Origin of the sequence: Vibrio nigripulchritudo ATCC 27043, assembly GCF_000222685.1 — a bacterium.
Taxonomy (GTDB): domain Bacteria; phylum Pseudomonadota; class Gammaproteobacteria; order Enterobacterales; family Vibrionaceae; genus Vibrio; species Vibrio nigripulchritudo.
This window is the reverse complement of sequence record NZ_AFWJ01000001.1, coordinates 1-57671: the sequence shown is the minus strand read 5'-3', so window position 1 is coordinate 57671 and position 57671 is coordinate 1. Positions and strand designations below refer to the sequence as shown.

Here is a 57671-nt window from a genome sequence, read left to right as displayed (position 1 = left end):
CCTTCCAAGTGCGCTGCGGCTACATTGTTTACCAAGGCAATATTTGGCTTGACCAGTCGAGTGGTGTAAGCAATTTCTCCAATGTGGTTTGCTCCAAGCTCGATTACAGAGTAGTCATTCGCAGCTTCTGAGCGCAATAAAGTCAACGGAACGCCAATATCATTATTGAAGTTGCCTAACGTCGCCAAAACGTTGCCTTTTTGCCTCAAGATCGCACTCAGCATCTCTTTAACTGTTGTTTTTCCACAACTGCCGGTCATTGCGATGGTGAAGCTATTACTTTTCTTGTGAACCCAGGCACCAAGCGAACCTAATGCTTGAGTCGTGTCTTTCACCACTATCTGAGGAAGCTCAACAGGTAACAATCGGCTGACTAATAATGCCGCCGCCCCTTTTTCTTTCGCTTGTTCACAGAAGTCGTGGGCGTCAAAACGCTCGCCGACAATGGCAATAAACAGTGCAGATTCCTCAATATTTCGAGTATCCGTCGATACGGTATCAATCTGTCTGTCTTGACCATGCAGTTGTCCGTTCAGGATTTCTGCGGCTTCTGAAAGAGAAAAACTGATCATCCTTTGATTCCTAAAAGTTGTTCTGCGGTTTCCCTGTCGGAATAATGGATCGTTTCACTGGCAAGCACCTGATAGTCTTCATGACCTTTACCTGCCAGTAAAATAATGTCTTGATGGGAAGCGTTTTCTAATGCATGAAGACACGCTTGGAAGCGTTCGTGTTTCACTACAGCATTTTCCGGCGCTTTCATCCCAGCTAGCATGTCTTTCACGATTGCCTCTGGCGATTCACTTCTCGGATTGTCATCGGTCAAAATAGCGTGATCAGCCAAGCGTTCGGCAATCTCTGCCATCATAGGTCGCTTACCTGTATCTCTGTCCCCACCACAGCCAAAAATCACCCATAGATTGCCTTCACAATGGACCCTGAGCGCCATCAGTGCTTTTTCTAATGCGTCTGGTGTGTGCGCATAATCCACCACAACTTTAGCTTTGCCTTCTGCCTGAAATAGCTCCATTCGACCAATTACGGGTGCCAACTTGGGCGCGACTGCTGTTAACTCAGACTTTTCAAAACCTAACTCGAGAAGAGAACCAAAAGCCAACAACACGTTACTGGCATTAAACGCACCAATAAGCGGTACGACTAACTCCCCACAGCCCCAGAAACCATCAAAGGATAATTTAATCCCCTGAGTGCTGTATTGCACATCTGTTGCGAAGAGTGCTTTCTCAAAACCTGGCTTTTCTTGTAGAGAGACGGCAAGGGCACTATCCAATCGAGCCACCCATTCAGCTCCAACAGGATCGTCTACATTGATGACTGGCTTTTGGCATTTGTGGTCACGGAAAAGGCCGAGTTTAGCATCCGCGTACTCTTCCATAGTGTTGTGGTAATCAAGGTGATCACGACTTAAATTGGTGAACACTCCAACGTCAAACGTCAGCGCTTTGATGCGGTTCTGAACCAGCCCATGTGAAGAGGCTTCAAGTGCAGCAAAATCAGCACCTTGTTTGCGCAGTCCAGAGAGCGTTTCAACGACTTCGATAGCGCTGCCTGTTGTATTCAATGCAGGTTCAATATTATTCAGAAACCCATTGCCCGCCGTCCCCATCACAGCAGCTCTTTTGCCAAGCAGTTCGATCCATTGAGCGATAATCTGAGTGATCGTGGTTTTTCCGTTAGTGCCCGTTACCGCAACCAGCGGCATGTCAATATCGCCACAAAGTTCGATAGCTAGCGCAGAAAGCTGAGCTGGCAAGTCTTGAACGTAAACAATAGCAGCGCCATTCATCTCTTCGATTATTCCGTGAGCATGCTCTTCATTTGCCTGAGCAATCACAGCCGCCGCACCTGACTTCAGCGCTTTAGGAATAAAATCATGACCATTAGAAACATGTCCGGAAAGCGCCACAAATACGTTGCCTTCTTGAATCTTGCGGCTATCAAGGACCAACTTGCTGACGGGGCAATCCAGTGATTCAGGGATCTCACTGTCGATATAAGGTCGAATCAAAGATGATAGGTTCTGCACGCTCAATCCTCTCGTGTCTATTATTCTGAAAACTGGTTTTCGTCCGGTGCAACATTTAAGATTTGCAGTGCCCCTTTCATGACTTCTGCAAATACTGGCGCCGCCACCGTACCGCCATAATACTGATCGCCTTGCGGTTCATTCACTAACACGACAAGTGCCAGCCTAGGATCACTCACCGGAGCAATACCTGCGGTGTAAGCAAAATATTCATCACTGTAGCCACCAGCGGTCGCTTTTCTCGACGTACCCGTTTTTGCAGCAATGCGATACCCCGGAACAGCGGCTCTGGTCGCACTCCCACCTTTTTGGGTCACTTTTTCCATCATGCCGAGGACCAGTCTTACGTTATGTTCATCAATAACTTGCCGGGACACATCGTGTTGGTTGTTTTTCACAATGTGAAGAGGACGATACAGCCCGTAGTTACCGAGAGTTGCATAGGCATGGGCAAGCTGAATTGGTGATATAGACAAGCCATAACCATAAGATAAGGTTGCAATTTCAAACTTCGACCAGCGACGACGAGAAGGGAAGATTCCTGTGGTTTCACCCACCAGATTAAGCCCGCTGACTTCACCAAACCCAACCGAGCTGTACATACCTAGTAAGGCTTCAAGGGGCATGGCTAACGCAAGCTTGGTTACACCGATATTACTGGATTTCTTCAGAATGGTCGTAAGGTCGGCTTTTCCTACTTTGGATACGTCACGAACGCGGCTACCACCAATTTGCATGATGCCGTTCCCTGTATCGATTTCGGTATTTTCATCCGCAACGCCATTTTCCAACGCAGCCAGAATCACAAATGGTTTGACGGTGGAACCGGGTTCAAATGCGTCTGTAATGGTTCGGTTACGCATCCGATAATTTTGAAGCTGAGAGCGATTATTCGGGTTGTAAGAAGGCGCGTTCACCATAGCCAGAACTTCGCCTGTTTTCACATCCAATAACACGGCGGAGGCTGACGTTGCATTGTGATCCGCGACTGCCTGCTTCACCGCTCTATAAGCAATGGACTGTAATCGCTGGTCAACCGTGAGTTGCAGCGGCTGACCTTCTTCGCGTTCTTCCAGAGATATGTTCTCTACCACACGACCAAATCTGTCTTTGCGAATGGTGCGCTTACCCGCTTCGCCCATCAGCCATTTATCGTAAGAGCGTTCAACCCCTTCAAGACCGTGACCATCAATTCCAGTAACGCCGATTAAGTGGGCACTTACCTCACCCGATGGGTAATAGCGGCGAGACTCTTGTTTCAAACCGATACCCGCCAGTTTCAGCTCGCGAATGTAGTTTGCCATGGCAGGGCTCACCTGACGCTGTAAGTAGATAAAGCGTCGAGACTTATTCTTTTTGATGCGCTCAATCAGCTTTTGCCGATCCAGCCCCAGTACGTCGGCAAGCGCATACCAACGTTCTTTTGGTTCTAAACCAGATTCTTTAAAAATGGTTACCGGATCGGCCCAAACCGCTTCAACAGGTACACTGACCGCCAGTTGCTCACCATTACGATCTGAAATGATGCCGCGAGCCGATGGCAATGCTTTTACCCGGACGGAGCGCAAATCACCTTGTTTAATCAGGTTGTCAGGCTCTACGACCTGAATATAAGCCAGACGGGCAATAAGCGCAGCCATCGCGCAGAAAACAAACCCCAGCACGACGACAAAACGCCAACGGATTAAGGTTGGCGCTTCTTGTGTCGCGTTTTTCTTAGCTTTGGAAGAAGGTTTAGACTTACTCATTTAAACGAAACTATGACCTCTTTGTCTGCATCGGGTCGCTTCATATTCAGCTCTTTCTGAGCCATTTCCTGCACGCGACTGTGCTCTGCCAATGCATTTTCTTCCAGAATCAGATTTCGCCATTCGTTATCCAGACGGTCACGCTCTACGAGTGCGTTATCCCTCTGGTGAATGGCTTGCCGCGTATCGTGCGTGGTATGAACCACCCACATCGCGGAAGCAAAAGCCAGCAACAGCAAGGTAGCCGGAACCCTACCGACGGTGACAATGTCGATAAAGATCAATTTGGCTAAGTTAGGCTGAGATGGCTTTTGTTCTGACATCAGATTTTTTCCGCAACCCTCAGAACAGAACTGCGGGAACGACTGTTCATCTCAACTTCTTGAGAGGAAGGTTTAAGTGCCTTGCCAATAGTTTTCATACGGGCACTGCCAAGAGCCTTGATTTGATCTTCGGTCATCGGAATACCGTGGGGCACTTGTGGTCCTTTGCTCTCTTTACGCATAAAACGTTTGACCATGCGATCTTCCAAAGAATGGAAGCTGATCACAGACAAGCGACCTTCTGGCGCTAAAATCTCGGCAGCTCCTTTGAGCGCGGTGTCGATCTCTTCAAGTTCACTATTGATGTAAATACGGAATGCCTGAAAGCTACGGGTAGCAGGATGTTTTTTCTCTTTGAAACTCTTTGGAGCGGCATCAGCAATCAACTTGGCCAACTGACCTGTACGTGTCATTGGCTCGTTTTCTTCATTTTCGCGGTACGCGACAATAGCTTTCGCAATGCGTCTGGCATGTTTGTCTTCACCAAACTCACGAATCACCCAAGTAATGTCATCCAGATCCGCTTCTTTCAGCCATTCAGAGACTGGAATACCAGATGTAGGATCCATACGCATATCTAATGGACCGTCTTTCATAAAGCTGAAGCCGCGTTCGGCATCATCCAACTGAGGGGAAGAGACTCCAAGATCCAGCAACACACCGTCCACTTTACCGACTAATTCGTAGCGCTCTGCATATTCAGCAATCCCAGAGAAAGGACCATGGATGATGGTAAAACGAGGATCGTCAATTTTGTTGGCTTCTGCAATAGCAGTCGGATCGCGATCGATGCTGTACAAGCGACCATTTTCGCCTAGTTTGGAAAGGATTGTTCGGCTGTGACCACCACGACCAAAAGTGCCGTCTATATAAATGCCGTCTGGTTTGATGGCTAAGCCATCGATGGATTCATTTAATAAAACGGAAATGTGCTGAAAAGTCTCTGTCATGGTGTTCTCTTGTGCCAAATGGCAAAAAATAAAGCAATGGTTTAGTGTACTGATTTCGACCTAGGCTACCAGTATTTAATCTGTTTTTGTTAGGTTTAATACTATTGTCTCGCCTAGTTTAGTAGGAATCATCTGAAATGCGTCAGTAAATAGCAAAAAACCCATCATCACTCGGTAAAGTAATGATGGGTTCAGAATAGGTGGAGTCGACATATAAGCCGGGTTCTGTTCCGCTTTCGCGGCAGTAGCCATTCGTCTAGGCCAGCAATCGCTCACTGGCTCAAGCAACCTACCCGCCTCCTTACGCGAGCAACGCAATGTGGAAGCCTATTTGGTCTTGCTCCGGGTGGAGTTTACCCTGCTACGGACTGTTGCCAGCCGCACGGTGCGCTCTTACCGCACCCTTTCACCCTTACCTGTGCCCTTACGGGTCATCGGCGGTCTTCTCTCTGCTGCACTTGTCGTGGGCTTGCGCCCCCCAGGCGTTACCTGGCACCCTGCTCTATGGAGCCCGGACTTTCCTCCCCTTCGTCAGTCTCCCGAAGGACATCAACGAAGCAGCGACTACCCAGTCAACTCCGACCGCGGATTGTATAGAGATAGCCGTCTACTGTCTACAGACTCATTAGTTTTAGATGTATTTCGCAAAGAGATCGAACAAAGCTTGCGCAGTTCGCCATCAATCTTGGCTAGTCGAGATTCGCCAGTCCCCATTTGTAGAGGGCGTTTTTCTTCAGGTTGTAAATCTCTGCCGTCATCGCTGCGGCTTTCTTCAAAGGCAGCTCTTTTGTCAGAATAGTTAATGTGCGGGTAACTTCATCAGGGAGTTCATCGGAAGCTTGCTCACGAAAGCCATGGATAAGCAGCACCATTTCACCTTTCTTACGATTATCATCTTCCTCAATCCATGGGATCAGTTCACCTAATGGCATTCCCTGAATGGTCTCGTAAGTTTTGGTGAGCTCACGCGCAAGCACCACTTCTCTATCAGGACCAAGAATGTCCAGCATATCCTGTAGAGAATCCATGATGCGGTGAGGGGATTCGTAGAAAATACATGTGCGTTCAGCTTTGGCAATTTCAAGGAACTTATCCTTGCGTCCTTTACTCTTAGGTGGGAGAAAACCTTCGAAACTGAATCGGTCAGACGGCAGCCCAGCGGCGCTCAAGGCAGTCACCACAGCGCATGCACCAGGTAATGGCACAACCTTGACACCCGCCTGACGACATTGATTGACCAAGTGATAACCTGGGTCACTGATCAAAGGTGTTCCTGCATCGGAAACCAGTGCAATAGACAGCCCTTGCTGCAACTTATCGACTAAGACTTGCGCTTTCTGCTGTTCATTGTGATCATGCAACGCATAGGTTTTAGTCGAAATATTGAAGTGAGAGAGTAACTTGCCAGTATGGCGCGTATCTTCAGCCGCGATCAAATCGACACTGGACAATACCTCTATGGCTCGCTGCGTAATGTCTCCCAAATTTCCAATTGGGGTGGGAACAATATAAAGAGTTGAGATCTCAGACGGGGAAGAATTATTGTCTGTCATTTGTTTACCATCACTTCAACGATTAATATAGAGACTATTTTTGTATTTTGTTTAACAAGAACTCATGGCTATGAAGCACCAGAATAAATTTAGTGTACCACGCCTTCTGACCCCTATCGCCCTAGCTGTCACTTTAGCGGCGTGTTCAAGCACTTCACAAACACCCGTGAATGTGGACATCACACAAGACCCGACGCAAAGTGCTCAAGCCTATATCATGCAAGCGGACAGCGCGAACGGTGGCATTCAAAATGATCTGTTGATCATGGCTTTAAAAGCTGCGCTGCAAGAGAACGATTTGGTCAGAGCCGATCATTTAGTAAAACGCCTGTCTAAGCAAGCATTATCACCACTTCAGATGTCTGAATGGCAAATGTCACGCTCTCAGCTCTCTTTGCGCCAGGGTGAAATCCGCGAAGCACTACAGCAATTGAACTATCAACCGTGGTGGGAACTGAGCAATACTCAGTGGGTGGAATACCACGAATTCCGAGCACGTTTGTTTGAGCTGCTTTCTGACCACGTTAATGCGAGCAGAGAATACATCGCTGCCAACCAGTATTTGGCAGAAGAAGACCAGACTCAGAACCTGCAAAATCTATGGTTAAACCTAAACTCTTATTCCGAGTTTGATATTGCTTCTCTGCAGACAGAAGAAGATGAAACCGAACTGCAGGGCTGGATTCAGTTAGCGGTATACATGAAAACCATCGCAGGTAATCCAGCTCAGCTCAAAAGCACACTAGAGTCTTGGTTTACCGCCCATCCAGATCACCCAGCCAATCGTTATGTACCAGACGAAGTTCAGGCTATTCTGGCGTTGGAAATCGTTAAACCCAAAAACACTGGGCTGGTTCTGCCATTGAGTGGCAAGTACGGCAAACAGGGGCAACTGGTTCGTGATGGTTTCATTCACGCCATGATGGATGATTTCAACCGTGAAGAGATGGCAACGTTAACGGTATTGGATTCTGCCGCGCTTTCTACGGAAGACATTCGGCAAGAGCTGGAAAAGCGTAATGTCGACTTTGTTGTCGGTCCGCTTGTCAAAGATAAGGTGGAAGTCCTGCAGCAATCAACTCAGCTTCCAATGCTGGCGTTAAACATTCCTGACGATAAACTTCCAGAGACTCGTGTTTGTTACTTCACCCTCTCTCCTGAGCAAGAAGTAGCGCAGGCGGCGAAGTATCTGTTCACCAATGGTTTCCAATACCCTCTCATCCTGGCTCCTGTCGGCGGTTTTGGCGAGCGGGTAACTGAAGCATTCAAAGCCGAGTGGGAAAAATACAGCAAGAACCCAGCGGCGTTCAGCTATTTTGGCAACCGCTCTCAACTTCAGAAGAACATTAACTCGGTATTCGGGTTAACCGATAGCCAGGCGCGTATTGCTCAGCTTAATCGCTTGATCAATATTCAGACCGAATCTCAGCCTCGTAGCCGCCGTGATGTGGATGCGGTTTATGTGGTTGCCAAAAGCTCTGAGCTGACTTTAATAAAACCATTTATTGAAGTTGCCATAAACCCAGATACCACACCGCCTAAGCTGTTTTCCAACTCACGCAGCAACAGCGGTAAAAAGCGTCAATACGAAGATCTAAGCGGCGTGGTCTACAGCGACATTCCGATGTTGATCGAACAAAACTCCGCTCTGAAAAAGCAGCTTGAAGAAACCTGGCCGAAAAGTGGAAACGTTGAAAAACGCCTTCACGCACTGGGTATGGATGCTTACAAACTGATTCTGGAGTTGCCACAAATGAAAGTTATGCCAGAATATTCGGTAAAAGGGCAGACTGGTACTCTGACGATCAACAACGAGTGTGTGGTTCAGCGCGAAGTAAGCTGGGCGGAGCATGAAGCTATTTAACCGTCGTGCACTTGGAGAAAAATACGAAGCCCTTGCCAGTAAGCATCTTATTGGTAAAGGGTTATCGCTCATTGAATCCAATTTCAATACCAATGTAGGTGAGCTGGATTTAATCATGTCTGAACAAAATACTTTGGTATTTGTCGAAGTTAAATATCGAAAGCAAAGTCAGTTCGGGCATGCGGCGGAAATGGTGACACCCGCTAAGCAAAAAAAGATCGTGAAAACAGCCATGTTGTGGCTCAGAAAAAACAACCTGTCTCCGTACAACACTGACTTCCGATTCGATGTGGTCGCAATTCACGACAATGGACGCGATATCGAATGGATAAAAAATGCAATAACTCAAGGATAATCAATGCTAGACAGCATTAAAGAAAGTTTCACTGAAAGCATTCAGATTCAAATCGCAGCCGCTGAGGCTCTGCCAGATCACATCACTCACGCTGCACAAGCGATGGTGACCAGCTTGCTTAACGGCAACAAAATCCTATGTTGCGGGAATGGTGGCTCTGCTTCTAACGCACAACAGTTTGTTTCATGTTTATTGAATCGTTTTGAAACTGAGCGTCCTAGCCTTCCTGCGATGGCTTTGACGGCAGACAACACCACATTAACTGCTGTCGCTAACGACTATCACTACGAAGAGATTTTCTCAAAGCAAGTACGTGCGTTTGGTCAGGCGGGTGATATTCTCCTGGCTATCTCTACCAGTGGTAACAGTAAAAACATCATTAAAGCCATGGAAGCGGCAGTAACTCGTGACATGACGATCATTGCTTTCACAGGTAAGGATGGTGGTGAGATGGCTGGATTATTGGGCGAATCCGATGTGGAAATACGAATCCCATCGCATCGCACTGCACGAATCCATGAAGTTCACATGGTAACGCTGCATTGTTTATGTGACCTGATTGATCAGGTACTTTTCCCATCTCATGATGAGTAAGGGAACCAATTAGAGGCTTGCTAGAGGTACGCAAAATGAAGAAATGGATTTTGGCTGCTGCGTGCAGTCTCAGCCTGACGGGTTGTGCTGGTTTGCTTGTCGCTGGCGCTGCGACAACAGCAAATATTGTCACCGACACCCGAACTACTAAAGAGCAGTGGCAAGACAGTCAGCTTGAGTTTGAAGTTGCGGGTCTTGGCAACAAAGCCCCTTTCACTGGAAACGTAAAAGCAACTGCAACGTCGTTTCGCGGTAAAGTGATTTTAATTGGTCAGGCAGTAACCGAAGAGTACAAACAGCAATTTGGTAGCCAGGTCAATCAGGTTGAAGGTGTACAGAGTGTCTCAAACCAACTTAGAGTAAGACCACTGCTGGATCTTCAAACCATTACTCATGACAGCTGGATCACCACAAAAGTGAAAACCAGCCTGATTGCCAATGAAGACTTAACCACCGTAAAGATCAAAGTTATCACTGAGGATGGCGAGGTTTTCCTGTTGGGCTATGTCACGCCTGAACAAGCGGATCTAGCCACCGACATCGCTCGAAACATTTCGGGAGTTAAGCAGGTGATTAGAGCTTTTGAAATCTCGCAGCCTCAAGCTCAATCACAGTAGTCTGGCGGAAACAAAAAAGCAGCGACTTGTCGCTGCTTTTTAGATTCTACGATAGAGAAAATCTACTTAACCACTCGTAAACTAGGGCGCCCTTTCGGTCTGGACGGAGCCTCTTCCTCTGGTTCTGCGTCTTCCACTTCAGGCTCACTGTCGAAGACATCGAAGCTGACTTCTTCTGTCACAGTTGCCACAGTTTCTTCAAGATCGCTCTCTTCGACTTCCATGTAGCCCTCTTCAGGTTCGAACATGGTGCCCGCACCATTTTCACGCGCATAAATGGCATGAACGGCATAAAGAGGAGCTATCACAGAATGCGGACGACCACCAAAACGGGCATTGAACGTTATCGCGTCATTACCCATTTCCAGGTTACCCACTGCGCGAGGGGCAATATTCAAGATAATTTGACCATCTTGAATAAACTCCTGCGGAACACGGACACCCGGTAAAGTGGCATCCACTACCAAGTGAGGAGTAAGATCGTTATCGACCAACCACTCATAAAACGCACGCACCAGATAAGGGCGGCGAGGTGTCATTTTCTCAATATCCATTAACGAGCCAGACGCATCTCACGCTCAGCTTCTGTTAGAGAAGCTAGGAAAGAATCACGTTCAAATACACGGTTCATGTACACTTTCAATTCTTTAGAACCAGGACCGATCAAGTCGATACCAAGCACAGGCAAACGCCACAATAGTGGAGCTAAGTAGCAGTCAATCAGGCTGAACTCTTCACTCATGAAGTATTCGTATTCAGCAAAGATTGGCGCTAGTGTCAGTAAGTCATTACGCAGTTTCGTTCGTGCAGACTCAGCTTCTTCCGCGTTACCTTTCTGGACCTTTTCAGCCAGTGAATACCAGTTGTTCTCAATACGGAACATCATTAGTCGGCTGTTACCACGAGCAACAGGGTATACAGGCATCAGTGGCGGGTGCGGAAAACGCTCGTCCAGATACTCCATGATAATCTTGGAGTTATACAGTGCTAGTTCACGGTCTACCAGCGTTGGAACCGTCTTGTAAGGGTTAAGTTCGATAAGCTCACTTGGTAAGTTTGCTTCATCAACCAGTTCAACTTCGAAACTCACCCCTTTCTCAGCCAGAACAATACGAACCTGGTGGCTGTACATGTCAGAAGCACTAGAAAATAGAGTCATCACGGAACGTTTATTGGCAGCTACAGCCATTGAGCCCTCCAGCACACTTAAATATAAAAAAAGCAATGGAGGCTAACGGCCTCCATTGTAGAAAAATTAGCGATGTATGATAGCACGATTAGTGAACATCACGCCAATACTCTTTCTTGAGGAATACCACCACAATAGTCAACAGGACAAGGAATGCCATGACCCACCATCCCATCGTGTGGCGCTCCAGTTTTACTGGGTCCCCGGAGTATTCTAAGAAGTTAACCAAATCTCGAACCGCACTGTCATATTCCGTCGGGCTAAGCTCACCTCGCCCGTCCGTTTCGATGCCTACAACAACTTGTTTTTCTTCACCATCGACAACTTTGGTTTCGTAGATAGCAGTTGGAATGCCTTGAAGCTCTTCCAACACATGAGGCATACCGACACTTGGGAACACGACATTGTTCACGCCAAATGGTCTGGATGGGTCTGCATAGAATGAGCGAAGGTATGTGTATAGCCAATCCGCACCACGAACACGAGCTACCAGAGTCAGATCTGGTGGCGGCGCACCAAACCAGTTTCCTGCCTGCTTATCTGGAATAGAGTTTTCCATCAAAGAACCGACTTTTACCTCAGGGTCAAAAATTAAGTGCTCTTTCATCAGCTCAATAGGAATCCCTAAATCTGTTGCGACACGCTCATAGCGCTGATATTGCGCTGAGTGACAGCCAAAACAATAGTTCATGAACAGCTTGGCACCATTTTGTAGTGACGCCTGATCGGATAAATCATTGTTTGCTTTATCTAAAGGTACGTTTGCTCCTGCAGCCATGGCTAAAGACGGCAACAGTGCAAAAAGCATTACAATCCACTTTTTCATTTGAATGTCACCCTCTCTGGTAAAGGTTTCGTGGCTTCGTTTTTGCTGTAGAAGTACAGTAATACGAAGAACATGAAGTAACACAAGCTAAAGATCTGCGCGAGCAATGTGTAGGTAGGAGTTGCTGGCAACGCCCCCAAAATACCCAGCGCAATAAAGCTGATGGTGAACTGAATGATATTGAACAAGTGGAACTTGCTGCGGTAACGGTAAGAGCGAACTTTACAGCGATCCAGCCAAGGCAGGACAAACAACACTGCAATTGAAGCCCCCATGGCTACTACACCAAGGAGTTTGTCTGGAACCGCACGCAAAATTGCATAGAACGGAGTGAAGTACCAAACTGGCGCGATATGCTCAGGTGTTTTCAGCGGGTTCGCAGCTTCAAAGTTAGGCGGCTCAAGGAAGTAACCTCCCATTTCTGGGTTGAAGAACAACACGTAGCAGAATAAGAACAAGAACCCAGCGACCCCTACCAGATCTTTCACCGTTCCATAAGGATGGAATGGAATGGAATCGATGATGTCATATTTCTTACTGTAGTAATCGTGGAACTTGAACTGGGTTTTGTAATCATCACCCATGGTGCCTTTTGGAAGTTTAGTCTCAATACCATCTGGGTTATTGGAGCCCACTTCGTGCAGTGCCAATACGTGCAAAACAACCAAAAGCAGTAATACGATAGGAAGCGCGATAACGTGAAGCGCGAAGAATCGGTTCAGTGTTGCGCCTGAGATAACATAGTCACCACGAATCCACAGTGTCAGGTCATCACCAATTACAGGAATTGCACCAAATAGTGAAATGATTACCTGCGCACCCCAGTATGACATCTGACCCCATGGTAGGAGGTAACCCATAAAGGCTTCTGCCATTAACACCAGGAAGATTAACATCCCGAAGATCCACAATAATTCACGTGGCTTCTGGTAAGAGCCGTAAATCAGACCACGGAACATGTGTAGATACACAACAACGAAGAATGCAGAAGCGCCGGTTGAGTGCATATAACGGAGTAACCAACCGTATTCCACATCACGCATGATGTATTCAATGGAGGCAAACGCACCATCACCAGAAGGAACGTAGTTCATTGTCAGCCAGATACCCGTCAGGATCTGATTGACCAACACCAGCATTGCCAAAGAACCGAAAAGGTACCAAAAATTGAAGTTCTTAGGCATTGGGTATTCAGAAAGGTGCTTCTTATAAGCATTCATTGCGGGCAGGCGTTTTTCCACCCAGTCAAGTATCGCTTGCATTAGGCTTCCCCTCCTTCATCTACCCCGATGAGGATTTTGGTGTCACTCAGGTACATATGCTCAGGAACAACCAAGTTCAACGGTGCTGGTACGCTTTGGAAAACACGACCTGCCATGTCGAATTTCGAACCATGACAAGGACAGAAAAATCCAGATTTCACGCCCTGAACTTGCTCTCCGAAAGTATCAGGAAGGTAAGTAGGCGAACAACCTAAGTGAGTACAGATGCCCACGGCAACGAAGTACTCAGGTTTTATCGAACGGTAGGCATTTTGTGCATAGGCAGGTTGCTGCTCTTCTGCCGAAGCAGGATCACGAAGTTGACCATCCAGATTCTTAAGTTCTTCTACGACTGAGCTAGCACGACGGACCACCCAAACAGGCTTGCCTCGCCACTCAACGCGAACCATTTGTCCTTCTTCCAGCTTACCGATTTCGACCTCTACAGGAGCACCGGCAGCTTTGGCTTTTGCACTAGGGTTCCAAGATTTAATGAAAGGAACGGCGACCGCGATCCCACCAACAGCGCCCACAACTGCAGTTGTGGCTGTCAGGAAACGCCGGCGTCCGTTATTTATAGGCGCATTGCTCATCCAACATTCTCCCATTTGCTCCCTGTGTCTTATTATTTTTCCGACTTCCAACAGAGCATGGCTAAAAATTACGCGTTTTTTATACTTATTTGCTTAAGAAATGATAAATAAAACCCTACTTTTTGACAAGGTAATACTACTTTTTCGTAACATACGTCACCGAAAGTGGCGATTACATCACAAAAGATGGGGTTATAGGAGAAATGTGGTGGAAGAAGGAAGAGTTACAAGGAGTTAGGTAAATGAAAACAAACAAAAAAGCCCGGCAAAAATGCCGAGCTTTTGGACCACAATCCAGTAAAAACTGGAGCGATGTCTTTCGAAATAACGAAAGATTAACGCTTAGAGAATTGTGGACGACGACGTGCTTTACGTAGACCAACTTTCTTACGTTCAACGCAACGAGCGTCACGCGTAACGTAGCCAGCTGCACGTAGAGCAGGACGTAGAGACTCATCGTACTCCATAAGAGCGCGAGTGATACCGTGACGGATCGCGCCAGCTTGACCAGAGATACCACCACCTGAAACAGTGATGTATAGGTCTAGCTTTTCAGTCAGTTCAACTAGCTCAAGTGGCTGACGAACAACCATGCGAGAAGTTTCACGACCGAAGTAAACATCAAGGCTACGCTTGTTGATTACGATGTTGCCGCTGCCTGGTTTGATGAAAACACGAGCTGCTGAGCTTTTGCGACGGCCAGTGCCGTAGTATTGGTTCTCTGCCATTTTCATAATCCCCGATTAGATGTCTAGTACTTGTGGTTGTTGAGCAACATGGTTGTGCTCAGCGCCAGCGTAAACTTTCAGCTTACGGTACATAGCACGGCCAAGAGGACCACGTGGTAGCATGCCTTTTACCGCTAGCTCAAGAGCCATTTCAGGCTTACGGTCAATCAATTTTTCGAAAGAAATTGATTTTAGACCACCTGGGAACTCAGAGTGACGGTAGTAGATTTTGTTCTTAGCTTTGTTACCAGTAACAGCAACTTTCTCAGCGTTAACAACGATGATGTAATCACCAGTGTCTACGTGAGGAGTGTACTCAGCTTTATGCTTGCCACGTAGGCGAGATGCAATTTCACTTGCTAGACGACCTAGAGTTTTGCCCTCTGCGTCTACAACATACCAGTCGCGTTTTACAGTTTCTGGTTTAGCAACGAAAGTTTTCATGCTAATAATTACCTATTAAAAAATTTACACTTAAGGAACAATGACTTGCTCCCACTGTCTAAGGGCTTCATTAAGCACCCCTTCGAGTGTTGATAACCCTCGGCTTAGCTACAATCTCTGTGTTGCCAGAGGCCTGCAGTAACGGTAGGTCGCAGGATTATAGAGAAGAGTGAGGAAAAAATCACCTTTTTTTCACCAAAAAACGTATTTTTTTCCTCGTTGCGATTGGAAGTGCGTGAACTGAGGTATTTTACTGACTAAGGTAAGTGCTCTTTTGCTAAATAATCATGACTTTGCATTTCAATTAGACGTGACTGGCAACGTTTAAATTCAAAGTTCAGATGCCCTTCTGTGTACAGTTCTTCGAGTGCTACTTCTGATGAAATGATGAGTTTTACGTTTCTTTCATAAAACTCATCCACTAACGCGATAAAACGACGTGCTGCATCATCGTTGGTTTTACCCATCTGCTTCACATCAGCCAAAAGAACAGTGTGATATTCACGGGACATTTCGATGTAGTCATTCTGGCTTCTCATGGATTCACAAAGCTGCTCAAAAGATGCCATTAGTACGTCATCATGACAGTTGAGAACTGCCACGTCTCTGTGATTCACCTCAATACTCAGAACTTCTTTGTGACCGTCTCCAACCAGTTGTCGGTAGTACTTTTTCAGATTCAGCGTGGCGTCTTCATCCAATGGGTAGTGAAAGATTTCCGCTTGTTCTAGTGTTCTGAGCCGATAATCAATGCCACTGTCTACGTTCAGTACTTCACAATTTTTTTCAATTAATGCGATTGCTGGTAAGAAACGAGCACGTTGTAAGCCGTTGCGATAAAGGTCATGAGGAGGAATATTGGACGTTGCTACTAATACAACATTTCGGGCAAATAGTGCCTGCATCAAAGTCCCGAGAATCATGGCGTCAGTAATATCTGAAACGAAAAATTCGTCAAAGCAGATGATGTCTGCCTCTGCTTTTAATACATCAGCCACTTTTTCCAAGGGATCAGACACCTCTCCTAAAGCCCTGAGTTCGTCGTGCACGCGATACATAAACCGGTGAAAATGCACTCTGAGTTTCTTTTCCGCGGGTAAGGCTTCATAAAACGTATCCATCAGATAAGTTTTACCTCTGCCGACACCTCCCCAGAAATAAAGCCCTTTTGGAGGCTCTGGTGACTGAGGCTTTTTCCCCATCAGCTTTTGCCACGTTGATATGGGTTGCACTGGCGCATTCAAATAGTCTTGGAACTGGTGGTAAAGGGTATCCAGCTTTTCAACCGCTAACTGTTGGGCAGGGTCAACGGAAAATCCGTTTTTTTCTATATCTTGTTGGTATTTATGTTTCGGTGTCATTGGAAACTACATTCAGTCCTGGGGCATCAATGGTGTTGATATTATTAAGATTATAGCAAGACGTACAAAAAGCTAACTGTCGAATTATCGGGACAAACAGAGGACGCTTTTTCTTTATCGTATTCTGAACTCATAGTACCATGAGCCTTCGGTTGTGTAACACACCAATAACATAACTGCGTGTATTTTAGGCGTCTCTACGCCACAACTCACCAGACTACATACAAAAAACACAGCCAACTGTAACGATGATAAAGGAGCACTTATGCCTGGGATGTACATTGTCATTGGGATTGTGATCGGATTGATTGCCGGTTATTTTCTGGCAAAACTCATGACACCTGACGCTAATAAACAGAAGTCCATTCAGAAGGAACTGGAAAAGTCCAAGTTTGAATTGGAGCAACAAAGACAAGAATTGGCGGACCACTTTGCTCAAACCGCCGAAATGTTGGATGTGCTAGGAAAAGACTACACCAAGCTGTACCAGCACATGGCGAAAACCTCAACCGAGTTATTGCCTAGTGTGCCGGAGCAAGACAACCCGTTTGTGAAGAAAATCGCTCAACATACTGAAGAAGCGCCTGTTCCTGAGTCTGATGATCAGCAACAACCAAAAGATTATGCTCATGGAGCGACAGGGCTTTTGAAGGATAAAGAGAAAGAAATCGTTAACTCACCAGCGGCTGAGCCCGCAGAGAAGGTTTCTTAGTTCTTCCATACTTGAAAAATCGATGATTGAACTTTATCTAGGTTACTGAGTCATAATCTTCACCTATCAAAGAGGAGCCTTATGATGAAAAAACCTTTGCTTGTTTTAAGTGCATTAACATTAAGCTTAAGTTCAATCATCGCACCACTACCTGCAACAGCGGCATTGCCTGCAGCCGTAAGTGGTGAACAGTTACCTAGCCTCGCCCCTATGCTGGAAAAAGTAACCCCAGCGGTTGTCAGCATTGCGGTTGAAGGCAAGCAGGTTGCGACTCAGCGCGTACCTGAAGCATTCCGATTCTTTTTTGGACCTGATTTCCCAGCGGAACAGGTGCAAGAACGTCCATTCCGTGGCTTGGGCTCTGGTGTTGTTATAGACGCCGGAAAAGGTCACATTGTTACCAACTATCACGTGATTAAAGGCGCAGACGAAATTCGTGTCCAGTTACACGATGGTCGTGAATACGACGCAGAACTCATCGGTGGAGATGAAATGTCTGACGTGGCACTTCTGAAGTTGGAAAAGGCTGAAAGCCTAACCGAAATTGCTATTGCTGATTCAGATAAACTTCGAGTCGGTGATTTCACGGTCGCCATCGGTAACCCATTCGGTCTAGGTCAGACCGTGACTTCGGGCATAGTATCTGCGCTGGGTCGTTCCGGGCTCAACGTGCAAAACTTTGAGAACTTCATCCAAACCGACGCAGCCATTAACAGTGGTAACTCCGGTGGTGCCCTCGTCAACCTGAATGGCGAACTGATCGGTATCAACACCGCGATCCTTGGACCTAATGGTGGCAACGTGGGTATTGGATTTGCCATTCCTTCCAACATGATGAAAAACCTAACAGGTCAGATTCTTGAGTTTGGTGAGGTTAAGCGTGGTCTGTTGGGAGTACAAGGCAGTGAAATCACCTCTGAGCTTGCTGAAGCTCTTGGTTATGAGTCGATTAAAGGGGCATTCGTAAGTCAGGTAGTGCCAGACAGTGCAGCGGATGAAGCTGGCTTGCAAGCAGGCGACATTATCGTTTCGCTTAACGGTAAGTCCATAAGCACCTTCAGCGAATTACGCGCCAAAATCGCTACGTTGGGAGCGGGTCGCGAGATCACCATTGGTGTTATTCGTGACGGAAAGAACAAAACATTTGATGCAACTCTGCAAGAAGCTGGTGACACTAAAACTCGTGCAGATAAGTTGCATGAAGGCCTAACAGGAGCCGAGTTATCCAATACGGATGCCAGTAACGATCTGCAAGGTGTGAAAGTCACCAAAGTAGAAAAAGGTTCACCTGCCGATGCTTATCAGCTAAAAGAAGGTGACATCATTATTGGCGTTAACCGTACACGCGTTAAAAATCTTGGTCAGCTAAGAACTATCCTGGAAGATAACCCAAGTGTGTTAGCCCTCAATATTCAACGTGGGGACAGAACGCTTTATCTTGTTGTAAGGTAAAGATTTTCATATCACAAAGGGAAGCAGAAATACTGCTTCCCTTTTTTATGTCTGCTATTTATGCATATTCAACAAGGAGAAACGCTAAACATATTGACAGACCGCTGACATAGCGGGCACTGGCATCCTCTTACTAATCAGTGCTATGCTTTCCTTCTTAATATAATCAAATTGTTATGGGTTTCCCCCAGTCTTATTGCGCCCACTCTGAGGATGATATGTGGAAAGTCCTTTTACGCTCTTCATTATTAGGTCTGCTTACAGCGGGTTTGCTACTTACGGTTGTTCCTTCTTTGCGGACAGCGGCAGTTGAGGTCACAACAACCAATTCCCCATCAGAATTTGAAAGTCTTCAGGTGTCATTCAGCCACGCAGTGCGTCGTGCCGGTCCTGCCGTCGTTAATATCTACAGTCGAAAACAAAGTGATACCGCGCAACGCGGATTCATTGTTGAAGATTTGGGTTCCGGCGTTATCGTCAGTGAAAAAGGCTATATCATTACCAATTACCACGTAATTGCCAGCGCCGATCAGATTGTTGTTGCCCTTCAAGACGGTCGCTATTCTGCCGCCCAGCTAGTGGGTAAAGATCGTAGAACAGACTTAGCCGTTCTGCGTATTGAAGGTAATAACCTTCCTGTCATTCCGCTGAATTCAAACTATCAGGCAAAAGTCGGTGATGTAGTATTGGCGATTGGTAATCCATATAACCTTGGGCAGACCACAACGTTTGGCATCATTTCAGCGACAGGGCGCTCATCGATTAGTGCTGATGGTCGGCAACCGTTTATTCAAACAGACGCCGCAATCAACCGAGGCAATTCCGGCGGTGCTTTGGTGAACACCAAAGGCGAGTTAGTTGGCATCAATACCGCATCTTTCCAACAAGCCACAAATGTAGAAACCTATGGGATATCTTTTGCCATCCCATACTCGCTGGCTAATGCAGTGATGGAAAAAATCATCGCCGATGGTCGAGTTATTCGCGGTTATATCGGTATTGACGGACAAGACATTAACTCAGTGTCTTCTCGCCTATTAGGACGCGAATATGTTGGTGGTATTATCGTTATGGGTATTACTCCCAACAGCCCAGCAGATCAGGCAGGATTTGAGCGTCAGGATGTGATTCTGGAAATTGGTGGCGCTAAAGTGAATGGTCGCGACAGTGTCTTGGAGATAGTCACCGGCTTACGCCCGGGCATCGAAGTAAAGATGAAGGTGCTCCGAAAAGGCGAAGAGATCATACTGAATGTACTTGTCGGAGACGACCCACAAGGTTAATTAACCTGAACTTATAAAAGAAAATCCCCGGTCATAGCCGGGGATTTTTTTATTCTGCGTTACTTTCCGTTTCCGGTTCATCGGGCTGAGTTTGGTTTTCAACCTCAATTCGGGTTACGCGTTGCAAGCCTCTCGGTAATAAGCTGCCACGACGACCACGCTCACCTCGGAAGTTATCTAGATCCGTCGGTTTCAGACCAAGCTTGCGCTTACCCGCATAAATGGTCACTGATACACCGCTTGGCAACGACATCAGATGAGAAACGGTTTCCTCACGAGATTTGGCTTTGGCGGAAGGAATATTGATGATCTTGTTCCCTTTACCTTTGCTTAGCTGAGGTAAATCTTTCATTGGGAAGATCAACATTCGACCTTGGTTAGTGATCGCAAGAATTTCATCCTGATCAAGATCCGCTATCGCACTTGGTGTCATCACTTCAGACCCTTGCGGGAGATTCACCAGAGCTTTACCGCTACGGTTCTTAGATAGCAAGTCGCTGCCCTTACAGACAAATCCGTAGCCTGCGTCAGACCCGACTAACCATAGCTGCTCTTCCTCACCCATAATGACCCGGCTGATGGTAGTACCTGCTGTGATGTTCAGACGACCGGTAATCGGCTCCCCCTGACTTCGAGCTGAAGGCAAAGAGTGGGACTCTAGTGAATAGCTTCGCCCGTCAGTTCCCAAGAACACCGCTTGCTGGTTACTCTTACCACGAGCATGCGCCAGATATTTATCACCGGATTTATAGTTCAAGCCTTCTGCATCCACATCATGCCCTTTGGCATGGCGAATCCAGCCTTTCTCAGAAAGTACGACAGTTATCGGTTCACTTGGCATGAGATCACGTTCTGTCAGCGCTTTGGCTTCCGCACGCTCTACAATTGGAGAGCGACGATCATCACCGAATTTCTCGGCATCTGCCTTGATTTCTTTCTTCAGAAGCGTATTCAGACGGCGCTCAGAACCTAGCAGAAGTTCCAGCTTCTCACGCTCTTTTTCCAGCTCTTCCTGCTCACCGCGAATCTTCATCTCTTCCAGTTTGGCAAGGTGACGAAGTTTGGTGTCCAGAATCGCATCGGCTTGAATATCGGTAATTCCAAAGCGAGACATTAGCACTGCTTTTGGATCGTCTTCTGTACGAATGATTTCAATCACTTCGTCCAGGTTAAGATACGCGACCAACAGACCTTCCAAGATATGCAAACGCGCAAGCACTTTGTCCAGACGATGCTGCAAACGACGGCGAACAGTCGCACGGCGGAACTCGATCCATTCTTTCAGAATCATCACCAGCCCTTTAACCTGAGGGCGGTTGTCCAAGCCGATCATGTTGAGGTTTACACGGTAGCTCTTTTCAAGATCGGTGGATGCAAACAGGTGATTCATCAATTGATCGCAGTCTACACGGTTGGATCTCGGTACGATGACAATACGTGTTGGGTTTTCGTGATCCGACTCATCACGAAGATCGTCCACCATTGGCAGTTTCTTCGCACGCATCTGATTAGCAATTTGTTCTAGCAACTTGGCACCAGATACCTGATGAGGCAACGCCGTAATGACGATTTCACCGTTATCTTTTGACCAGACCGCACGCATTTTGATGCTGCCACGACCGTTTCGGTAGATCTTCTCAATGTCGGCTTTCGGTGAAATGATTTCCGCTTCAGTCGGGTAATCCGGCCCTTGTACATGCTGCATCACATCTTGCAGCTCAAGTTTTGGATTGTCGATCAGTTGAATCGTTGCTTCCGCCACTTCACGAACGTTATGCGGTGGGATATCAGTTGCCATACCAACTGCGATACCAGTAACACCGTTCAGAAGGATATGGGGCAAACGCGCTGGCAGCATTTGCGGCTCTTTCATTGTGCCGTCAAAGTTAGGTTGCCATTCAACTGTACCCTGACCTAGCTCACCAAGCAGAACTTCAGCAAACTTAGACAGTTTGGCTTCGGTATAACGCATAGCAGCGAACGATTTCGGATCGTCCGGCGCACCCCAGTTACCCTGACCATCCACCAGCGGGTAGCGATAAGAGAATGGCTGTGCCATCAATACCATGGCTTCATAACAAGCGGAATCACCATGTGGGTGGTATTTACCTAATACGTCACCAACAGTACGCGCTGACTTTTTGTATTTCGCCGCAGCGGAAAGACCCAGTTCCGACATTGCGTAAATAATGCGTCGTTGAACAGGCTTCAAACCATCGCCAATGTAAGGCAAAGCCCGGTCCATGATCACGTACATGGAGTAATTCAGATAGGCGTCTTCGGTGAACCTGCGCATTGGCAGTTGTTCAACACCATCAAAAGTAATTTCTGTCGACATCTATTAAACCTCAGCCAAATCGCCGTTGCTTTGTAGCCAGGTACGGCGGTCATCCGCACGTTTCTTGCCAAGCAACATATCCATCATTTCCATGGTCGCGTCACTGTCATCGATAGTGAGCTGCACCAATCGACGAGTGTTTGGATCCATGGTGGTTTCGCGCAACTGAAGCGGGTTCATCTCACCCAGACCTTTGAATCGCTGCACGTTGATTTTGGCTTTTTTCTTAGAAAGTCGCTCAAGGATGCCTTCTTTCTCGTCATCATCAAGCGCGTAGAATACTTCTTTACCACAGTCGATACGGTAGAGTGGCGGCATCGCAACATAGATATGCCCGGCTTCAACCAACGCTCGGAAATGTCGGGTAAACAATGCGCAAAGCAGGGTTGCGATGTGCAGACCATCCGAGTCCGCATCGGCAAGGATACAGATCTTACCGTAACGAAGCCCTTCAAGGTTATCGTTATCAGGGTCAATACCCAGAGCGACTGAGATATCGTGCACTTCCTGAGAAGCAAGAACCTGATCTGCGGACACTTCCCAAGTATTCAGAATTTTACCGCGAAGTGGCATCACGGCCTGAAACTCACGATCACGGGCTTGCTTTGCAGAACCGCCCGCCGAGTCCCCTTCCACAAAGAAGATTTCGGTACGATTTAGATCTTGTACGGAACAATCGGTCAGCTTACCGGGTAACGCCGGTCCTGATGCGACTTTCTTACGCACCACTTTCTTGCTGGCGCGCATACGTCGATGGGCATTGGCAATACACAGTTCCGCCAATTGCTCTGCCAGTTGAGGCTTTTCATTCAGCCATAGACTGAACGCATCTTTAACGACACCAGAAACAAATGCGGCGGTCTGGCGTGAGGACAAACGTTCTTTGGTTTGCCCCGCGAACTGAGGGTCCTGCATTTTAATCGACAGTACGTAAGAACAACGGTCGAAAACATCGTCACCGGTGAGTTTCACGCCACGTGGCAAGAGGTTGCGGAACTCACAGAATTCACGCATGGCATCCAAAAGTCCCTGACGTAAACCATTTACGTGGGTACCACCTTGTTTGGTTGGAACCAGGTTAACGTAGCTTTCGGTGATCATCTCGCCGCCTTCCGGCTGCCAGATAACTGCCCAATTCGCCATTTCGGTTTCGGCAGAAAACTCACCAATGTATGGCTCTTCCGGAAGAACCGTGTAGCCTTTCACACCTTCTGCAAGGTAGTCTTTTAAGCCATCTTCATAGAACCATTTATGTTCTTCATTGTTCACCTTGTCACTGAAGGTGATTTCTAGACCGGGACAAAGAACGGCTTTAGCACGCAGGTTGTTAACCAGTCGAAGCACAGAAAATTTGGCACTATCGAAATATTTGGCATCTGGCCAGAAATGAACAGAGGTTCCGGTGTTACGCAGACCACAAGTGCCTGTTACCGTGAGGTCACTGACTGTATTACCGTTTTCAAAAGCGATTTCATGTACATGCCCTTCACGCTTGACTGTTACTTCTACGCGTTTAGACAGGGCGTTTACAACGGAAATACCTACCCCGTGCAAACCACCAGAAAATTTGTAGTTGTCGTTGGAGAACTTACCACCCGCATGAAGCTTGGTCATAATAAGTTCAACACCCGAGATCCCTTTCTCCGGATGAATGTCGACAGGCATACCACGACCATCATCGATCACTTCAAGTGACTGGTCGTTGTGGAGAATGACTTTTATCTTCTTTGCATGCCCAGCAAGTGCTTCGTCGACTGAGTTATCGATAACCTCTTGGGCAAGGTGGTTAGGTCGCTCAGTTTCGGTATACATACCAGGACGATGTCGTACTGGGTCGAGACCTTCGAGAACGGACAGGTCTTTCGCATTATATTGTTCAGTCATAATACGGATTAATACTCAAAATGATTAGAATGCAATCAGCACCTTGATGCGTGATTGTTAAGTTTTTTGATGACATTGTGGAAAATTGCGCCTAGTTGGAGAAAAAGACATCAAAAGCACAATGATAAAACTATGATGGAACATAGTCTGGAACAGACAAGGGGATGTCAAGTGACTGCGAGAAGTTAACCTCAAAATTATGACCCCATCCCCACTTGGGTTATCTACCCATGCATGTTTGATTTTATGGGCTACAAAGCTTAGAGGTTGAGGAACTGAATGATTTGTTTGGGGTATCTTTCAAAGTCCACAAAGCTATGATCTCCCCCTGCCTCTACGGTCTGTTTAGCCCCCTGATATCGCTCTACAGCCTGACGATAATCCAATACTTCGTCTTCTTCTTGTTGAAGTAACCAAAAGTCAGAAGGTTGTTTAATTTCATCCACATCAAGCGCTTTGAGTTCGTCCATGTGTTTGCCTTCCAACACATACTCTTCCTGCGTATAAGGATTAGTCTGTGGACCCAGAAAATCCGCAAGTAGCTCATAAGGTTTCACAGCAGGGTTCACCAACACCGCTTTGAATCCGTATAAGCTGTTCAGCCAGGTCGACAGATAGCCCCCTAGCGAGCTACCAATCAGACCAATTTGATAATCGGGCTGATATTTTTCAATGGTTTCCAACAAAAACGACTCTGCCAGCTTTGGGTAACATGGCATCTGCGGAGCAACCACTTTGATATCTGGTCGATTAGCCCTGCACCATTCAATCATCACATTGGCTTTGTGTGACTGAGGAGAGCTGTTAAAACCATGGATATAAAGCAGAAGCGATGGCTTAGCGGACATTCGACTAATACCCCCCAGCAGAGAAGTCTGGAAGAAACTCTCCATCAGGTAGGCGACCCACCTCTAGTTCTAACTCACCATAGTGAGTCAGTGTCAGCATACGCCAGCCCGGAGAAAGATTATCTAACGCAAAGTCATCGCTATTAGGTTTAAACTGAACACAAGTTGAAGGCGTAGCAACAACTCGAACACCTTGATAAATAACGTCGAAGTCCTGATGTACATGCCCACACAATACGGCTTCAACCTTATCGTACTTGCTCAATATCGACCAAAACGCATCGGCGTCTTTTAAAGAGTGTTGATCAAGCCAGTGGCTCCCCACCAAAACAGGATGATGGTGAAGTAAGACAACCGTCTTGTGATTTGGGTATTCGCTCAGCTTTGCATCAAGCAGGGCAAGCTGCTCCTCACTCAGTCGACCATGGGGAACACCTTCTACCTGGCTGTCCAATAAAATGATCTGCCATTTGTCGTTAAGAACAACGTGCTGAGTGGTCTGAATTTGAGTAGAAGGCAGAATGCTGTGCATTTCCGGTTTAAAATCGTGATTACCCGGCAACCAGAAACATGGCTTCTTTAGCAATGCGATTCCATCTTCAAATCGCTGGTATGACACAGCAGTATGGTCCTGAGAAATATCACCGGTAGCCAAAATAGCATCAAATTCAATTTCATTTGAACGGATAGCATTAACCACAGCCTTGAAGCTCTCAAAGGTGTTAACGCTCAACAGACATCCGTCTTCAGGCTCAAATAAATGCGTGTCTGTAATCTGCAATAGTTTGATATCGCGACTTGAATCTAAGGACAATTTCAAAATATAACCCAGTTAAATCTCTCTACACTGTTTTAGTAAATTGGCGTTCGGCTGATACCGTTTTTTAGACAGAACGTAAGCCACTCACCTAAGAATTGGTTAAGTTGAAACTTTTCGTCCTTTTGCGCCATTTTTGTATTGGGATAATCATAACGAGCAAAGACCCGTGAAATCTGCTCGCTTGCACACACTTCTGCAACGCGAGCATCGTGATAGAGACGCACCGTCATCCTCGGAAGTGGAAAAACGGGCTGTTCGTCACATTGGCATACGTCGATGAGTGTTGTGTACTTGGTGACTTCGCTCACCTCTAACTGATAAGCCATAGACGCCACCTGATAAGAGCGCACATCCCCCACGCTGGGTTGCCCAGGCAGCAATGCATTCAGTTTGGCGTAATTGGTCTCATACACTCTCATAAGAGCGGCGAGATCAACGTGATATGGCTTATTCAACATGGTTTACTTCCAACGGGATTTTAGTTCTTCGTGATGCAGTTCCAACCATTGCAATGCAATTATTGAGGCACCATTCTCAATATTTCCGTCTCTGACGAGCTGATAAGCATCCTGGCGACTCATAACGTGCACTTTTATGTCCTCGTCTTCATAGTCTAAGCCATGAATGCCCTGAGCGCTCGCTGCGTCAACCTGCCCAACAAAAACGTCCAGTTTTTCAGAGCACCCGCCAGAAGAGGGATAATAACTTGTTATGGATTCAATTTTCCCAACTTCAACCCCTGCTTCTTCCATGGCTTCACGCCTTACCACTTCTTCAGAAGATTCATCAGTATCGATAACGCCGGCAACAATTTCCATTTGCCATGGGTTGGCGTGTTCCAGAGCTCCGACTCGGATTTGCTCGATCATGACCACTTTGTCTTCGATTGGGTCGTAAGGCAGTAACGCCGCAGCGTGACCTCGCTCAAACATTTCTCGTTCGACGGGCTCGCTCCAACCACCGGCAAACAATTTATGCTGGAAGGTGTATTTCACCATCGAGAAAAAGCCTCGATAAAGCGATTTTCTTGAGATGATTTTTACATCTTGTGGAGTAAACTGTTGATGTTTGTTGTCTGATTGCTGCATTCCATGTCTCCAGAGATGAGAATTCTAATCATTGTATCCTTTAATCTCCAATGATTGCGCTCAACTTTTTTGATAATGATTGCAAAAATATTTAAATGAATAATTTAATTGCTGTGCTTTCCAGCGATTAATTGCTAAAAAATGCAAAGATAGGCATAAAAAACAAGCGAGTTAGGTTAAACTCGCATTGCTTCAATTTTTATTTTCACAAGGCAGGATAGGCAAAATGAAAAAGCTGCTTCCACTATTGATTACCGCCGCACTGAGCAGTAATGCAGCCTGGGCAGATAACCTGGCAGAGATATACGATCTAGCAAAACAAAACGACCCACAATTACTTGGCGCCGCCGCACAACGTGAAGCAGCCTTTGAAGCCGTGAATAGCTCTCGCAGTACCTTGCTTCCTCAAATTAACCTCACTGCTGGATATAACATCCTTGAGAGCAGTAAAAACGAACGTGATGGCAATGCATTGACTGCCGGCGTTGGTTTTAAACAAGAATTGTATGACCGCAGTAGCTGGGTAAGCTTGGATCAAGCAGAAAAAACTGCCCGTCAGGCAGACTCAGTATACGCAGCAGAGCAACAAGGTTTGATCCTTCGTGTTGCACAAGCCTATTTCGAAGTGCTTCGAGCTCAAGACAGCCTTGACTTCGTTCGAGCTGAAAAAGCTGCGGTTGCTCGTCAGCTTGAGCAAACCAAACAACGTTTTGAAGTCGGTCTGTCTGCGATTACAGACGTGCATGATGCACAAGCACAGTATGACAGTGTTCTTGCTTCAGAAGTACTGCAAGAAAACACGTTGGCGAATAGCTACGAAGCGCTTCGTGAAATCACAGGTGAAGAGCACCAAAATCTCGCCATTCTGGACACTAAACGTTTCTCAGCAAGCCGCCCAGAGTCCACTACAGAATCTCTGATTGAAAAAGCTCAGCAAGAGAACCTCTCGTTGCTGGCAAGACGAATTTCACAAGATATTGCTAAGGATTCCATTTCTCTAGCAGATGCTGGTCACTTACCAAGTCTGACTCTAGACGGTGGTTACAAGTATACAGATAACTCTGGCTCTTCATTGCCAGGTGGAAACGATAACTTTAACGACTTCAACATTGGCATTAATCTAGCCGTACCGCTTTACACTGGTGGTAACATCACTTCTAAAGTGAAGCAGGCTGAAGCCAATTACGTTAAGTCGAGCCAGGAGCTTGAGCAAACCTACCGCACGGTAGTGAAAGATGTTCGTGCACACTATAACAACATCAACGCAACTATTGGGGCTATCCGTGCTTATAACCAGTCTGTGGTTTCTGCAAGGTCAGCGTTAGAAGCGACCGAAGCTGGCTTCGATGTTGGTACTCGTACTATTGTCGATGTACTCGACTCAACACGTCGTCTGTACGATGCTAACCGCAATCTATCTGATGCACGCTACAACTACATCCTGAGTGTTTTACAGCTTCGTCAGGCTGTCGGCACATTGAGCGAGCAAGATATTCTCGATATCAACGCTGGTTTGAAATCCGCGAGCTAATCGCTAGGATTGAAGATATAAAAAACGACGCTTAAGCGTCGTTTTTTGTTTTAACCGAAGGGTAGACTAACCGCGTCCACCTTTGATGGCTTCAATGATTTCTGTCGTTGAGCAACCATCTTCGAAATTAAGAACCTGTACTTCACCGCCAGCAGCAATCACTTCCTCACCACCTGCAATTTCTTCGGGTTTGTAATCACCACCTTTCACCAGCAGGCTCGGCAGAACTTCAGAAATTAAGCGCTGTGGGGTTTCTTCGCTGAATGGCACAACCCAGTCCACCGCGCCCAACCCAGCCAATACCGCCATACGGCGTTCAGTAGAGTTTACCGGTCGACCAGGACCTTTTAACGCCTTGACCGACTCATCGGTATTGACGGCAACAATCAGTCGATCACCCAGTTCTGCTGCATGATTTAGGTAAGAGACATGACCTGCGTGCAAGATATCGAAGCAACCATTGGTCATGACCACTTTCTCACCTTTTGCACGGGCTTTCTTCACTGCATCGATTAGGTCAGCTTCAGTAATTACACCAAAATCGGTGTCCTGAGAGCCGTGTACTGCTTCAGCCAGCTCAATAGTAGAAAGGGTCGATGTACCCAGCTTGCCAACCACCACGCCTGCTGCTGCATTCGCCAGCGCACAAGCTTCATCTAGTGGCTTACCAGCTGCAACAGACGCTGCAAGTACCGAAATAACAGTATCACCCGCACCTGTTACATCAAACACCTCTTTTGCCTGGGTTGGCAGGTGGAAGGGTTCTTGCCCTTTGCGAAGCAGAGTCATGCCGTGTTCACTTCGAGTGACCAGCAGAGCTTCAAAATCGAACTCCTCAATCAAAGCTAAGCCCTTTTCGACCAACTCTTCTTCGTTTTTGACTTTGCCTGCGACCAGCTCAAACTCCGCCATATTTGGTGTAAGCAATGTGGCACCGCGATAACGCTCAAAATCCGCCCCTTTAGGGTCAATGAAAACCGGCACATTCGCAGCGCGTGCTTTCTGGATGAACTGTTGAACGTGTTCCAGAGCGCCCTTTGCATAATCAGACAAAATCACTGACTTCACGTTTGGCAACGCTTTTTCCATACGCTCTAAAACGTATTGCGCATCGGTATTTTCGAAGCTGTCTTCAAAATCGAGGCGAATCAACTGCTGACCACGGCTCATCACTCGAAGTTTGGTGATGGTCGGAAAATCAGGAAGAGCGACAAAATCGCATTTTACTTTCAGAGACGACAACTTATCATTCAGAACTTTTGCAGGCTCATCTTCACCGGTTAACCCAACAAGGTGAGCGTGACCGCCCAGCGCTGCAATGTTCATGGCCACGTTTGCCGCACCGCCAGGACGCTCTTCGTTGTCTTCGACCTTAACCACGGGGACTGGGGCTTCTGGGGAAATGCGTCCCGTTGGTCCGTACCAGTAGCGGTCAAGCATCACGTCGCCAACAATAAGCACTCCTGATTGAGCGTAATCCGGCAAAATTGGTTTCATGTTTGTCTCCAAAAATACAATTCCGGCGGCATAGTAACATAGCCACCAGAACCAAAAAAAGTGGGGTTCAGGCGTAACAGTCAGTCCTGAACATGTTGGCTTTTAGTCGATTAGCCACTCACGCCATGAATGGATAACGCATTCACGTTCTTCTTTAAGTCGATCTTCTGCAACATCCGCATCTTGATTCAACAAGTTACGGTGATGAATTTCATCCCGAATCGTAGTGTATGCCGACGTTAACTTGGCGGCTTGCTGTGCTGGCAACAATGACAGGTTTGCTGCGGCTTCAAGAATGCGCACATTATCGGAGTAAGTCAGCAAAGATTCCGATTGCGAACTGAAGTTTAGGACAAGGTATTGCACCAGAAATTCAATATCGGTGATGCCGCCGGGATCCTGCTTCAACATAAAGCGACCCGATTTCTTTCCGCCTAAGTGGTCGCGCATTTTTTCACGCATTTCCACCACTTCTTTCTTCAGTTTGTCCTGTTCACGAGATTGCGACAGCACCTTAGCGCGAGTTGCTTCAAAGGCTTCTTTTAAAGGCGCATCGCTATAAATTGCGCGCGCACGTACTAACGCCTGATGTTCCCATGTCCAGGCATCCTGAAGCTGATACTCTTCAAATGCATCCGTTGGGCTCACCAACATTCCAGACGCACCAGACGGGCGAAGACGCGTATCGGCTTCATACAAAATACCCGACGCTGTCCGAGTAGAGAAAATGTGGATGATTCGCTGAGCAAGTCGGAGGTAGAACTGTCGACCATCGATTTCTTTTTTTCCATCGGTGTACACATGAACCGGGCAGTCGTGCATGAACACGATGTCCAGATCCGAGTTGTAACCCAGCTCCCAGCCACCCACTTTGCCGTATCCAATCACCGCAAAGCCTTTTCCATCTCTGTCTTTAAGGTGGGTAGGTTCACCGTACTTTTCCGTAACTTGTAGCCAGGCTTGCCCAACGACCGCTTCAACAATGGCCTCTGCAAGATACGTCAAGTGGTCACTTACTTTCATGACGGGCAACACACCTGCAATGTCAGCCGCCGCAATTCGAAGAATGCAGATCTGCTTAAACTGACGCAGCGCTTCCATCTGCTGCTCCATATCGTCCTCGGGGATTCGAGCAAGATAATCACGCAGCTCCGACTTGTATTCCGTTAAGGGTATTGGATTGTAAAGATGCTGAGGATCGAGTAGCTCATCCAGAAGAATGGGGTAGCGGGAAAGCTGCTCGGATATCATTGGACTGGCAGTACAGAGCCTTACGAGCTGAGTCAGTGCCGCCGGGTGTTCGTCCAGAAGCTCAAGGTAGGTTGTACGAGTGCATATGTTGTGCAGAAGATGCAGCACACGCGGTAAACCGAATTCCGCATCCTTGTGGTTATACAAAGCATGGAAGATTTTCGGCATGAGGCGGTTTAAAACTTCACGCCCTCTCGGTCCCAACGTTTTTTTCGCCAGATCGGTTTTAAAGCCAACAATAGTTTGCACCATGGGTTCTGGGGTTTCGACTTTTAAGTCATCTTCCAGAATGTGAGTAAGCACTTCCTCTTTATGAGCAAGATCCCACATTTCACTGAAGTGTTTGGCGACGGTTTGTGTCTCTTCCTCTTCTTCGCCAATCAGCAGTTCGAATACACCATGAATGTTCTCCATGTACTGGCCGATTTGTTCACGCAATGCTTCCCAACTTTCCGCTTTGAGGGCAAATGCCAGTCTCTGCCTGTCCAGCTCTTTGTCTGGTAGCGTTTGAGTCTGTTTATCACCAATTGCCTGAATCAAATTTTCTAGTTTTCTGAGGAACAGATAACCTTCGCGCAGTTGTCCAACTTCTTCTGAGTTGAGCAAGGCTTTGTCTTCGATAGCATTCAACGTTTCAAGCAAGCCACGACCACGCAAGCTTGGCTCGCGACCACCGCGAATCAACTGGAAAACCTGAGCAATGAATTCCACTTCACGAATGCCACCAGCACCCAGTTTAATGTTGTCCGACAAACCACGACGGCGCACTTCGGTGCTGATCATCGACTTCATTCGACGCAATGACTGAATGGCACTGAAATCAATGTAACGGCGGAATACGAACGGACGTAACATCCCACGCAGTTCCTGATATTCCGGGTACATTTCCCGCCCCATGACTCGGGCTTTGATCATGGCGTAGCGTTCCCAGTCACGCCCCTGCTCCTGGTAATAATCTTCAAGAGCAGCATAACTCATTACCAATGGACCACTTTCACCAAACGGGCGTAGCCTCATATCAACTCGGTAACAGAAACCGTCGAAGGTTTGTTGATCTAACGCTTTAATTAAACGCTGACCTAATCGTGTGAAGAATTGCGCATTGGCAATACTGCGTCTGGCACCTTGAGTTTCGCCGTTTTCCGGGTAGGTAAAAATCAGGTCGATATCAGACGAGAAATTTAACTCACCTCCACCCAGTTTTCCCATACCAATGATGAGCATAGGTTGGGCTTCACCATTTTCATTACATGGGGTTCCCCACTCGTTACAGCAGGTTTGATAGAGGTGGTGATAGGTTTCAAAAATCAATGCTTCTGCTAATGCAGACAAGTGAAGCAGACTGTTTTCCAATGACCAGGAAGAAGTGAAATCTCGCCATGCGATATAGACCATTTCCCGACGACGGAATTCTCGAAGCCTTTTCATCATGGCGTTCTCGTCTTCCGTTTTCGCCAAAAGCTTCTTCAATCTATCGCGATAATCCACCGACCGATTCTGCGTCGCCAGCATCTCTGGCAGGCGTTTACACAGCTTTTCATCTCGCAGCAAGCTGTCGGAAATAAAATCGCTTAATCCAAGAACACGTTCCAACTCGACCAGTTTGTTCTCTGGCCAGGTTTCAAACACGGATGGGTATTGTTCTTCGATCTTTTGACGTGAAAGTTGGGCTTGTTCGGCAATCGGCGTCGGTAAGGTCATTGTCTATCCCTGTCAACGAGTTAGGTTATTTTTATTCGATTTACCATATCACATAAAAAAACGCCCACATATGGGATGTGGGCGTTATTTAGCGATTTTATAATCAAACATTAAACGACTGTATTTTACCATCTAGCTCTTCGGCATTGGTCTGCATGATTTCGGAGGTTTCAAGCAGCTCGCTGACAACCACAACCGAAGCTTCAACCAGTTCACGAACATTGGTCAGGTTCTGGTTCATCTCTTCGGCAACCGTACTCTGCTGACCCGCAGCGGTGGCGATCTGGAAGTTCATGTCGTTGATTTCACTTACCTGAGCCACGATACCATCAAGCTCGGTGCCAGCATTGGTAACCAGATCGACCCCTTCTGCTGCTTCCACAACACTTTTTTCCATCAGCTCTACCGCAGAATTGGCACTGCTTTGTAGCTGAGTAATCATTTCCTGAATTTCAACTGTTGCTTGCTGAGTACGTTGTGCAAGATTTCGAACTTCGTCGGCGACGACTGCGAAACCACGACCCGCTTCACCAGCACGAGCCGCCTCAATAGCCGCATTCAATGCCAACAGGTTAGTCTGCTCAGAAATCCCCTGAATCGTTCCTACTACGCTACCAATGGATTCAACACGCTCTTCCACTTGGTTAACTGCTTGTGCCGACTCGGAAATGTCTCCTGATAGCTCACTCATTTTGCCAACTGTGTCCTGAACAAATCGTTGACCTTGCTGCGCTTGTTGAGAAGCATTTTCTGTCACAGATGAAGCGTTTTGTGCATGCTCTGCGACGGTTTGCACCGTTGTCGTCATCTCGCTCATCGCAGTTGCTAGCTGGTCGATTTCGTTAAACTCTTCTTGTGCCGATTCTTTTGTCTCAGACATGCTGATCGTCATGACTTCGGTAAGACCAGACAACTCTTGTGATGAATCGATCTGCATCTTGATCACTTCTTGCAACTGAGCTCGTGTCTTTTCCAGCTCGCGAGCGAGATCGCCGTATTCATCTTTGCATTCCATGTTGATCGGTGTGGACAGATCTTTATCTGCCATACGCTGGATGCTGGATGCGATGTATTGAGTCTGGCGAAGCATGATTCTTGCCGCGCCCAGAAGCAATACAACAAATACGATGATCATCACAATGGTTTGCCAGAACACTTGCATTAGGTATTCGTCGTAACGCATCTGTGCAACATCGCCGCTTTGCGAGGCAACAACAAACCAATCGGCACCATTGATTTTACTGGCGTATTCAAAACGATTGCCGTTTTCCAGCTCGAAACCAAAGCCGGAAGAAGCACTGCCGATCAGGCCAGAAAGCTGTTGACCATTTTCTGTGGTTTGAGAAAGATCCGAGATTTGTCTGGCAGAAGGGTGACCTAATACTTTGCCAGTATTGCGTTCTACCAGATAAACGTAGTGATTGTTGTCTGAATTCTTAACCAGTGCGGTGATGGTTTTTTCTGCCAGAGACGTGGCACCTGAACCGTTACTCGCTAATACGCTATCAATAAATGAAGCTTGAGCGTGAGAAACTTCTTTGGCTTGGTCTTTTTGGACAATTACCAAGGAGTCATAAAAAGTGCTCGCATCCCACAATTGTTTCGCAATGATCAAAACGGTACTGAATACCATCAACATTACGAGTTTTGGGACCAAACGAATGTCAGTAATGACTCGTTCCCACGGCTTGAATTTCATGCTCGCCATCGCACCTACTCCACCTTTTGTTCATCTTTCATTGCGAACGTTCATTTTTAATAGGGCACGAACGTTGCCGCATTCCTTATGAGACGTAGCTTTATCGTTGTTGAGGATTTATTTTACGCCTCGTATGAAAAAAGCATGATAACAAAGACATCAGACAGTCATTGAGCTACCAGTCACTTTTCGTCTACGGATTGCCCTAATTGTGATCCAATGCTTGTTGTTCACGCATTTTGTTGAGAAACCCGTGATTTTTGTATCGGCATTGATACAGAAACCTGAAGTAACTTTTTGAGTTAGATAAAGAAATGAGCCCGAATTGAGCTAAAAAATAAAGAGTGGATATTAGTCTTATCACATAGATTACCCAAGTGAAGGACATTCACTTGGGTAATGGATTTAAGATTTTTGCTATTTATTGCCAATAAGGTGTGGCATCGATGCTCATCTGGCGAGTCTGTTCCATGGCATGCAAGATGGAGTTCTCCTGGCGAATCAGCCAACGCTCCAGTTGCGCTTGCTCATCACCTTCCAATTGCTCCAACAACGCATGCAAAGGTTCTAACATTAAAAGATCATCAATTCCCTGCCTGAGATCTTCCCATGGCAGCCGGAAAGCATTGCGGTCTTCAAAGTCATAAATAGATGCGAAGCAGATGCCAGTGTAAAGATTGCGGGTCAATCGGTATTGCTGGTCAATGTATTCTTGTCGGTTCAATTGACGCTCAGGTGGAAACGCTTCAACCAGCTCAGCCCAAGTTCTGTCGAGTTGTTTTGCCGAGAACTGTCGCACACCTTGTGCCATTTTCTCTCTTGCTTTGTCATCAAGAAACGGCTGCCAGCCACGGGTCAGGATCCAGCGGCTCAGATCTAACAACAAACCTGTGTAGCGCGATGAACAAAGTAATTTAAGTGCCTGTTCTCTGTCTGGCAGGGCGTCCCGTTGAATACCAAGCTGATCCACCAGCCATTTCCGAGCATCCAGTTTACGCAGGACGTGCCCTTTGTCTTCCATCAGATCGTCAAGGTAAACCGCAGTTTTCAACCAGTTCAGTTCTTCTTCTAGCCACATCAGTTCTTGGCGAAGAATCGCACTGGCACGGCGCGGTACAATGCCTCCAAACACAGACAGGGTCTGACGAATGAATCCGATGGAATGTGCAATTTCATGAAGGGCGTTGAATTCATCACGCTCAACATAAATTTGTTCGTGATAATGCCAATGTTCCAGAGCATGTTCTAACGACTGAATGAAGCAGTATTCCGCGTTGTGCGAAGTTTCTGTAGAAACCAGAGGTAGCGGTTTTACTTTGTCACCTTCATAGCCATAAGCCAGTCGGTAACCGCGTGCGGCTTTGCTTAGGTTACCTAATCGCATGCCACCATTTTCACTCAATGTGCGGGCGAGATTGAAAAGCGCATCTGTCTGACCAGACTTAAGCTCAAGTTCAACTTCACAAATCTCATCCCGATTGCCACTTGCACTCACCCACCCCTGATCAAACGCAACTTCAACCTGACTGCCGTCAGACATACTGATAAGCCATTGCTCGCGTTTGAAATCGGTAGAAAAAATGGGAGTAAGCTCTTGCTGAAGCACGTCTAATTCTTTGCCTACTGGCCATATATCGTTAGGATGAAGTGTCAGGTCGGGAGAATTGCTGGAATGTTCTGCATTATATTCAGGTCGTTGATGCAAACCTGCGACAACACGCCCTGCGGTTTTGACTGTCTGAACAAAGACATCATCGTAGCGTCGAATCCGTAGACCAGTGTCGTGTTGTCTTAACCAATTATCCGGTGTATCGAAGTAGGTGTTACCCAGCTCTCGACAACTGTGCTGAAGAACTTTTTCTTCAGCTATTTTGGCAACCAAAGTCGTTGAAAATTCAGGTGAAACGAAAAACTTCAGTTCTATCTCGGTTTCCATATTTTTACCTTTAACGGATGACCCTGACAGCATATTGCCTAATACCATCATCGGCAAGTGGCAAATATAGCCCAAATGATGATCTAAAACAGTTTTAATGATGGATTGATTAGGTTAACATGCGCGACTTTATAGCCATCGTTCAAGATTTCGCCTTATGGCTGAAGTTTCTATAGGTTATATTTTTTAGGTTGAATAACCATGCCAGTAAATACAATTATGGGGTTATTTGCAAAGTCCCCTATTAAACCTTTGCAACGCCACGTTGTGTGTGTGAATGAGTGCTGCTCCCACCTGGTAAATTTCTTTGAAGTTTGCTCTCAGGGCGATTGGGAAAAAGCCAGTGAAATTCGCGCACAGATTTCTCACCTGGAGAAGGAAGCGGATTCCCTTAAACGAGAAATTCGCTTAAAGCTGCCTCGTGGTTTGTTCTTACCTGTAGACCGCACAGACATGCTTGAACTGCTGACTCAGCAAGACAAGCTGGCCAATCTGGCGAAGGATATTGCCGGTCGCGTCGTCGGACGTCAGCTGCAAATTCCAGAGCCACTTCAGGAAAACTTCATTTTGTATGTCAAACGTTGCCTTGATGCTGCAGAACAAGCACAGAAAGTGATCAACGAACTGGACGAATTACTGGAAACTGGCTTTAAGGGTCGCGAAGTCACTTTAGTGGCAGAGATGATCCATCAACTGGATGCCATCGAAGATGATACCGATGCCATGCAGATTGAACTGCGCCAGCAACTTATGGCGATCGAATCGAAGTACAATCCGATCGACATCATGTTCTTATACAAGATTTTAGAATGGGTAGGTGGCATCGCCGATCAAGCTCAGCGCGTTGGCGCAAGGCTTGAGCTGATGTTATCTCGTTCATAAACGAAAACTGAAACACATAACATGAGATGGGATTGTAATAAGGCGCACGGAGAGCTTGTGTGCCTTTCTTGTGCGCTTGTACAAAACTCCCCTCATACGTTATCCAACAACTAGGTATTACGATGGATATCCTCGCGAACTACGGCACTATCATTATTTTAGTTGCAGCATTATTTGGCTTCATGATGGCTATCGGTATTGGTGCAAATGATGTAGCAAACGCCATGGGTACATCAGTTGGCTCTAAAGCGCTGACTGTAAAACAAGCGATCATCATCGCGATGATTTTCGAATTTGCCGGTGCTTACTTAGCAGGCGGTGAAGTGACGGATACGATCCGTAAAGGGGTAATCGAAACCTCTCTGTTTGCTGATCAGCCAGACGTTTTGGTCTACGGTATGATGTCTGCCCTTCTGGCAGCGGGTACCTGGCTACTATTGGCTTCCTACATGGGCTGGCCAGTATCAACAACACACTCTATCATTGGTGCCATTATTGGTTTCGCCTGTATCTCCGTTGGTACTGAAGCCGTTGACTGGGCCTCAGTTCAAGGCATCGTAGGTAGCTGGATCATCACGCCAATCATTTCTGGTTTCTTCGCTTACGTGATCTTTGTGAGTGCACAGCGCCTGATTTTCGATACGGAAAACCCGCTGATCAACGCGAAACGCTTTGTCCCGGTGTACATGTTCATTACCACTATGGTTATTGCGCTTGTTACCATCAAGAAAGGTCTAAAGCACGTTGGCTTGCACCTGAGCAACACAGAAGCATGGCTATGGTCTGCTGGTGTCTCTGGTCTAATTATGATTGGCGGTTACCTGTACATTCAGAAGAAATTTGCTCACCGCGAAGACGACCACAGTTTTGCTGGCGTTGAAAGTATATTCAGCGTACTGATGGTGATCACTGCATGTGCCATGGCTTTTGCTCACGGTTCTAACGATGTTGCGAACGCAATCGGTCCTCTTTCAGCGGTAGTATCCACAGTTGAAAACCTAGGTGAAATCACCACGAAAAGCTCTATTGCCTGGTGGATCCTTCCTCTTGGTGGTATTGGTATTGTTGTCGGTCTGGCGACTATGGGTCACAAAGTAATGGCTACCGTAGGTACAGGCATTACAGAACTGACTCCAAGCCGTGGTTTCGCCGCTCAGCTTGCAACAGCTTCAACCGTTGTTCTGGCATCAGGTACTGGTCTGCCAATTTCAACTACTCAAACTTTGGTGGGTGCGGTTCTGGGTGTAGGTTTCGCCCGTGGTATCGCAGCACTGAACCTAGGTGTAGTGCGTAATATCGTTGCTTCCTGGGTCGTAACACTACCAGCAGGCGCGCTGCTTGCTGTTGTGTTCTTCTATGCAATCCAAGGGATGTTTATGTAAGGCTTTTGTTAGCCACATGTCATTATTGACTCAAACGCACAGAAAGGGAGGCTTTGCCTCCCTCTTTTGTTGCACCAGTGCCTGAAACTTCATACTATCTGTGTCTAATTAAGAATAAAGGGGTAGCGTCAAAGTGTTATCCCACCTCATCATCAGTTAAGGGACGTACCGTGAAAAAACTTATTTGTCTGGTCCTCTTTAGCATGCTTGCCGCACCAGTCAGTTTTGCCAAAGACCGCTACATTTCAGACAACCTATTCACTTACATGCACGCTGGACCGAGTAACCAGTTTCGTATTATTGGCAGTGTAAATGCAGGCGACAAAATTACCTTAGTCGCGACAAACCGTGAAACAGGATACAGCCAGGTCGTTGACTCAAAAGGTCGTAAGGGTTGGGTAGAAAGCAAATACGTATCGACCAGACCAAGCATGGCAGAACGCTTACCTAAGCTGGAAAAAGAGCTGGGTGAAGTAAAAGAGAAGCTGGCTAACGCTCGTAAAAATTCAGATGATGAAAAAGCAGGGCTGGTGGATTCTCTTGAGTCGCGTAATGAACAAATCAAAGAACTTGAGAAAAACTACGCAGACATGAACAAGCAGTTGACCGCGTCTCAGAGCGAAGTACGCGAACTGCGCGCCAAGCTAGACACTCAAAAAGAAGACTTGCTGCTTAAGTACTTCATGTACGGTGGCGGAGTTGCCGGAATTGGACTTATCTTAGGTTTGATTCTTCCGCACCTTATCCCGCGTAGGAAGAAATCGCCTTCTGGTTGGGCATAATCGAATTATCTAGATTCTGATGACATTAAAAAGGGCTCCTCTCGGAGCCCTTTTGATATTTAACCTGTTCTCGGGATAAGAGAATAGCTAACGCCACTCATACAATGCAGGGATTTCTATCTTCTCCCCTTCAAAGTCCACCACTACGGTTCTTGGAGTGATACTTTCAATCTTGACTCGCTCATCCACCCAATCGCCTTCTTTCACTTCCTGACCATTGACCTTCACCCAACGTCTGTCGCTGCTTGAGGCGTACATGTGGGTTTGGAGGTTCAGCGCGGGTAATTTTCCACGAAAACGGCGTTCATTCCCCACTAACTCTGTGACTTCATATTGAGCATCGTCCCGGTTGCGAATACTTCCGGAGGTAGATGTGTCACTGATCGCCGACTGAACCATTTGCGCCAACTCAGGAGACAGTTCAGACAAATCAAGATTATCCAGCGATTCACCTGAGCGTTCAGGCTTGGCAGATTCTGTTTCTACAGGTTGGTAGACAAATTCCTGAGGCGTATTTTCAACAGGTTGCCCGTCAACCGTTGGGAGCGCCACAAGTTCACCAAACTGAGGAAAGTCCAGAATCTTAGCCTGCTGCACTTTCACACTTTCAACCTGAACAATAGGAGACGTGTCTGGCTGGTAGTTTAAGTAGTGCCAACTGGCAACCAAAATCGCCGGAGTGAACAGTATGACTGTTTTAAAAAATCCAGACCCACTTGCTGCTCGTGCTGGTCCTGCACGAACCTGAGCCGCCTGAGGACGCTGATACCCCGATTCTGTTTGCTTGAGCCTTTGAAGTACATTAGACATCGGTTGGCTCCTCTTTCTTTGGTGTTAATGTGGGTGCCGACTCATTGGTGATCAAATCCAAAAGCTGCAATGTTTTCGCTCCGGCTATCCCATCCACAAACAACCCCTGCCAACGCTGAAACGCTTCTACTTTTTCTTTGAGGCTTTCGTCGAAAATGCTGTTACTTTCTGAGCTTTCTCCAAGAGCCTTCGAAAGCATACCTTCTAACGCCGCCACAGGCTCACCCTGATTTCCTAACTTTAAGGTCTGAGCGATAGGGTCGTGCCAGATTGTTCGGTACTCTCCTGCCCACTTTTCTTCTAGCCAGAAGCGGGGAACTTCCACTCGCTCATCGCCTAGAAGCAGTTGCGCATTATCGTTGTTCAGGGAGAACAACACAGCGTAATGACGTTGGTTATTCACGTTCAGTGCAAACACCACTGGGCGATTCTGCTTGCCCACTTCATCCAAGGTGCCCGTTTCAACGGTACAGTAATAGGCAGACTCTGTTCTTTCGCATTCAGAATCTCTTACCGAGCCCTGAAGCCCCCAGACATTAAATAGCTTCAACGTTGCTGCAATCGCATCATGACTGCCAGACAATATCGGAGCGAGCGTCTGCTCAACTGGTACTTTGACCGTCTGAGTTTCTACTCGCACTTCCCTTGGCGCCTCTGGCATCCATTTTTGTAGGGCAAGTGGCGTAGCAAAGTAAGCAAAAGCTGCCAGCGCAGCACTCGAACCCAATAACATCAGAGAGGGCAGCACACTGGTTCGTGAGGATTTCGTAGTTATGACTGATTCGACAGGTGCTTGAAACGCCATCACGTCTTCACTCGCCGCCTGAGCGATCGTCTTATTCACCGTTTTAACGCCACTTTGGCTGGCATATTGAAGGCACTTGTCACACACCAGGTTAATCAACCTTGGAATGCCCTGAGTAAATCGAGCTATGGTTTTCACCGCAGCAGGTTCAAACAGTTCAGAAGATCCATTCGCCTGCGCAAGACGAAAGTCAATGTATTCGCCGATTTCCGCGGGGTTAAGAGGCAATAAGTGATAACGCCCTGTTATCCTTTGCGCTAACTGACGCAGCTCTGTGGTTTGCAATTTGGCTTGCAATTCTGGCTGACCGATTAACAACACTTTCAACAGTTTCTGGCTGTCAGTTTCAAGGTTGGTCAGCAACCTGAGTTGCTCTAAAACGTCGGGCAAGAGGTGCTGCGCTTCATCAATAATCAGAAGCGTCTGAAACCCGTTGTCATAGTTGTCGAGCAGGAATTGCTGAATCGACTGAGTCAGAATCTTCAGAGAAGCTTCATCTGGATACTCAATCCCAAACTCATCACAAATCGCTTCCAGTAAATCCTGACTGGAATAGGTAGGGTTGAGAATCAACGCTGCTTTGGTCTCTTCACCCAGAGCAGACAACATGGCTTTTGACACGGTAGTTTTCCCCGTGCCTACTTCGCCCGTCAGCATCGCAAAACCGCCGCCCTCACCCAAACCGGATTGAAGGTGGTTCATCGCTTCACGATGACGAGCGCTTAAATACAGGTACTTTGAACTGGGTACTATTGAGAATGGCAATTCAGTAAAACCGAAAAAATCCTTATACATGCTCATCTCTCTTCGCTAAGATTCTGGCAAATTACCATTGTGACGAGGTTTGTAAAGCCTCACGACAAACTAGGGAGTCAAACTTGGACGTATATTTAGTCGGTGGCGCCGTTCGTGACCAGTTACTGGGCATTTCTGTCCACGACAAAGATTGGGTAGTCGTAGGCAGTTCACCTGAACAAATGCTGTCACAAGGCTTTCAGACCGTTGGGAAAGACTTTCCTGTTTTCCTGCACCCTAAGACTCATGAAGAATACGCACTGGCTCGAACAGAACGTAAATCAGGTCATGGCTACACCGGGTTCGAATGTCACTTTTCTCCTGATGTGGCCATCGAAGATGATCTCCTGCGTCGTGACTTAACGATCAATGCCATGGCACAGCATGAAGACGGCACCATTATCGATCCCTATGGCGGGCAACAGGATCTTCAAAACAAAGTGCTAAGACACGTATCGGATGCGTTTGTCGAAGATCCATTGCGCGTTCTTCGTGTTGCGCGTTTTGCCGCCAAGCTTGCGCCTTTAGGATTTACCGTGGCGGATGAAACCCTAGAATTAATGTGCAAGATAGCGCAATCCGGAGAACTCTCACACCTGACAGCGGAGAGGGTCTGGCAGGAATGGCATAAGTCTCTCACTACCGAAAGACCTGACGTTTTTCTTGAAGTGCTCAGACAATGTGGCGCTCTGAAAGTCGTTCTTCCTGAATTGGATGTTCTGTTTGGTGTACCACAGCCTGAGCAATGGCACCCGGAAATTGATACGGGGATCCACACTTTAATGGTTGCCAGGCAGGCTGCCGATTTGAGCAAGGATCCAGTCATTCGCTTCGCCGCACAGGTACACGATCTTGGAAAAGGCGTGACACCGGAGGAAGAATGGCCGAGTCATAAGATGCACTGCCATACTGGTCTCAAAGTGATCAAGCAGCTGTGTAGTCGCATCAAGATCCCAAATGAATATCGCGACACGGCTTTGGTGGTGTGCGAACACCACACCAACATTCACAGAGCAGAAGAACTTCGAGCCAATACGAAACTCAAGATCCTCAATAAACTGGATGTATGGCGAAAACCTGAAAGGCTAAAGCAACTGTTGATCTGTTGTGAGGCGGATCATCGTGGACGTTTAGGTTTGGAAGACAACCCCTACCCTCAGACCCACATTTTCAATCAAGCCTACCAAGCTGCATTAAGAGCCGACGTGCAAGATGTGATTCGGGATGGGTTTACCGGAAAGAACATCCGGGAAGAGCTAGACAGAAGACGCTTGAATTTTATTAAAGAAATATAAACCACGAAAAAGCGCCACCTTCTAAGAAAGTGGCGCTTTTTGCTCTAAGCTCTAAGCTCTAAGCTCTAAGCTCTAAGCTCTAAGCTCTAAGAAATTATTCTTGAGGTACCACTTTACCAATGTAAGGCAAGTTACGGTATTTCTGAGCGTAATCAATACCAACACCGACAACAAACTCGTCTGGGATTTCAAAACCGATAAATTTCGCATCCACTTCCACTTCGCGACGAGAAGGCTTATCCAGCAACGTACAGATTTGAATAGACGCAGGCTCACGAATCTCAAGGATCTCACAAACTTTGCTTAGCGTATTACCTGTATCGATGATGTCTTCCACCAGCAGCACGTCTTTGTCCTTAATGTCGTCATCCAGATCTTTCAGGATGCGGACATCGCGTGAACTTTCCATCGCATTGCCGTAACTTGATGCTGTCATAAAGTCCACGGTGTGGTTTTGACCGATAGTACGGGTAAGGTCAGCCATAAAAACAAACGAACCACGCAGCAGTCCCACCAACACCAGTTCTTTGTCTGAGTTCTTGTAATGTTCGGTGATTTTCTCGCCCAATTCGACAACGCGCTTCTGAACATCTTGCTCAGAAATCATGACTTCAACTGTATGTTTCATACTGCTCTCAATTTATTAGTGACTGATTTTGTAGAATAAATCACATTATCTAAAATTTATATTTTCGTTAATGTGCGTCCATTAACACATTTTACCATTGCAAACTACTCAGGGAAATTTTTAACTTGGTCATGAAAATGAGTACTTTCCGGCATTTCTTCATTGACACTTTTATATGCACCATTACACTCATAATGCAAATCTAATTATAAAATAATCATTAAACTTTATATGTTGGCAAGGAAATAAAAACTATGGATACAGTAAAAAAACGTCCAAGAACAAGGCTATCTCCACAAAAGCGTAAAGAACAGCTTCACGATATTGCTATCGAAGTGTTCGCAAAACGCGGCATCGGTCGCGGGGGTCACGCTGATATCGCAGAAATTGCACAGGTTTCTGTTGCAACCGTATTCAACTACTTCCAAACACGTGAAGACTTGGTTGATGAAGTACTGAGTCAGGTTGAAAAGCAATACGCGCTATTCATCAATGAAAGCTTGAAGGTTGACGCAACAGCTGAAGAAAACCTGACAAGCCTAACGCAAAACATCATCAAAGCGGCACTGGATGGCACTCACTGGATGAAAGTCTGGTTTGAGTGGAGCACATCCACTCGTGAAGAAGTGTGGCCACTGTTCCTGTCTAGCAACGAAGAGTCACAAAAGCGTATTGAAGACATGTTCCTGACAGCAATGGAACGTGGCGAAGTATGTGACGAGCATAAAGCCGAAGACTTAGCGAAACTGCTTCACGGCATCTGCTACTCATTGTACGTACAGGCAAACCGTAACCCGGATCCTGAGTACTTAGAAGGTTTGGTTGGCAGCTTCCTTGGCATGCTTTGCATTTACAAGCAAGACCACTAATCATTGACTAGGGTCTGTTGAATTGAAAAACGGAGGGTTTACCCTCCGTTTTTATTTCCGTTAAACAAAATCGGGATTTCAATACAACAAAAAAACCGCTGACAAGCAGCGGTTTTCATCATTCAGTATTAAGAAAAATTACTTTTTCTTCTTAACCGCTTTTTGTTTGGAAGGTCAGTTATTGAACCTTCAAACACTTCTGCAGCCAGACCCACAGACTCATGCAGAGTCGGGTGAGCGTGGATAGTCAGAGCGATATCTTCTGCATCACAACCCATTTCGATTGCCAGACCGATTTCACCCAGTAGCTCACCACCGTTAGTACCAACGATAGCACCACCAATTACACGATGAGTGTCTTTGTCGAAGATAAGCTTAGTCATACCATCTGCACAGTCAGACGCGATTGCACGACCAGACGCAGCCCATGGGAAAGTTGCTGTTTCGTAGTTGATGCCTTCTGCTTTCGCTTCTTTCTCAGTCTTACCAACCCACGCCACTTCTGGCTCAGTGTAAGCGATTGAAGGAATAACTTTAGGGTCGAAGTAGTGCTTCTTACCAGCAATAACTTCTGCAGCAACGTGACCTTCATGCACACCTTTGTGAGCCAGCATTGGCTGACCTACAACATCACCAATTGCGAAGATGTGAGGGATGTTAGTACGCATCTGCTTATCAACATTGATGAAGCCACGCTCGTCAATTTCGATACCCGCTTTTTCGCCGTCAATCAGAAGACCATTTGGCACACGACCGATAGCAACAAGAACTGCATCGTAACGCTCAGCTTCTGCTGGTGCTTTCTTGCCTTCCATTGAAACGTAGATACCGTCTTCTTTCGCTTCAACCGCAGTTACTTTGGTTTCAAGCATCAGGTTAAATTTGTCTTTAACGCGCTTGGTGTAAACCTTAACGATGTCTTTGTCTGCCGCAGGAATAACCTGATCAAACATTTCAACAACGTCAACTTTTGAGCCAAGAGACTGGTAAACCGTACCCATTTCAAGACCGATGATACCACCGCCCATGATAAGCAGTTTGCCTGGAACTTCTTTCAGTTCAAGAGCATCCGTTGAATCCCAGATACGTGGGTCTTCATGTGGGATGAATGGCAGTTTAATTGGACGAGAACCAGCGGCAACGATAGCGTTGTCGAAGTTAACTGTAGTTGCTTCGCCTTCACCCTCTACAAGGATAGAATTAGGACCCGTGAATTTACCGTAGCCGTTAACAACAGTCACGTTACGCATCTTAGCCATACCGCCAAGACCGCCAGTCAGTTGGTTAACTACTTTTTCTTTCCAGATACGGATTTTGTTGATGTCCGTTTGTGGTTCACCAAATACCACACCGTGATCAGCCATTGCTTTCGCTTCTTCGATCACTTTTGATACGTGCAGCAGTGCTTTAGATGGGATACAACCCACGTTCAGACACACACCACCAAGGGTAGTGTAACGCTCGATAAGTACTGTTTCCAGACCTAGATCCGCACAACGGAATGCAGCAGAGTAACCAGCAGGACCAGAACCAAGTACAACAACTTGGGCTTTAATTTCTTTGCTCATTTTGACCTCTTGTAGTCATTATCCCTAACAGGCTGAGTGGGTGTTCAATGAATTCTTTTTAGAACGTTCTATTTTCAGACCGAAACAGTTTACAGAGTTGTTAAAGGTGTGAAAAGTAAATCCATTTAGCCTGTGAGCCAGACAACAGTTCGATTGTGAAACGCCTGTAGCGAACAAGGTTTAATCAAACTATTTTGAGTAACTAGAGGGCGGCATATAGCCGCCCTGTTTCAACCTATATTGACTTATAGCACCAAGCGGCGAATGTCGCTCAGGCAATTGTTCAAGTAAGTGATGAAGCGCGCACCTTCTGCACCATCGATCACACGGTGATCGTAGGACAGAGAAAGCGGAAGCTGAAGACGAGGAGTGAAATCTTTACCATTCCACACAGGCTTCATTTCAGACTTAGATACACCAAGGATACCTACTTCTGGAGCGTTTACGATTGGCGTAAATGCAGTACCGCCGATACCGCCCAAGCTAGAGATAGTGAAACAGCCACCTTGCATATCACCTGCCGTTAGCTTGCCAGCACGTGCTTTCTTAGACACAGCCATCAGCTCTTCTGAAAGCTCGTAAATACCTTTCTTGTTCACATCTTTGAAGACAGGAACAACCAGACCATTTGGTGTATCTACTGCGATACCAATGTTCACGTATTTCTTCAGAATGATGCTTTCGCCGTCTTCTGACAGAGAAGAGTTGAACGCAGGGAAAGCTTCAAGCGCTTTAGCAGCAGCCTTCATAATGAACACAAGAGGTGTGATCTTCATACCAGATTCTTTCTTCGCTTCAATCGCGTTCTGCTCTTTACGGAATGCTTCAAGCTCTGTGATGTCTGCGTTGTCCCACTGTGTAACGTGAGGGATCATTACCCAGTTACGGTGTAGGTTCGCACCAGAAATCTTCTTAATCTTAGAAAGCTTCTGTACTTCAGTCTCACCGAACTTGCTGAAATCAACTTTCGGCCATGGTAGTAGACCAAGTGCACTGCCGTCGCCACCTGATGCTCCTGCACCAGATTCAAGGCGCTTAAGCGCTTCTTTAACGTAGCTTTGAACGTCTTCTTTCAGGATACGGCTCTTACGACCCGTGCCTTTAACCTTAGACAGGTTAACGCCAAACTCACGAGCAAGACGACGAACCACTGGAGACGCATGTGCGTATTCGTTGTTTTCCTGGAAGTCGCCCGTTGATGCTGCTGGAGCAGCTTTTGGTGCTTCAGAAGGCGCTGGTGCTGCCGGTGCCGCTGGTGCTGGAGCCGCTTGAGCAGGAGCTGGCGCTGCTGCCGGAGCTGAGCCCGCGACTTCGAAGACCATGATTAGAGAGCCAGTAGACACTTTGTCGCCAGCTGTAATCTTAATCTCTTTTACCGTGCCTACAAATGGTGCAGGAACTTCCATAGAAGCCTTATCGCCTTCTACAGTGATCAGAGATTGCTCTTCTTCAACTGTGTCGCCAACAGCAACCATGATTTCAGTCACTTCGACTTCGTCACCACCGATGTCTGGCACGTGAACTTCTTTCAGTTCTGCCGCTGCCGCAGGAGCTGGTGCTGGAGCCACTTCAGCAGCTGGTGCTTCCGCTGCCGGAGCAGGCGCAGCTTCAGCTGCACCTTCTGCTTCGAAGACCATGATTAGAGAGCCAGTTGAAACAGAGTCACCTTCAGCAACTTTGATTTCTTTTACGATACCCGCTTGAGAAGCAGGAACTTCCATAGAAGCTTTATCACCTTCTACAGTGATCAGAGATTGTTCTTCTTCAACCTTGTCGCCAACGCTTACAAGAATTTCAGTAACTTCAACCTCATCGGCACCGATGTCAGGTACATTAATTTCGATAGCCATTGCTTATCTACCTTCTAAATTAAGCGTTGTCTTATGCGTATAGCGGGTTTGTTTTTTCAGTGTCGATGTCGAATTTCTTAATCGCTTCAACAACCACTGATTTCTCAACATCACCGCGCTTAGCAAGTTCAGTTAGTGCTGCTACCACTACATAGCCAGCATTCACTTCGAAGTGACGACGTAGGTTCTCACGGCTGTCTGAGCGACCAAAGCCATCAGTACCCAGAACCTTGTAAGACTCAGAAGGCATAAATGAACGAACTTGCTCTGCGTAGTTTTTCATGTAGTCCGTTGCTGCAATCGCAGGTTCAGTACCCATCACTTCTGTAATGTAAGGAACTTGCGCTGCTGCTTCTGGGTGAAGCATGTTGTAGCGCTCTGCTGCCTGACCATCACGAGTCAGTTCATTGAACGACGTAACAGAGAACACGTCAGATGCGACGCCATATTCTTCGCTTAGGATAGTCGCTGCTTTACGCACTTCGTTCATGATAGTACCAGAGCCCATTAGCTGAACTTTAGACTTGTCACCTGCGTAAGACTCAAGCTTGTAGATACCCTTACGAATGCCTTCTTCAGCGCCTTCTGGCATTGCTGGCATTGCGTAGTTTTCGTTCATAACCGTTAGGTAGTAGAACACGTTCTCTTGGTTCTCACCGTACATGCGACGGATACCGTCTTGCATGATTACCGCAACTTCGTAAGCGAATGTTGGGTCGTAAGAGATACAGTTAGGAACCGTACCTGCCATAATGTGTGAGTGACCGTCTTCGTGCTGCAGACCTTCACCGTTAAGTGTTGTACGACCTGCCGTTGCACCCAATAGGAAACCACGAGCTTGCTGGTCACCAGCCATCCATGCCATATCACCTACACGTTGGAAACCAAACATTGAGTAGTAGATGTAGAAAGGAATCATTGGTAGATCGTTGGTGCTGTACGAAGTCGCCGCAGCAACCCAAGAAGCCATTGAGCCTAACTCGTTGATACCTTCTTGAAGAACCTGACCAGAGGTCGCTTCTTTGTAGTAAGAAACGATGCCTTTATCTTCTGGCGTGTATTCCTGACCGTGTGGGTTGTAGATACCGATTTGACGGAATAGACCTTCCATACCGAACGTACGTGCTTCATCACAGATGATAGGAACGATGTTCTTACCAATGTTCTTGTTCTTAAGCAGAATGTTAAGGGTACGAACGTAAGCCATTGTTGTAGAGATGTCGCGCTTTTGCTCATCCAGCAAAGGCTTGAACTCTTCTAGCTCTGGTACTTTAAATTCTTGAGTAAATTTAGGCAGACGCTGTGGCGTGTAACCTTTCAGTTCTTTACGACGAGCATGCAGGTATTCGTATTCCGCTGAGCCTTCTTCAAGTTTCAGGTAAGGAAGTTCTTTAACCGCATCGTCAGTTAGGATGTCTTGAAGACCCAGACGGTCACGTAGGTGCAGTACGTGAGTCATGTCCATCTTCTTAACCTGGTGCGCGATGTTCTTACCTTCAGCCGCTTCACCCATGCCGTAACCTTTAACAGTCTTCGCAAGGATTACCGTAGGACGACCTTTGGTGTCCGCTGCGTTTTTGTATGCCGCGTACAGTTTAGAAGACTCATGACCACCACGCTTAAGCGCGAAGATTTCATCGTCAGTCATGTCAGCAACAAGTGCTGCTGTTTCTGGGTACTTACCAAAGAAGTGCTCACGTACGTATGCGCCATCTTTAGATTTAAATGTTTGGTAGTCGCCATCCACAGTTTCGTTCATTAGCTGTAGAAGCTTGCCTGTTGTATCTTTAGCAAGTAGTGCATCCCAGTTGCTACCCCAGATAACTTTAACAACGTTCCAGCCAGCGCCTTTAAACAGACCTTCTAGCTCTTGAATGATGCTACCGTTACCCATAACAGGGCCATCTAGACGCTGTAGGTTACAGTTAACTAGGAAACATAGGTTGTCCAGCTTCTCACGCGCAGCGAAAGAAAGAGAACCACGTGATTCTGGCTCATCCATCTCACCGTCGCCTAGGAATGCGTATACACGTTGTGCAGACGTATCTTTCAGACCACGACCATCAAGGTACTTAAGGAAACGAGCTTGGTAGATCGCTGAGATTGGACCAAGACCCATAGATACGGTTGGGAACTGCCAGAATTCAGGCATCAGTTTAGGGTGCGGGTATGACGGGATACCTTTGCCGTCTACTTCTTGACGGAAGTTGTCTAGCTGCTCTTCAGTCAGACGACCTTCAACAAATGCGCGCGAGTAGATACCTGGAGAAATGTGACCTTGGTAGTATACGAGATCGCCACCGTCTGTTTCATTTGGAGCACGGAAGAAGTGGTTGAAACATACTTCGTAAAATGCTGCAGAAGACTGGAAAGACGCCATGTGACCACCTAGGTCCAGGTCTTTCTTTGAGGCACGCAGAACAATCATGATTGCGTTCCAGCGGATGATAGAGCGAATACGGCGCTCTAGCGTTGTATCACCTGGGTAAGCAGGTTCTTGATCGGCTGGAATAGTGTTGATGTAGTTTGTTGTTATACCTGTTGGCATATCAACGCCATCTAGGCGCGCTTTGTCTAGAACTTGCTCTAGTAGGAACTGGGCACGCTCTACACCTTCTTCACGAACTACTGACTCAAGTGCTTGAAGCCATTCTTGAGTTTCAAGTGCGTCTACGTCATGCTTCATATCAGACATGGCGATCTATCCTTCTGTTGGTTGGATCTACTTTAAACTTGTAACAGCCGGTTATGACGGCTCATTACCTCGTTGAATTCGACGCAAAGAGCGTTCTCTTCGTGACTCCTCACGAGTCAAATCCAACAATGTTTCTTCGATATAAGCTAAGTGTGAATGAGACATTTCACGCGCCTTCTCAGGGTGACCTGAAACAATCGCATCCACAATATTAGCTCTGTGTTTACTGACTCTATCCACCACTTCATCGCGGCGGTGCAATAGCTTTAAATTCTGTAAGACATTCTGCTCAAGCAAAGGAGACAAGCTACGCACAATGTGGAGCAATACCACGTTATGCGCCGCTTCGGTTAAGGCAATCAGAAACGCCATTACCGCAGAGGCTTCTGCTTCTACGTCTTTCTTCTCTTGCGCCTGGCGAATTTGCTCTAAGCAAAGCTGAATTCGCTCGAAGTCTTCATCGGTACCACGTAATGCCGCAAAGTATGCAGAAAGCCCTTCCATCGCATGGCGCGCTTCCAACAAGTCCAGCTGGGTTTCAGAATGGGTGGACAATAAATTCAGTAAAGGATCGGAGAAGCTCTTCCAAAGAGATTCACTCACGAAGGTTCCACCACCTTGACGACGGGTTAACAAACGCTTTGCTTCCAGCCTCTGAATTGCTTCTCGGACAGAAGGACGTGAAACATCAAATTGTTTCGCTAACTCCCTTTCCGGTGGCAATTGCTCGCCCGGAGAAAGTGTTCCTTCCAGTATCAACCGCTCCAACTCCTGCTCAATGACATCGGAGAGTTTCGGCTGACGAATCCTTTGATAAGCCATATTTATTGTTCTTCTACTCTTGCAGTCAATTGGTAATACCAATTTCAAATTGGGCGAAAAAATAACATAATTAAAACGATACTGTCCAGATAAAACTTGACTCACATCATTGAACGCGGCACAAATTAACCTGAATGCAACAAGAGCTTATTAAAACAGCAATAAAATTGGTCTTACCAATTAATATGTCGTTCTGTGTGACATAAATTAGAGTTATGACAATTTGTTTTTAATCGTAGGTTGAGCTTAGTCACAACTTATAGATTTGACATCTGGGAAAGCGACGGTTTCAGTTAACACACTGAAATAGTGCTACTTCGATCCAGAATTGAGAAGTTTGCGAAAATGCCGCCAGTCAAATGTGAGCCCAGGGTCAGATTTGCGAAGTGGCGCAATAAACTGATGACCAGTAATTCGATGGTCAGTCACTTGCGGGTATTTTTTTTGTATCAATTTGGTTAGCTGGATAAGCGACTGGTACTGAGTATCGGTATAGCTATCAAATTCACAGCCTTCCAGCTCGATTCCTATGGAGTAGTCATTGCAACGCTCCCTTCCAGCAAAACTCGACACGCCCGCATGCCAGGCTCTCTTATTAAAGGGGACAAACTGGACAATATTGCCATCTCGACGAATCAAGCAATGGGCGGAAACATTCAAATCCTTTATTACTTTAAAAAAGGGATGGAGGGTGCTGTCTAACTTCCCTTCAAAAAACGCTTCTATATAAGTGCCCGTATAGTCTCTGGGAGGCAGGCTAATGTGATGAAGTACAAGTAACGATATGTCTTCTTCGTTTGAACGTGAATCACAAAAAGGCGAAGGTACCCGTTTTACGTCTGTTAACCAATGTGTTTCATCTATCTGCATTACTTTTACGCCCCATGCCCTTCTTGTTTTGTCAGCAAAGTATAAAGGAGTAAGAGAAATAGCTGAATTCTCACTTCTCAAAGAGTATCATTCACATCAATTAAACTTCACTTAACTCCCAAACTGCGATGAAACACACACACAATAGCGAAGAACGTCTCGAGTATTTGAAGCAGCAACTGCCACTAGAGATCACACGTTCGGTTGAAGACACAATTAAAGAAGACTTAGGTGGCACACTTGATCCTGCCGCTGACATTACCGCTGCTTTGATTCCTGAGGACGCACAAAACACGGCAACAATCATCACCCGAGAACATGGTGTATTCTGTGGTCAGGCATGGGCTGATGAAGTGTTCAAGCAGTTGGGTGGTGAAGTAAAAATCGACTGGCACGTTAACGATGGCGACAAAGTGGAACCTAACCAGACACTTTGTACCTTGACTGGTCCTGCGCGCATTCTGTTGACGGGTGAGCGAAATGCGATGAACTTTATTCAAACCCTGTCAGGTTGTGCGACCATTGTTGCTCAATACGCAGAAAAGCTTGAGGGGACAGGCTGTCGCCTCCTCGATACACGAAAAACCATTCCGGGTCTGCGCAGCGCTTTGAAATACGCCGTGACGTGTGGAGGAGGCTTCAATCATCGCATTGGTGTATATGATGCTTACCTAATCAAAGAAAACCACATTCTGGCGTGTGGCGGTATTCAAAAAGCCATTGAAACTGCTAAAAACCTAAACCCCGGAAAACCCGTTGAAGTTGAAACGGAAAATCTTGATGAATTACGCCAGGCCATCGACGCTGGCGCAGACATCATTATGCTGGACAATTTCTCCACTGACATGATGCGTGAAGCGGTCAAAATCAACAATGGCAAAGCCGCATTAGAAAACTCAGGGAACGTAACATTGGATACTATCCGAGAATACGCTGAAACGGGCGTTGATTACATTTCCGTTGGCGCACTGACAAAACACCTCAAAGCGATGGACTTATCCATGCGTTTTCAATAAGTTACACAGTAGACCATTATCACAAATCTGTCATCTTTTATAAAAATAAACTAACGAATGAAAAGAGAGCCTAGCTCTCTTTTTTGTTACCTATCGCAACCTTGCGAGACACATCACTTACCCTGTTTGAAGTAACTCGCACAAGATTCGTAACCTCATGAAACAGCTGAAAAATTCTTAAAGCCTCCTCCAGCAATTCTTTAATTAGTGTTTCATTACCCTTGGCACGCTCATATTCTCGCCTTGTTTTTATACGACCTTTTAAATGGAGTTATTTATGAAAAATAAAAAACAACAGGGCTTTACGCTGATAGAGCTAATGATTGTTGTGGCGATTATTGGTGTGCTATCGGCTATTGCTGTACCTGCATATCAAGATTACGTAACAAGATCTGAGCTTTCTTCTGGTCTAGCTACAGTTAAGTCAATACTTACACCCGCAGAGTTGTTCTATCAAGAAAATGGTACTGGCACAGCAGCGACTCTTGCCCAGTTGGGAACTATAGCTGCTGCAAATGATTTAGGAGCGATTGCATCAGCTATTCCTGCTGGCGGTAACCCTACAATTACTTTCACATTTGGTGCAGACAGTTCAATTGACACAGGGATTTTAACCTTTACTCGCGACCCAGCAAGTGGCTGGTCATGTGCTCCAACAGCTCCAGCAACAGCGATAGACGGCTGTAATTAATGCACACCAACTTAGCTAGCATTCTTCGCCAAGCCGATATTATTAGCGAAGAGCATGAGCGAGCTATAGTTGAATATATAGAAAGTTCCGGGGGCAGTGTTCCCGGAGCTATTCTTGCCCTCGATATTCTTCCCTCTTTTGAGCTGACTCAGCATATTGCTGAAATTTTTGGTTTGTCGGTAATAGAAACCAACCAATACAATTACCCTCAGCTCTGTGAGCAGTTAGGACTTCGCGACCTCATCACTCGTTACAACGCTTTACCCGTTGAATCCACCAACAACACGCTTTTTGTTGCTTTATCAGACCCTACCGTCGTTGAAGCGGAAGAGGAATTTCGCTTTGCAACCAACCAACAAGTGGAAATATTACTCTGCGACGAAAGAGAACTTACAAGCTGTATTCGTCGCATGTATGGCAAGAATCGAGTTGAAAGTGAGACTGGTGGTAAGGAGATCACTCAGGATGAACTCGCAAATCTGGTTCAAATCAGTGACGATGAATTTGAGTCCGTAGAAGACTTGAGTCAGGATGACGCACCCGTAAGCCGTTTTATTCATCAGGTTCTTCTGGACGCCGTCCGTAAAGGGGCGTCGGACATTCACTTTGAGCCTTACGAAGACACCTACCGTATCCGCATGCGATGCGATGGAATACTGATTCAGGCCAATAGCCCTGCCCCACAGCTCGGAAGGCGTTTGGCTGCCCGGCTTAAAATTCTTTCTAAACTTGATATTGCAGAACGCCGACTGCCACAAGATGGGCGAATCAAGCTAAGGCTAAGCGAAAAAGCCGCCATCGATCTGCGTGTATCCACACTGCCTACTTTATGGGGAGAGAAGGTGGTACTTCGGTTATTGGACAGCAGCAGTGCCAACCTAAACATTGATATGCTTGGTTACAGTAACGAGCAAAAAGCACTTTATTTAGAAGCTTTACGCCGCCCCCAGGGAATGATTCTGATGACGGGACCTACCGGTAGCGGTAAGACCGTATCCTTGTACACCGGCTTAAGTATCCTCAATACCGTTGAAAGAAACATCTCCACTGCCGAAGACCCTGTCGAAATTAACCTTGCCGGAATCAATCAGGTTCAGGTTAGCCCTAAGATTGGGTTTACCTTTGCCGCAGCACTTAAGTCCTTTCTTCGACAAGATCCCGATATTGTCATGCTTGGAGAAATTCGAGATTTCGAAACCGCTGAAATTGCTATCAAGGCAGCGCAAACGGGTCACTTAGTGCTTTCTACATTACATACCAATTCTGCGGCTGAAACCGTTATTCGACTTGGTAATATGGGAGTTGAGCCATACAACTTAGCCTCATCTCTGAGCCTCATTATTGCCCAAAGGCTCGCAAGGCGGCTGTGCCCTCATTGCAAACAACCCCATCAATTACCCTCTACTGTATTGGAAAAACATTTAATTCCGGAAGACACCACTATTTATCAAGCTTCTGCTGAAGGCTGCGCAGACTGCAATGCGGGTTATAGCGGGCGTATAGGGATCTATGAAGTCATGCCGTTTGATGCCGATATGCAGCAAGCCATTTCTTACAAAGCGAGTATTGTGGAGATAGAAAGCCTTGCCGTTAAAAATGGCATGAAAACATTAAGCCAGTCTGGAATTGAGATCCTCAAACAAGGAATAACCAGCTATCAAGAACTCCAACGCGTTCTGTATCTGTAAGGAGACATTTTGGAACAGTCATCCTCCCCAAAACTCAAATTGCACAACTTTAAATGGAAGGGTATCAATAGCTCTGGCAAGAAAGTGTCCGGGCAGTTTTTGGCTTTTACCGAAATAGAAGTAAGAGACAAACTTCGCACCCAACAAATTCAGATAAAAAAAGTCAGAAAATCAGGTATTTCGCTCCTTGATAAGCTCAGCCACAAAGTGAACAAAAGAGACATAATGGTTTTCACCAGACAAATGGCGACAATGATGGGAACAGGTGTGCCTATTGTTCAGTCGTTGAAGATGGTGTCAGATAATCACAACAAAGCGGAAATGAAATCCATTTTGTCTCAAGTCACCAAAGCAGTAGAAGCTGGCACACCAATTTCTAAGGCATTAAGTACATCAAGCAGTCATTTCGATGGTTTCTATACTGACCTTATAGAGACGGGAGAGCAGACGGGTAACCTTTCGGAAGTTTTTGACCGTATTGCCACTTATCAGGAAAAAAGTGAACAGCTAAGATCCAAAGTCATCAAAGCCATGATTTACCCTGTAATGGTTATTTTGACAGCCATTGGGGTTTCATTCTTAATGCTTCAATTTGTTATTCCTGAATTTGAAAAAATGTTTTCAGGGTTTGGCGCAGAATTGCCTTGGTTTACACAACAAGTCCTTAAGCTCTCTCACATTGTCCAAAACGATGCCTGGAAAATGGCATTGGCGCTGATCGTTTTTACCGTTGGTTTTAAACTATTAAGAAAACGTTCTTTTAAGTTCCGGTTGAGGAGCTCTCGCTGGGGACTAAAATTTCCAATTGTGGGGGGCGTATTTAGTAAGGCAGCCATCGCTAAATTTAGCCGGACACTGGCCACCAGCTTTAACGCAGGCATTCCTATATTGAATGGTTTGAAAACCAGTGCCAAAACAGCGAGTAACCTGCATTATCAAGTCGCCATTGAACAGGTTTATAAAGACACCGCAGCCGGTATGCCCATATACATTGCCATGCGAAATACCGAAGCTTTCCCGGAAATGGTATTGCAAATGGTGATGATTGGAGAAGAATCCGGTTCGCTCGATGACATGCTCAATAAAGTCGCCAACGTCTATGAGTTTGAGGTTGATAACACAGTCGATAACCTTGGGAAGTTGCTTGAGCCTTTGATTATCATTTTCCTTGGGTTCGTCATTGGTGGTCTTGTCGTTTCTATGTACCTACCAGTATTTAACTTAATGAGTGTATTAGGCTAATATTCTGCTTCGCCTTAGGTTTACCCGTTAGAGATCATTTATGGAAGTTTTTCACTACTACCCATGGTTATTCCCTGTGATGGCCGCAATCTTTGGATTGGTCATTGGCAGTTTCTTAAATGTAGTGATCTATCGGTTGCCTAAAATGATGGAAAACGAATGGAGACAGGAGTGCGCAGAATCGTTTCCTGAGTACAAGATTGAGCCTCCAAAGGAAAAGCTGACACTTAGCGTTCCGCGTTCAAGTTGCCAAAGTTGTAAAACGCCAATTCGTGTTCGAGATAACATCCCTGTATTGAGTTGGCTGCTTTTAAAAGGGAAATGCCATGCATGCGACGATAGCATCAAGGTTCGATACCCTTTAATAGAGTTACTCACGGCAGGGCTAAGCTTCGCGGTAGCCTGGCAATTTGGATTTAGTTACTTTTCTGTTGCTCTGCTTTTTTTCACCTTCGTACTAATTGCTGCCACGTTTATTGACCTTGAT

General features: G+C 46.5%; 50 protein-coding genes and 1 other RNA gene (1 of these 51 running past the window's edge). 18 read left to right on the top strand and 33 right to left on the bottom strand.

Annotated features, from left to right (window positions below; all coding sequences use genetic code 11):
* The 7 genes from murF to rsmI form a co-directional block, all read right to left on the bottom strand.
* Positions 1 to 572: the start of a UDP-N-acetylmuramoyl-tripeptide--D-alanyl-D-alanine ligase gene (murF, locus tag RH89_RS00255; protein ID WP_004397725.1), read on the bottom strand. Its footprint begins 787 nt before the window's first position; only the first 572 of its 1359 coding nucleotides appear in the window; the start codon lies at positions 570 to 572; its stop codon lies off the left edge, out of view.
* Positions 569 to 2047, bottom strand: a complete 1479-nt coding sequence (gene murE / locus RH89_RS00250; RefSeq protein ID WP_004397723.1) for a UDP-N-acetylmuramoyl-L-alanyl-D-glutamate--2,6-diaminopimelate ligase — start codon at positions 2045 to 2047, stop codon at positions 569 to 571. Before murE ends, murF begins: the two co-directional genes overlap by 4 nt.
* Positions 2048 to 2067: 20 nt before the next feature.
* Positions 2068 to 3795: a peptidoglycan glycosyltransferase FtsI gene (locus tag RH89_RS00245; protein ID WP_004397722.1), complete on the bottom strand. Its 1728-nt coding sequence runs from the start codon at positions 3793 to 3795 to the stop codon at positions 2068 to 2070.
* On the bottom strand, positions 3792 to 4118 hold the full coding sequence (ftsL, locus tag RH89_RS00240; RefSeq protein ID WP_004397715.1) for a cell division protein FtsL: 327 nt from the start codon (positions 4116 to 4118) through the stop codon (positions 3792 to 3794). The genes RH89_RS00245 and ftsL overlap by 4 nt, the downstream gene beginning before the upstream one ends.
* Positions 4118 to 5068, bottom strand: coding sequence for a 16S rRNA (cytosine(1402)-N(4))-methyltransferase RsmH (gene rsmH, locus RH89_RS00235; RefSeq protein ID WP_004397713.1), 951 nt, complete (start codon positions 5066 to 5068; stop codon positions 4118 to 4120). The genes ftsL and rsmH overlap by 1 nt, the downstream gene beginning before the upstream one ends.
* A 198-nt stretch (positions 5069 to 5266) precedes the next feature.
* An RNA gene (gene rnpB, locus RH89_RS28545) (RNase P RNA component class A) lies at positions 5267 to 5648 on the bottom strand.
* Between the two features lie 109 nt (positions 5649 to 5757).
* Entirely contained in the window at positions 5758 to 6621 is an 864-nt protein-coding gene (gene rsmI, locus RH89_RS00225; RefSeq protein ID WP_004397711.1) for a 16S rRNA (cytidine(1402)-2'-O)-methyltransferase, read from the bottom strand.
* A 64-nt stretch (positions 6622 to 6685) separates the two neighbouring features.
* Between rsmI and RH89_RS00220 the strand changes: the two genes are divergently transcribed.
* The 4 genes from RH89_RS00220 to RH89_RS00205 are packed head-to-tail and all read left to right on the top strand — an operon-like array spanning position 6686 to position 10051.
* Positions 6686 to 8485 (top strand): penicillin-binding protein activator, encoded by a 1800-nt coding sequence (locus tag RH89_RS00220; protein ID WP_425277033.1) that lies wholly within the window; start codon positions 6686 to 6688, stop codon positions 8483 to 8485.
* Positions 8472 to 8840: a YraN family protein gene (locus RH89_RS00215; RefSeq protein WP_004397709.1), complete on the top strand. Its 369-nt coding sequence runs from the start codon at positions 8472 to 8474 to the stop codon at positions 8838 to 8840. The genes RH89_RS00220 and RH89_RS00215 overlap by 14 nt, the downstream gene beginning before the upstream one ends.
* 3 nt (positions 8841 to 8843) lie before the next feature.
* On the top strand, positions 8844 to 9434 hold the full coding sequence (locus RH89_RS00210) for a phosphoheptose isomerase (RefSeq protein WP_004397708.1): 591 nt from the start codon (positions 8844 to 8846) through the stop codon (positions 9432 to 9434).
* Between the two features lie 35 nt (positions 9435 to 9469).
* Positions 9470 to 10051: a BON domain-containing protein gene (locus tag RH89_RS00205; RefSeq protein ID WP_004397707.1), complete on the top strand. Its 582-nt coding sequence runs from the start codon at positions 9470 to 9472 to the stop codon at positions 10049 to 10051.
* Between the two features lie 62 nt (positions 10052 to 10113).
* Here the strand turns inward: RH89_RS00205 and sspB are convergent, their stop codons facing one another.
* The 8 genes from sspB to zapE all read right to left on the bottom strand — a co-directional run bounded on the left by sspB (position 10114) and on the right by zapE (position 16454).
* Entirely contained in the window at positions 10114 to 10605 is a 492-nt protein-coding gene (gene sspB, locus RH89_RS00200; RefSeq protein WP_004397706.1) for a ClpXP protease specificity-enhancing factor, read from the bottom strand.
* Positions 10605 to 11240: a stringent starvation protein SspA gene (sspA, locus tag RH89_RS00195; protein ID WP_004397705.1), complete on the bottom strand. Its 636-nt coding sequence runs from the start codon at positions 11238 to 11240 to the stop codon at positions 10605 to 10607. The genes sspB and sspA overlap by 1 nt, the downstream gene beginning before the upstream one ends.
* Positions 11241 to 11328: 88 nt before the next feature.
* Positions 11329 to 12066: a cytochrome c1 gene (locus tag RH89_RS00190; protein WP_004397704.1), complete on the bottom strand. Its 738-nt coding sequence runs from the start codon at positions 12064 to 12066 to the stop codon at positions 11329 to 11331.
* Positions 12063 to 13328: a cytochrome b gene (locus tag RH89_RS00185; protein ID WP_004397703.1), complete on the bottom strand. Its 1266-nt coding sequence runs from the start codon at positions 13326 to 13328 to the stop codon at positions 12063 to 12065. The genes RH89_RS00190 and RH89_RS00185 overlap by 4 nt, the downstream gene beginning before the upstream one ends.
* A complete protein-coding gene (gene petA / locus RH89_RS00180; RefSeq protein ID WP_004397702.1) occupies positions 13328 to 13921 on the bottom strand; it encodes a ubiquinol-cytochrome c reductase iron-sulfur subunit in 594 nt (197 codons plus the stop codon). The genes RH89_RS00185 and petA overlap by 1 nt, the downstream gene beginning before the upstream one ends.
* Positions 13922 to 14256: 335 nt before the next feature.
* A complete protein-coding gene (gene rpsI / locus RH89_RS00175; protein WP_004397701.1) occupies positions 14257 to 14649 on the bottom strand; it encodes a 30S ribosomal protein S9 in 393 nt (130 codons plus the stop codon).
* Between the two features lie 15 nt (positions 14650 to 14664).
* The gene (rplM, locus tag RH89_RS00170; protein ID WP_004397700.1) at positions 14665 to 15093 is read right to left on the bottom strand and encodes a 50S ribosomal protein L13; all 429 of its coding nucleotides are present in this window, start codon (positions 15091 to 15093) and stop codon (positions 14665 to 14667) included.
* A 257-nt stretch (positions 15094 to 15350) separates the two neighbouring features.
* On the bottom strand, positions 15351 to 16454 hold the full coding sequence (gene zapE / locus RH89_RS00165) for a cell division protein ZapE (RefSeq protein ID WP_004397699.1): 1104 nt from the start codon (positions 16452 to 16454) through the stop codon (positions 15351 to 15353).
* A gap of 265 nt (positions 16455 to 16719) precedes the next feature.
* On the opposite strand from zapE, the gene zapG reads away from it, so the two are divergent.
* From zapG to degS, 3 genes are all read left to right on the top strand, one after another.
* Positions 16720 to 17166, top strand: a complete 447-nt coding sequence (gene zapG / locus RH89_RS00160) for a Z-ring associated protein ZapG (protein ID WP_004397698.1) — start codon at positions 16720 to 16722, stop codon at positions 17164 to 17166.
* 84 nt (positions 17167 to 17250) lie between these two features.
* Positions 17251 to 18618 (top strand): Do family serine endopeptidase, encoded by a 1368-nt coding sequence (locus RH89_RS00155; RefSeq protein ID WP_004397696.1) that lies wholly within the window; start codon positions 17251 to 17253, stop codon positions 18616 to 18618.
* 218 nt (positions 18619 to 18836) lie between these two features.
* Positions 18837 to 19901, top strand: coding sequence for an outer membrane-stress sensor serine endopeptidase DegS (degS, locus tag RH89_RS00150; RefSeq protein WP_004397694.1), 1065 nt, complete (start codon positions 18837 to 18839; stop codon positions 19899 to 19901).
* Between the two features lie 49 nt (positions 19902 to 19950).
* Here the strand turns inward: degS and parC are convergent, their stop codons facing one another.
* From parC to nudF, 6 genes are all read right to left on the bottom strand, one after another.
* Positions 19951 to 22239 carry a DNA topoisomerase IV subunit A gene (parC, locus tag RH89_RS00145; protein ID WP_004397692.1) on the bottom strand — a complete coding sequence of 763 codons (2289 nt, stop codon included), beginning with the start codon at positions 22237 to 22239 and terminating at the stop codon, positions 19951 to 19953.
* A 3-nt stretch (positions 22240 to 22242) separates the two neighbouring features.
* Positions 22243 to 24123 (bottom strand): DNA topoisomerase IV subunit B, encoded by a 1881-nt coding sequence (parE, locus tag RH89_RS00140; protein ID WP_004397690.1) that lies wholly within the window; start codon positions 24121 to 24123, stop codon positions 22243 to 22245.
* Between the two features lie 260 nt (positions 24124 to 24383).
* Entirely contained in the window at positions 24384 to 24971 is a 588-nt protein-coding gene (yqiA, locus tag RH89_RS00135; RefSeq protein ID WP_004397688.1) for an esterase YqiA, read from the bottom strand.
* A gap of 4 nt (positions 24972 to 24975) precedes the next feature.
* On the bottom strand, positions 24976 to 25791 hold the full coding sequence (gene cpdA, locus RH89_RS00130) for a 3',5'-cyclic-AMP phosphodiesterase (RefSeq protein ID WP_004397686.1): 816 nt from the start codon (positions 25789 to 25791) through the stop codon (positions 24976 to 24978).
* A 32-nt stretch (positions 25792 to 25823) separates the two neighbouring features.
* Positions 25824 to 26249, bottom strand: a complete 426-nt coding sequence (locus tag RH89_RS00125) for a DUF1249 family protein (RefSeq protein WP_004397685.1) — start codon at positions 26247 to 26249, stop codon at positions 25824 to 25826.
* 3 nt (positions 26250 to 26252) lie between these two features.
* Entirely contained in the window at positions 26253 to 26879 is a 627-nt protein-coding gene (gene nudF / locus RH89_RS00120) for an ADP-ribose diphosphatase (protein ID WP_004397683.1), read from the bottom strand.
* A gap of 226 nt (positions 26880 to 27105) precedes the next feature.
* Here nudF and tolC point away from each other — a divergent pair, with 226 nt between their 5' ends.
* Complete coding sequence (tolC, locus tag RH89_RS00115) at positions 27106 to 28410, top strand: outer membrane channel protein TolC (protein WP_004397682.1); 1305 nt, start codon at positions 27106 to 27108, stop codon at positions 28408 to 28410.
* Positions 28411 to 28476: 66 nt separating this feature from the next.
* On the opposite strand, the gene hldE is transcribed toward tolC, so the two are convergent.
* The 4 genes from hldE to RH89_RS00095 form a co-directional block, all read right to left on the bottom strand.
* A complete protein-coding gene (gene hldE / locus RH89_RS00110; RefSeq protein ID WP_004397680.1) occupies positions 28477 to 29907 on the bottom strand; it encodes a bifunctional D-glycero-beta-D-manno-heptose-7-phosphate kinase/D-glycero-beta-D-manno-heptose 1-phosphate adenylyltransferase HldE in 1431 nt (476 codons plus the stop codon).
* A 102-nt stretch (positions 29908 to 30009) separates the two neighbouring features.
* The gene (gene glnE / locus RH89_RS00105) at positions 30010 to 32859 is read right to left on the bottom strand and encodes a bifunctional [glutamate--ammonia ligase]-adenylyl-L-tyrosine phosphorylase/[glutamate--ammonia-ligase] adenylyltransferase (protein WP_004397679.1); all 2850 of its coding nucleotides are present in this window, start codon (positions 32857 to 32859) and stop codon (positions 30010 to 30012) included.
* Between the two features lie 103 nt (positions 32860 to 32962).
* Complete coding sequence (locus tag RH89_RS00100) at positions 32963 to 34567, bottom strand: methyl-accepting chemotaxis protein (protein WP_004397678.1); 1605 nt, start codon at positions 34565 to 34567, stop codon at positions 32963 to 32965.
* A gap of 412 nt (positions 34568 to 34979) precedes the next feature.
* Positions 34980 to 36494, bottom strand: a complete 1515-nt coding sequence (locus tag RH89_RS00095; protein WP_004397677.1) for a CYTH and CHAD domain-containing protein — start codon at positions 36492 to 36494, stop codon at positions 34980 to 34982.
* 201 nt (positions 36495 to 36695) lie between these two features.
* Here RH89_RS00095 and RH89_RS00090 point away from each other — a divergent pair, with 201 nt between their 5' ends.
* From RH89_RS00090 to RH89_RS00080, 3 genes are all read left to right on the top strand, one after another.
* Positions 36696 to 37376, top strand: coding sequence for a TIGR00153 family protein (locus RH89_RS00090; protein WP_004397676.1), 681 nt, complete (start codon positions 36696 to 36698; stop codon positions 37374 to 37376).
* A gap of 122 nt (positions 37377 to 37498) precedes the next feature.
* Positions 37499 to 38758: an inorganic phosphate transporter gene (locus RH89_RS00085; protein ID WP_004397675.1), complete on the top strand. Its 1260-nt coding sequence runs from the start codon at positions 37499 to 37501 to the stop codon at positions 38756 to 38758.
* Between the two features lie 170 nt (positions 38759 to 38928).
* Positions 38929 to 39540: a TIGR04211 family SH3 domain-containing protein gene (locus RH89_RS00080; RefSeq protein ID WP_004397674.1), complete on the top strand. Its 612-nt coding sequence runs from the start codon at positions 38929 to 38931 to the stop codon at positions 39538 to 39540.
* Positions 39541 to 39627: 87 nt separating this feature from the next.
* On the opposite strand, the gene RH89_RS00075 is transcribed toward RH89_RS00080, so the two are convergent.
* The gene (locus RH89_RS00075; protein WP_004397673.1) at positions 39628 to 40350 is read right to left on the bottom strand and encodes a general secretion pathway protein GspB; all 723 of its coding nucleotides are present in this window, start codon (positions 40348 to 40350) and stop codon (positions 39628 to 39630) included.
* Entirely contained in the window at positions 40343 to 41950 is a 1608-nt protein-coding gene (locus RH89_RS00070; protein WP_004397672.1) for an ExeA family protein, read from the bottom strand. The genes RH89_RS00075 and RH89_RS00070 overlap by 8 nt, the downstream gene beginning before the upstream one ends.
* Positions 41951 to 42033: 83 nt before the next feature.
* On the opposite strand from RH89_RS00070, the gene RH89_RS00065 reads away from it, so the two are divergent.
* Positions 42034 to 43245 (top strand): multifunctional CCA addition/repair protein, encoded by a 1212-nt coding sequence (locus RH89_RS00065; protein WP_004397671.1) that lies wholly within the window; start codon positions 42034 to 42036, stop codon positions 43243 to 43245.
* Positions 43246 to 43339: 94 nt separating this feature from the next.
* Here RH89_RS00065 and hpt read toward each other — a convergent pair whose 3' ends face one another.
* Entirely contained in the window at positions 43340 to 43873 is a 534-nt protein-coding gene (gene hpt / locus RH89_RS00060) for a hypoxanthine phosphoribosyltransferase (protein ID WP_004397670.1), read from the bottom strand.
* A gap of 254 nt (positions 43874 to 44127) precedes the next feature.
* Between hpt and RH89_RS00055 the strand changes: the two genes are divergently transcribed.
* Positions 44128 to 44742: a TetR/AcrR family transcriptional regulator gene (locus RH89_RS00055; protein WP_004397669.1), complete on the top strand. Its 615-nt coding sequence runs from the start codon at positions 44128 to 44130 to the stop codon at positions 44740 to 44742.
* Between the two features lie 128 nt (positions 44743 to 44870).
* Here the strand turns inward: RH89_RS00055 and lpdA are convergent, their stop codons facing one another.
* The 5 genes from lpdA to ampD form a co-directional block, all read right to left on the bottom strand.
* Positions 44871 to 46310 carry a dihydrolipoyl dehydrogenase gene (gene lpdA, locus RH89_RS00050; RefSeq protein WP_004397668.1) on the bottom strand — a complete coding sequence of 480 codons (1440 nt, stop codon included), beginning with the start codon at positions 46308 to 46310 and terminating at the stop codon, positions 44871 to 44873.
* 245 nt (positions 46311 to 46555) lie between these two features.
* The gene (gene aceF / locus RH89_RS00045; protein WP_004397667.1) at positions 46556 to 48160 is read right to left on the bottom strand and encodes a pyruvate dehydrogenase complex dihydrolipoyllysine-residue acetyltransferase; all 1605 of its coding nucleotides are present in this window, start codon (positions 48158 to 48160) and stop codon (positions 46556 to 46558) included.
* A gap of 31 nt (positions 48161 to 48191) precedes the next feature.
* On the bottom strand, positions 48192 to 50855 hold the full coding sequence (aceE, locus tag RH89_RS00040; RefSeq protein ID WP_004397665.1) for a pyruvate dehydrogenase (acetyl-transferring), homodimeric type: 2664 nt from the start codon (positions 50853 to 50855) through the stop codon (positions 48192 to 48194).
* A gap of 51 nt (positions 50856 to 50906) precedes the next feature.
* A complete protein-coding gene (gene pdhR / locus RH89_RS00035; RefSeq protein WP_004397664.1) occupies positions 50907 to 51677 on the bottom strand; it encodes a pyruvate dehydrogenase complex transcriptional repressor PdhR in 771 nt (256 codons plus the stop codon).
* A 312-nt stretch (positions 51678 to 51989) separates the two neighbouring features.
* Positions 51990 to 52547 carry a 1,6-anhydro-N-acetylmuramyl-L-alanine amidase AmpD gene (gene ampD / locus RH89_RS00030; RefSeq protein WP_004397663.1) on the bottom strand — a complete coding sequence of 186 codons (558 nt, stop codon included), beginning with the start codon at positions 52545 to 52547 and terminating at the stop codon, positions 51990 to 51992.
* 128 nt (positions 52548 to 52675) lie between these two features.
* On the opposite strand from ampD, the gene nadC reads away from it, so the two are divergent.
* The 5 genes from nadC to RH89_RS00005 all read left to right on the top strand — a co-directional run.
* A complete protein-coding gene (gene nadC / locus RH89_RS00025; protein ID WP_004397662.1) occupies positions 52676 to 53563 on the top strand; it encodes a carboxylating nicotinate-nucleotide diphosphorylase in 888 nt (295 codons plus the stop codon).
* A gap of 277 nt (positions 53564 to 53840) precedes the next feature.
* Positions 53841 to 54254: a pilin gene (locus tag RH89_RS00020; RefSeq protein ID WP_004397661.1), complete on the top strand. Its 414-nt coding sequence runs from the start codon at positions 53841 to 53843 to the stop codon at positions 54252 to 54254.
* Positions 54254 to 55942 carry a type IV-A pilus assembly ATPase PilB gene (gene pilB / locus RH89_RS00015; RefSeq protein ID WP_004397660.1) on the top strand — a complete coding sequence of 563 codons (1689 nt, stop codon included), beginning with the start codon at positions 54254 to 54256 and terminating at the stop codon, positions 55940 to 55942. The genes RH89_RS00020 and pilB overlap by 1 nt, the downstream gene beginning before the upstream one ends.
* A gap of 9 nt (positions 55943 to 55951) precedes the next feature.
* Positions 55952 to 57184 carry a type II secretion system F family protein gene (locus tag RH89_RS00010; protein WP_004397659.1) on the top strand — a complete coding sequence of 411 codons (1233 nt, stop codon included), beginning with the start codon at positions 55952 to 55954 and terminating at the stop codon, positions 57182 to 57184.
* A 40-nt stretch (positions 57185 to 57224) separates the two neighbouring features.
* The coding region (locus RH89_RS00005) for a prepilin peptidase (protein ID WP_004397658.1) at positions 57225 to 57671 on the top strand (447 nt) is incomplete at its 3' end.

What these genes read in the sequence shown, in the direction of transcription:
- RH89_RS00245 (WP_004397722.1), bottom strand. Translation starts at nt 3,795, where the DNA reads ATGAGTAAGTCTAAACCTTCTTCCAAAGCTAAGAAAAACGCGACACAA.
- ftsL (WP_004397715.1), bottom strand. Translation starts at nt 4,118, where the DNA reads ATGTCAGAACAAAAGCCATCTCAGCCTAACTTAGCCAAATTGATCTTT.
- rsmH (WP_004397713.1), bottom strand. Translation starts at nt 5,068, where the DNA reads ATGACAGAGACTTTTCAGCACATTTCCGTTTTATTAAATGAATCCATC.
- rsmI (WP_004397711.1), bottom strand. Translation starts at nt 6,621, where the DNA reads ATGACAGACAATAATTCTTCCCCGTCTGAGATCTCAACTCTTTATATT.
- RH89_RS00220 (WP_425277033.1), top strand. Translation starts at nt 6,686, where the DNA reads ATGGCTATGAAGCACCAGAATAAATTTAGTGTACCACGCCTTCTGACC.
- RH89_RS00215 (WP_004397709.1), top strand. Translation starts at nt 8,472, where the DNA reads ATGAAGCTATTTAACCGTCGTGCACTTGGAGAAAAATACGAAGCCCTT.
- RH89_RS00210 (WP_004397708.1), top strand. Translation starts at nt 8,844, where the DNA reads ATGCTAGACAGCATTAAAGAAAGTTTCACTGAAAGCATTCAGATTCAA.
- RH89_RS00205 (WP_004397707.1), top strand. Translation starts at nt 9,470, where the DNA reads ATGAAGAAATGGATTTTGGCTGCTGCGTGCAGTCTCAGCCTGACGGGT.
- sspB (WP_004397706.1), bottom strand. Translation starts at nt 10,605, where the DNA reads ATGGATATTGAGAAAATGACACCTCGCCGCCCTTATCTGGTGCGTGCG.
- sspA (WP_004397705.1), bottom strand. Translation starts at nt 11,240, where the DNA reads ATGGCTGTAGCTGCCAATAAACGTTCCGTGATGACTCTATTTTCTAGT.
- RH89_RS00190 (WP_004397704.1), bottom strand. Translation starts at nt 12,066, where the DNA reads ATGAAAAAGTGGATTGTAATGCTTTTTGCACTGTTGCCGTCTTTAGCC.
- RH89_RS00185 (WP_004397703.1), bottom strand. Translation starts at nt 13,328, where the DNA reads ATGCAAGCGATACTTGACTGGGTGGAAAAACGCCTGCCCGCAATGAAT.
- petA (WP_004397702.1), bottom strand. Translation starts at nt 13,921, where the DNA reads ATGAGCAATGCGCCTATAAATAACGGACGCCGGCGTTTCCTGACAGCC.
- rpsI (WP_004397701.1), bottom strand. Translation starts at nt 14,649, where the DNA reads ATGGCAGAGAACCAATACTACGGCACTGGCCGTCGCAAAAGCTCAGCA.
- rplM (WP_004397700.1), bottom strand. Translation starts at nt 15,093, where the DNA reads ATGAAAACTTTCGTTGCTAAACCAGAAACTGTAAAACGCGACTGGTAT.
- zapE (WP_004397699.1), bottom strand. Translation starts at nt 16,454, where the DNA reads ATGACACCGAAACATAAATACCAACAAGATATAGAAAAAAACGGATTT.
- zapG (WP_004397698.1), top strand. Translation starts at nt 16,720, where the DNA reads ATGCCTGGGATGTACATTGTCATTGGGATTGTGATCGGATTGATTGCC.
- RH89_RS00155 (WP_004397696.1), top strand. Translation starts at nt 17,251, where the DNA reads ATGAAAAAACCTTTGCTTGTTTTAAGTGCATTAACATTAAGCTTAAGT.
- degS (WP_004397694.1), top strand. Translation starts at nt 18,837, where the DNA reads ATGTGGAAAGTCCTTTTACGCTCTTCATTATTAGGTCTGCTTACAGCG.
- parC (WP_004397692.1), bottom strand. Translation starts at nt 22,239, where the DNA reads ATGTCGACAGAAATTACTTTTGATGGTGTTGAACAACTGCCAATGCGC.
- parE (WP_004397690.1), bottom strand. Translation starts at nt 24,123, where the DNA reads ATGACTGAACAATATAATGCGAAAGACCTGTCCGTTCTCGAAGGTCTC.
- yqiA (WP_004397688.1), bottom strand. Translation starts at nt 24,971, where the DNA reads ATGTCCGCTAAGCCATCGCTTCTGCTTTATATCCATGGTTTTAACAGC.
- RH89_RS00125 (WP_004397685.1), bottom strand. Translation starts at nt 26,249, where the DNA reads ATGTTGAATAAGCCATATCACGTTGATCTCGCCGCTCTTATGAGAGTG.
- nudF (WP_004397683.1), bottom strand. Translation starts at nt 26,879, where the DNA reads ATGCAGCAATCAGACAACAAACATCAACAGTTTACTCCACAAGATGTA.
- tolC (WP_004397682.1), top strand. Translation starts at nt 27,106, where the DNA reads ATGAAAAAGCTGCTTCCACTATTGATTACCGCCGCACTGAGCAGTAAT.
- hldE (WP_004397680.1), bottom strand. Translation starts at nt 29,907, where the DNA reads ATGAAACCAATTTTGCCGGATTACGCTCAATCAGGAGTGCTTATTGTT.
- glnE (WP_004397679.1), bottom strand. Translation starts at nt 32,859, where the DNA reads ATGACCTTACCGACGCCGATTGCCGAACAAGCCCAACTTTCACGTCAA.
- RH89_RS00100 (WP_004397678.1), bottom strand. Translation starts at nt 34,567, where the DNA reads ATGGCGAGCATGAAATTCAAGCCGTGGGAACGAGTCATTACTGACATT.
- RH89_RS00095 (WP_004397677.1), bottom strand. Translation starts at nt 36,494, where the DNA reads ATGGAAACCGAGATAGAACTGAAGTTTTTCGTTTCACCTGAATTTTCA.
- RH89_RS00090 (WP_004397676.1), top strand. Translation starts at nt 36,696, where the DNA reads ATGCCAGTAAATACAATTATGGGGTTATTTGCAAAGTCCCCTATTAAA.
- RH89_RS00085 (WP_004397675.1), top strand. Translation starts at nt 37,499, where the DNA reads ATGGATATCCTCGCGAACTACGGCACTATCATTATTTTAGTTGCAGCA.
- RH89_RS00075 (WP_004397673.1), bottom strand. Translation starts at nt 40,350, where the DNA reads ATGTCTAATGTACTTCAAAGGCTCAAGCAAACAGAATCGGGGTATCAG.
- RH89_RS00070 (WP_004397672.1), bottom strand. Translation starts at nt 41,950, where the DNA reads ATGTATAAGGATTTTTTCGGTTTTACTGAATTGCCATTCTCAATAGTA.
- hpt (WP_004397670.1), bottom strand. Translation starts at nt 43,873, where the DNA reads ATGAAACATACAGTTGAAGTCATGATTTCTGAGCAAGATGTTCAGAAG.
- RH89_RS00055 (WP_004397669.1), top strand. Translation starts at nt 44,128, where the DNA reads ATGGATACAGTAAAAAAACGTCCAAGAACAAGGCTATCTCCACAAAAG.
- lpdA (WP_004397668.1), bottom strand. Translation starts at nt 46,310, where the DNA reads ATGAGCAAAGAAATTAAAGCCCAAGTTGTTGTACTTGGTTCTGGTCCT.
- aceF (WP_004397667.1), bottom strand. Translation starts at nt 48,160, where the DNA reads ATGGCTATCGAAATTAATGTACCTGACATCGGTGCCGATGAGGTTGAA.
- aceE (WP_004397665.1), bottom strand. Translation starts at nt 50,855, where the DNA reads ATGTCTGATATGAAGCATGACGTAGACGCACTTGAAACTCAAGAATGG.
- pdhR (WP_004397664.1), bottom strand. Translation starts at nt 51,677, where the DNA reads ATGGCTTATCAAAGGATTCGTCAGCCGAAACTCTCCGATGTCATTGAG.
- ampD (WP_004397663.1), bottom strand. Translation starts at nt 52,547, where the DNA reads ATGCAGATAGATGAAACACATTGGTTAACAGACGTAAAACGGGTACCT.
- nadC (WP_004397662.1), top strand. Translation starts at nt 52,676, where the DNA reads ATGAAACACACACACAATAGCGAAGAACGTCTCGAGTATTTGAAGCAG.
- RH89_RS00020 (WP_004397661.1), top strand. Translation starts at nt 53,841, where the DNA reads ATGAAAAATAAAAAACAACAGGGCTTTACGCTGATAGAGCTAATGATT.
- pilB (WP_004397660.1), top strand. Translation starts at nt 54,254, where the DNA reads ATGCACACCAACTTAGCTAGCATTCTTCGCCAAGCCGATATTATTAGC.